The organism is Burkholderia sp. BCC1999 (assembly GCF_905339975.1).
GTDB lineage: Bacteria > Pseudomonadota > Gammaproteobacteria > Burkholderiales > Burkholderiaceae > Burkholderia.
Genome location: NZ_CAJPHP010000011.1, coordinates 56,454 through 113,261 on the forward strand (window position 1 = coordinate 56,454; position 56,808 = coordinate 113,261).

Annotated in this window: 48 protein-coding genes and 1 pseudogene (1 of these 49 cut by a window edge); 17 read left to right on the forward strand and 32 right to left on the reverse strand. The window is 68.0% G+C overall.

The window, feature by feature from the left end; translation table 11 throughout:
• Positions 1-67 precede the first annotated feature (67 nt).
• Entirely contained in the window at positions 68-625 is a 558-nt protein-coding gene (locus tag U5809_RS17545) for a carboxymuconolactone decarboxylase family protein (protein ID WP_322087466.1), read from the forward strand.
• Positions 626-673: 48 nt separating this feature from the next.
• The gene (locus tag U5809_RS17550) at positions 674-1,519 is read left to right on the forward strand and encodes a helix-turn-helix transcriptional regulator (RefSeq protein WP_322087467.1); all 846 of its coding nucleotides are present in this window, start codon (positions 674-676) and stop codon (positions 1,517-1,519) included.
• 30 nt (positions 1,520-1,549) lie between these two features.
• On the opposite strand, the gene U5809_RS17555 is transcribed toward U5809_RS17550, so the two are convergent.
• Positions 1,550-2,761, reverse strand: a complete 1,212-nt coding sequence (locus tag U5809_RS17555; protein WP_282507709.1) for an MFS transporter — start codon at positions 2,759-2,761, stop codon at positions 1,550-1,552.
• Between the two features lie 70 nt (positions 2,762-2,831).
• Here U5809_RS17555 and U5809_RS17560 point away from each other — a divergent pair, with 70 nt between their 5' ends.
• Positions 2,832-3,881, forward strand: a complete 1,050-nt coding sequence (locus U5809_RS17560) for an AraC family transcriptional regulator (protein WP_322087468.1) — start codon at positions 2,832-2,834, stop codon at positions 3,879-3,881.
• 21 nt (positions 3,882-3,902) lie between these two features.
• Here the strand turns inward: U5809_RS17560 and U5809_RS17565 are convergent, their stop codons facing one another.
• Positions 3,903-4,073, reverse strand: coding sequence for a hypothetical protein (locus U5809_RS17565; RefSeq protein ID WP_322087469.1), 171 nt, complete (start codon positions 4,071-4,073; stop codon positions 3,903-3,905).
• A gap of 69 nt (positions 4,074-4,142) precedes the next feature.
• A complete protein-coding gene (locus tag U5809_RS17570; RefSeq protein WP_322087626.1) occupies positions 4,143-6,029 on the reverse strand; it encodes a DUF3857 and transglutaminase domain-containing protein in 1,887 nt (628 codons plus the stop codon).
• A 252-nt stretch (positions 6,030-6,281) separates the two neighbouring features.
• Here U5809_RS17570 and U5809_RS17575 point away from each other — a divergent pair, with 252 nt between their 5' ends.
• Positions 6,282-6,440, forward strand: a complete 159-nt coding sequence (locus U5809_RS17575) for a hypothetical protein (RefSeq protein ID WP_322087470.1) — start codon at positions 6,282-6,284, stop codon at positions 6,438-6,440.
• Between the two features lie 68 nt (positions 6,441-6,508).
• On the opposite strand, the gene U5809_RS17580 is transcribed toward U5809_RS17575, so the two are convergent.
• A complete protein-coding gene (locus U5809_RS17580; RefSeq protein WP_322087471.1) occupies positions 6,509-8,479 on the reverse strand; it encodes an APC family permease in 1,971 nt (656 codons plus the stop codon).
• A gap of 466 nt (positions 8,480-8,945) precedes the next feature.
• Between U5809_RS17580 and U5809_RS17585 the strand changes: the two genes are divergently transcribed.
• The gene (locus tag U5809_RS17585) at positions 8,946-9,809 is read left to right on the forward strand and encodes a crotonase/enoyl-CoA hydratase family protein (RefSeq protein ID WP_322087472.1); all 864 of its coding nucleotides are present in this window, start codon (positions 8,946-8,948) and stop codon (positions 9,807-9,809) included.
• A gap of 48 nt (positions 9,810-9,857) precedes the next feature.
• Here the strand turns inward: U5809_RS17585 and pdeR are convergent, their stop codons facing one another.
• From pdeR to U5809_RS17605, 4 genes are all read right to left on the reverse strand, one after another.
• The gene (gene pdeR, locus U5809_RS17590) at positions 9,858-11,861 is read right to left on the reverse strand and encodes a cyclic di-GMP phosphodiesterase (RefSeq protein ID WP_282507713.1); all 2,004 of its coding nucleotides are present in this window, start codon (positions 11,859-11,861) and stop codon (positions 9,858-9,860) included.
• A gap of 603 nt (positions 11,862-12,464) precedes the next feature.
• Positions 12,465-16,109: a hydantoinase B/oxoprolinase family protein gene (locus tag U5809_RS17595; protein ID WP_322087473.1), complete on the reverse strand. Its 3,645-nt coding sequence runs from the start codon at positions 16,107-16,109 to the stop codon at positions 12,465-12,467.
• A 120-nt stretch (positions 16,110-16,229) separates the two neighbouring features.
• On the reverse strand, positions 16,230-17,528 hold the full coding sequence (locus tag U5809_RS17600) for an MFS transporter (protein ID WP_322087474.1): 1,299 nt from the start codon (positions 17,526-17,528) through the stop codon (positions 16,230-16,232).
• 82 nt (positions 17,529-17,610) lie between these two features.
• Positions 17,611-18,384, reverse strand: a complete 774-nt coding sequence (locus U5809_RS17605) for a putative hydro-lyase (RefSeq protein WP_282507715.1) — start codon at positions 18,382-18,384, stop codon at positions 17,611-17,613.
• A 206-nt stretch (positions 18,385-18,590) separates the two neighbouring features.
• On the opposite strand from U5809_RS17605, the gene U5809_RS17610 reads away from it, so the two are divergent.
• Positions 18,591-19,523, forward strand: coding sequence for a LysR family transcriptional regulator (locus U5809_RS17610; RefSeq protein WP_282507716.1), 933 nt, complete (start codon positions 18,591-18,593; stop codon positions 19,521-19,523).
• Positions 19,524-19,677: 154 nt separating this feature from the next.
• The gene (locus tag U5809_RS17615) at positions 19,678-20,544 is read left to right on the forward strand and encodes a hypothetical protein (protein ID WP_322087475.1); all 867 of its coding nucleotides are present in this window, start codon (positions 19,678-19,680) and stop codon (positions 20,542-20,544) included.
• An 88-nt stretch (positions 20,545-20,632) separates the two neighbouring features.
• Here the strand turns inward: U5809_RS17615 and U5809_RS17620 are convergent, their stop codons facing one another.
• The 11 genes and pseudogenes from U5809_RS17620 to U5809_RS17670 all read right to left on the reverse strand — a co-directional run bounded on the left by U5809_RS17620 (position 20,633) and on the right by U5809_RS17670 (position 31,463).
• Complete coding sequence (locus tag U5809_RS17620; protein WP_322087476.1) at positions 20,633-22,330, reverse strand: hypothetical protein; 1,698 nt, start codon at positions 22,328-22,330, stop codon at positions 20,633-20,635.
• A gap of 185 nt (positions 22,331-22,515) precedes the next feature.
• Positions 22,516-22,854, reverse strand: coding sequence for an antibiotic biosynthesis monooxygenase (locus U5809_RS17625; protein ID WP_322087477.1), 339 nt, complete (start codon positions 22,852-22,854; stop codon positions 22,516-22,518).
• Positions 22,855-22,919: 65 nt separating this feature from the next.
• Entirely contained in the window at positions 22,920-23,894 is a 975-nt protein-coding gene (locus U5809_RS17630; RefSeq protein WP_322087478.1) for a YkgJ family cysteine cluster protein, read from the reverse strand.
• The gene (locus U5809_RS17635; RefSeq protein ID WP_322087479.1) at positions 23,888-24,700 is read right to left on the reverse strand and encodes a MetQ/NlpA family lipoprotein; all 813 of its coding nucleotides are present in this window, start codon (positions 24,698-24,700) and stop codon (positions 23,888-23,890) included. Before U5809_RS17635 ends, U5809_RS17630 begins: the two co-directional genes overlap by 7 nt.
• Entirely contained in the window at positions 24,697-25,746 is a 1,050-nt protein-coding gene (locus tag U5809_RS17640) for a formylglycine-generating enzyme family protein (RefSeq protein ID WP_322087480.1), read from the reverse strand. The genes U5809_RS17635 and U5809_RS17640 overlap by 4 nt, the downstream gene beginning before the upstream one ends.
• A 16-nt stretch (positions 25,747-25,762) precedes the next feature.
• Positions 25,763-27,721, reverse strand: coding sequence for an arylsulfatase (locus U5809_RS17645; RefSeq protein WP_322087481.1), 1,959 nt, complete (start codon positions 27,719-27,721; stop codon positions 25,763-25,765).
• A 136-nt stretch (positions 27,722-27,857) separates the two neighbouring features.
• Positions 27,858-27,938, reverse strand: a pseudogene (locus tag U5809_RS17650) (short-chain dehydrogenase); the annotation flags it as partial.
• 20 nt (positions 27,939-27,958) lie between these two features.
• The gene (locus U5809_RS17655; protein ID WP_282507725.1) at positions 27,959-29,266 is read right to left on the reverse strand and encodes an MFS transporter; all 1,308 of its coding nucleotides are present in this window, start codon (positions 29,264-29,266) and stop codon (positions 27,959-27,961) included.
• Between the two features lie 127 nt (positions 29,267-29,393).
• Positions 29,394-30,287 carry a DMT family transporter gene (locus U5809_RS17660; protein ID WP_322087482.1) on the reverse strand — a complete coding sequence of 298 codons (894 nt, stop codon included), beginning with the start codon at positions 30,285-30,287 and terminating at the stop codon, positions 29,394-29,396.
• A gap of 70 nt (positions 30,288-30,357) precedes the next feature.
• Complete coding sequence (locus U5809_RS17665; protein ID WP_322087483.1) at positions 30,358-30,480, reverse strand: hypothetical protein; 123 nt, start codon at positions 30,478-30,480, stop codon at positions 30,358-30,360.
• 29 nt (positions 30,481-30,509) lie between these two features.
• Positions 30,510-31,463 (reverse strand): LysR substrate-binding domain-containing protein, encoded by a 954-nt coding sequence (locus U5809_RS17670; RefSeq protein ID WP_322087484.1) that lies wholly within the window; start codon positions 31,461-31,463, stop codon positions 30,510-30,512.
• A 126-nt stretch (positions 31,464-31,589) separates the two neighbouring features.
• Here U5809_RS17670 and U5809_RS17675 point away from each other — a divergent pair, with 126 nt between their 5' ends.
• A complete protein-coding gene (locus tag U5809_RS17675; RefSeq protein ID WP_322087485.1) occupies positions 31,590-32,609 on the forward strand; it encodes an NAD(P)-dependent alcohol dehydrogenase in 1,020 nt (339 codons plus the stop codon).
• A 48-nt stretch (positions 32,610-32,657) separates the two neighbouring features.
• Here U5809_RS17675 and U5809_RS17680 read toward each other — a convergent pair whose 3' ends face one another.
• The 3 genes from U5809_RS17680 to U5809_RS17690 all read right to left on the reverse strand — a co-directional run bounded on the left by U5809_RS17680 (position 32,658) and on the right by U5809_RS17690 (position 35,886).
• Complete coding sequence (locus U5809_RS17680) at positions 32,658-33,842, reverse strand: porin (RefSeq protein ID WP_322087486.1); 1,185 nt, start codon at positions 33,840-33,842, stop codon at positions 32,658-32,660.
• 53 nt (positions 33,843-33,895) lie between these two features.
• Positions 33,896-34,678, reverse strand: coding sequence for an ABC transporter substrate-binding protein (locus tag U5809_RS17685; RefSeq protein WP_322087487.1), 783 nt, complete (start codon positions 34,676-34,678; stop codon positions 33,896-33,898).
• 74 nt (positions 34,679-34,752) lie between these two features.
• Positions 34,753-35,886 (reverse strand): M20 aminoacylase family protein, encoded by a 1,134-nt coding sequence (locus U5809_RS17690; protein WP_322087627.1) that lies wholly within the window; start codon positions 35,884-35,886, stop codon positions 34,753-34,755.
• 184 nt (positions 35,887-36,070) lie between these two features.
• Here U5809_RS17690 and U5809_RS17695 point away from each other — a divergent pair, with 184 nt between their 5' ends.
• Entirely contained in the window at positions 36,071-37,030 is a 960-nt protein-coding gene (locus tag U5809_RS17695) for a LysR substrate-binding domain-containing protein (protein WP_322087488.1), read from the forward strand.
• A gap of 82 nt (positions 37,031-37,112) precedes the next feature.
• On the opposite strand, the gene U5809_RS17700 is transcribed toward U5809_RS17695, so the two are convergent.
• From U5809_RS17700 to U5809_RS17735, 8 genes are all read right to left on the reverse strand, one after another.
• Positions 37,113-39,428 (reverse strand): TonB-dependent receptor, encoded by a 2,316-nt coding sequence (locus tag U5809_RS17700; RefSeq protein WP_322087489.1) that lies wholly within the window; start codon positions 39,426-39,428, stop codon positions 37,113-37,115.
• Between the two features lie 192 nt (positions 39,429-39,620).
• On the reverse strand, positions 39,621-40,838 hold the full coding sequence (locus tag U5809_RS17705) for an MFS transporter (protein WP_322087490.1): 1,218 nt from the start codon (positions 40,836-40,838) through the stop codon (positions 39,621-39,623).
• A complete protein-coding gene (locus U5809_RS17710; protein ID WP_322087491.1) occupies positions 40,835-41,899 on the reverse strand; it encodes an ABC transporter substrate-binding protein in 1,065 nt (354 codons plus the stop codon). Before U5809_RS17710 ends, U5809_RS17705 begins: the two co-directional genes overlap by 4 nt.
• Before the next feature lie 34 nt (positions 41,900-41,933).
• Entirely contained in the window at positions 41,934-42,344 is a 411-nt protein-coding gene (locus U5809_RS17715; protein WP_322087492.1) for a biopolymer transporter ExbD, read from the reverse strand.
• Positions 42,344-43,060, reverse strand: a complete 717-nt coding sequence (locus U5809_RS17720) for a MotA/TolQ/ExbB proton channel family protein (protein ID WP_322087493.1) — start codon at positions 43,058-43,060, stop codon at positions 42,344-42,346. Before U5809_RS17720 ends, U5809_RS17715 begins: the two co-directional genes overlap by 1 nt.
• A 41-nt stretch (positions 43,061-43,101) precedes the next feature.
• A complete protein-coding gene (locus U5809_RS17725) occupies positions 43,102-43,905 on the reverse strand; it encodes an energy transducer TonB (RefSeq protein ID WP_322087494.1) in 804 nt (267 codons plus the stop codon).
• Between the two features lie 33 nt (positions 43,906-43,938).
• Positions 43,939-44,985 carry an ABC transporter substrate-binding protein gene (locus U5809_RS17730; RefSeq protein ID WP_322087495.1) on the reverse strand — a complete coding sequence of 349 codons (1,047 nt, stop codon included), beginning with the start codon at positions 44,983-44,985 and terminating at the stop codon, positions 43,939-43,941.
• Positions 44,986-45,035: 50 nt separating this feature from the next.
• Positions 45,036-46,208 carry an LLM class flavin-dependent oxidoreductase gene (locus tag U5809_RS17735; RefSeq protein WP_322087496.1) on the reverse strand — a complete coding sequence of 391 codons (1,173 nt, stop codon included), beginning with the start codon at positions 46,206-46,208 and terminating at the stop codon, positions 45,036-45,038.
• Between the two features lie 440 nt (positions 46,209-46,648).
• On the opposite strand from U5809_RS17735, the gene U5809_RS17740 reads away from it, so the two are divergent.
• From U5809_RS17740 to U5809_RS17755, 4 genes are read left to right on the forward strand one after another with little or no spacing between them, the layout of a single operon-like run.
• Entirely contained in the window at positions 46,649-47,725 is a 1,077-nt protein-coding gene (locus U5809_RS17740; protein WP_282507741.1) for an ABC transporter substrate-binding protein, read from the forward strand.
• 31 nt (positions 47,726-47,756) lie between these two features.
• Positions 47,757-48,863: a PhnD/SsuA/transferrin family substrate-binding protein gene (locus tag U5809_RS17745; RefSeq protein WP_322087497.1), complete on the forward strand. Its 1,107-nt coding sequence runs from the start codon at positions 47,757-47,759 to the stop codon at positions 48,861-48,863.
• The gene (locus U5809_RS17750; protein WP_322087498.1) at positions 48,863-49,678 is read left to right on the forward strand and encodes an ABC transporter permease; all 816 of its coding nucleotides are present in this window, start codon (positions 48,863-48,865) and stop codon (positions 49,676-49,678) included. Before U5809_RS17745 ends, U5809_RS17750 begins: the two co-directional genes overlap by 1 nt.
• A 22-nt stretch (positions 49,679-49,700) precedes the next feature.
• A complete protein-coding gene (locus U5809_RS17755; protein WP_322087499.1) occupies positions 49,701-50,489 on the forward strand; it encodes an ABC transporter permease in 789 nt (262 codons plus the stop codon).
• On the opposite strand, the gene U5809_RS17760 is transcribed toward U5809_RS17755, so the two are convergent.
• Entirely contained in the window at positions 50,480-51,598 is a 1,119-nt protein-coding gene (locus tag U5809_RS17760) for a sigma-54 interaction domain-containing protein (protein ID WP_322087500.1), read from the reverse strand. The genes U5809_RS17755 and U5809_RS17760 overlap by 10 nt on opposite strands.
• 120 nt (positions 51,599-51,718) lie before the next feature.
• The gene (locus U5809_RS17765) at positions 51,719-52,399 is read right to left on the reverse strand and encodes a class II aldolase/adducin family protein (RefSeq protein ID WP_322087501.1); all 681 of its coding nucleotides are present in this window, start codon (positions 52,397-52,399) and stop codon (positions 51,719-51,721) included.
• Between the two features lie 376 nt (positions 52,400-52,775).
• Between U5809_RS17765 and U5809_RS17770 the strand changes: the two genes are divergently transcribed.
• From U5809_RS17770 to U5809_RS17785, 4 genes are all read left to right on the forward strand, one after another.
• A complete protein-coding gene (locus U5809_RS17770) occupies positions 52,776-54,059 on the forward strand; it encodes an alpha/beta fold hydrolase (RefSeq protein ID WP_322087502.1) in 1,284 nt (427 codons plus the stop codon).
• 142 nt (positions 54,060-54,201) lie between these two features.
• Positions 54,202-54,492 carry a co-chaperone GroES gene (locus U5809_RS17775; RefSeq protein ID WP_011356207.1) on the forward strand — a complete coding sequence of 97 codons (291 nt, stop codon included), beginning with the start codon at positions 54,202-54,204 and terminating at the stop codon, positions 54,490-54,492.
• Between the two features lie 12 nt (positions 54,493-54,504).
• Positions 54,505-56,145, forward strand: coding sequence for a chaperonin GroEL (gene groL, locus U5809_RS17780; RefSeq protein ID WP_322087503.1), 1,641 nt, complete (start codon positions 54,505-54,507; stop codon positions 56,143-56,145).
• Positions 56,146-56,314: 169 nt separating this feature from the next.
• Positions 56,315-56,808, forward strand: partial view of a LysE family translocator gene (locus tag U5809_RS17785; protein ID WP_322087504.1) — the 5' portion only. 121 nt of this gene lie beyond the right edge of the window; only the first 494 of its 615 coding nucleotides appear in the window; it begins with the start codon at positions 56,315-56,317; its stop codon lies off the right edge, out of view.

The window sequence follows — 56,808 nt, forward strand, 5'->3', positions numbered from 1 at the left end:
CAGGCACGCTCCTACGCTTCGGGTGTCCCGCCGCCATTCCGGCGGCGCTCATCGCCCCGGAGACGTCATGTCCGCCTATCCGCTTCATACGATCGATTCCGCACCGGCCAAATCGAAGCCCGTCCTCCAGCAACTCCAGCAAACCTTCGGCGTCGTCCCGAACATCGCGGCGGCCATGGCCGCGTCGCCGGTGCTGATCAACGGCTTCATCGGCCTGTTCGAGCGCGTGCACGCCAGCAGCCTCACCGAGCCGCAGATCCAGACGCTGCTGCTCACCAACGCGGTCACGAACGCAAGCGAATGGCCGGTCGCGTTCCACACCGCGCTCGCGCTGAAACAGGGCGTGCTTCCCGGCGATGTCGATGCGATCCGGCACGGCAACCTGCCCGCCGACGCGAATCTGGCCGCGCTGTCGGCCATCGCGCGCAAGCTGATCGACACGCGAGGACGGATCGCCGACGCCGACCGGCAGGCGTTCCTCGACGCCGGATTCAGCGCCGAGCAGTTGCTGGAAGTGATCGCTGTCGTCGCCGCGTCGACGATCACGAACTACGTCGGCAGCGTCACACGGCCCGCGCTCGAAGCGCCGTTCAATGCATTCGCGTGGCATGCGCGTGCCGTGTGAGTCCGATATAGTCGTTCGCGTCGATCACGGAACGACCAGGGACATCCGATGAACGCCAGCCGCCGCGATCCGGACACGCCGCCGCACGAACTGGGCCAGTTGCTGCGCTACTGGCGCGACGTGCGCGGCGTGAGCCAGCTCGACCTGTCGCTCGACGCGGGGATCTCGCAACGCCAGATCAGCTTCATCGAAAGCGGGCGCAGCGTGCCGGGCCGCGACACGCTGCTGACGCTTGCGCAGACGCTGGACGTGCCGCTGCGCGAGCGCAACGCGCTGCTGCTCGCGGCCGGCTATGCGCCGGTGTATTCGGAAGCGCCGTGGGATGCGCAGGAGATGCACGGCGTGATCCGCGCGCTCGAACGTGTCGTGCGCCAGCACGAGCCGTTTCCGGCGATCGTGATGGACCGGCACTGGAACGTGTTGATGACCAACGATGCGGCGCCGCGCTTTTTTGGCTGCTTCATCGACATGGCTGCGCGCGAAGGCCCGCGCAACCTGCTGCGCCTGATGTTCGATCCGCTCGGCATGCAGCCGTTCGTCGCCGACTGGGACACCGTGTCGCGCAGCCTGCTGCAGCGCGTGCATCGCGAATCGGTCGGCCGCGTGATCGACGACGAAACCCGGCAGTTGCTCGACGACCTGCTCGCCGCCCCCGAGGCGCCGCGTGACTGGAAAACGCCACCGGCGCCGGCCGCGTCGCCGTCGCTGCCGGTCATTCCGATCGGCTTCATTCACGACGGCGTCGTGCTGCGCTACTTCTCGCTGGTCACGACGGTCGGCACGCCGCAAAGCGCGGCCGCGCAGGAACTGCGCATGGAGTGCATGTTTCCGGCGGACGACGCGACCGACGCGCGCCACCGGCAGTTGCTCGGCGCGCACGCGCCGGTGCGCTGAGCGGCGGGCCGCCCGGCCCGCCGGTACCGGTCATTCCGCGAGTGCGGACACCACGCCGACGCGCTTCGGCACGCCGGTCACGATCGTTGCAACGGCAACGGCCAGCACGACCGCCGCGCCGACGAACACGCCGGCCGCGCCGTTCGCGTCGAACACGACGCCGCCGGCCGCCGCACCCGTCGCGATCGCCAGCTGGATCGCCGCGACGATCAGCCCGCCCGCGCTCTCGGCCTCGTCGGGCACGGTACGCGTGACCCACGTCGACCACGCGACGGGCACGCCGCCGAACGCCATCCCCCACAACGCGACGAGCACCGCGTCGATCATCGGCGCGCGGCCGAGCACGACGAGCGCGATGCCGAGCACGACCATCAACGCGGGCATGCCGATCAGCATCGGCCGCAACCGGTGTTCGAGCACGCGGCCGGCCAGCGACGTGCCGACGAAGTTCGCGATGCCGTAGCCGAGCAGGATCGCCGACAGCCCGTTCACGCCGACCCCGGCCACCTGCTCGAGGAACGGCCGCAGATACGTGAAGAACGCGAAATGCCCGGTGAACACGAGGATCGTCGCGAACATCCCGAGACCGACGGTCGGCCGGCGCAGCACGTCGATCAGCGTGCGCAGCCGCGTCGTGCCGCTCGGCGGCATCGACGGCAGCGTGAGGATCTGCGACACGAACGAAAGCCCGCCGAGCGCGGCCGCGATCAGGAACACGTTGCGCCAGCCGATCAGGTGGCCGAAGTAACTGCCCATCGGCGCGGACGCGATCGTCGCGACCGCCACGCCACTGAAGATGATCGACAGCGCGCGCGGCACCATCGACGTCGGTACGAGCCGCATCGCGGTGGCCGTCGCCATCGTCCAGAAGCCGCCGAGCGCGATGCCAAGCACGACGCGGCCGATCAGCAGCGTCGTCAGGTTCGGCGCGAACGCGACCGCCAGATTCGACGCCACGAGCAGCACCGAGAACACGAGCAGCACGCGCCGCCGGTCGATCGTGCGCGTCAGCGCCGAGATCAGCAGGCTCGTGACCAGCGCGACCGTCGCGGTGGCCGTGACGGCCTGTCCGGCCACGCCTTCGGTCACGCCGAGGCTGTCGGCCATCGGCGTCAGCAGGCTCGCCGGCAGGAATTCGGCCGTAACGAGCGCGAACACGCCGAGCGTCATCGCGAATACCGCGCCCCAGGCCGGTTCGCGGGGGGCCGCCGTCGAGGCGGCCGAGGAGATTCCGGGATTCATGCGTGGTTCCGTGTCGGTTAGGGAAAATACTGATGAGGGCGTATCGTAAGGAACCACGTCAGGACGGTCTATGACATACAATCCGCACTTATTGATCGAACGTCCGAATCTCGATATGTCCGAACCGCTTCTGCCCCCGATTCCCGATGTGCACGACCTCGTCAGCGAGCTTCTGCTGGGGATGCGACTGAGCGGCGTGCAGTACCGCCGGATCCAGGTCGCGCGGCCGTTCGGGCTGAATTTCGGCCATGTGACGGGCCGCGCGCAGTTCCATTTCGTCGTGCGCGGGCCCGTGCTGCTGCGCGATGCGTCGGGCGACACGACGCGGCTCGAGGCCGGCGACGCGATCCTGCTGCCGCACGGCCGCGTGCACGCGCTGGTGTCCGACGCGGATGCGCCGTGCCGCGAGCTGAACGGCTTCGAGGTCGCGAAGATCTGCGATACGGTCGCGTCGGTGGCGTCGGCCGGCGCATCGCCGGCCGGTTGCGCGACGACCGAACCGGGCGCAGGCGATGCGCTGATCTTCAGCGCGTGCATGGAGCTCGATCTCGGCGGCATGCAGCCGCTGGTCGGCACGATGCCCGAGTTCATGCACGTCGGCACCCTGCTCGCGCGCTACCCGGAAATCCGCCCGATGCTCGACGCGATGGAACGCGAAGCGTGCACGGCGCGCGCGGGCTTCGCGGGCATCCTCGCGCGGCTCGCGGATGTGGTCGCTGCGTTCATCGTGCGCGGCTGGGTCGAGTGCGGATGCGGTGACGCGACGGGCTGGGTGCAGGCGCTGCGCGAGCCGAAGCTCGGCCGCGCGATCGTCGCGCTGCATCGCGACCCGGGGCGCAACTGGAGCGTCGCGGAACTCGCAACCGAAGCGGGCGTGTCGCGCTCGGTGTTCGCCGAACGGTTTCTCGCGGCCACCGGGATGACGCCCGTGCGCTACCTGACCGATCTGCGGATGCGGCTCGCCGCGCAGTGGATCGCACGCGATCACGAGACGATCGAAGCCGTCGCGTACCGGCTCGGCTACGGTTCGCTGGCCGCGTTCAGCCGTGCGTTCAAAAGGGTGGTCGGCAAGCCGCCGGGCGCGGTGCGCGCGGATGGCGAGGTGCGTGTCGAAGCGTAGCGGCCGGCGTCACGTCGGCGCTCAACCGCCGCCCCTCGCTTCGAGCTTGTCGATCAGCGCCGTCGCGCACTGCACGGCAAGCGCCGCACACTGCTGCGCATCCACGGCTGCGCCGTTCGCGACGACGCCCTGCACGATCCTGCCCAGCAAGTCTTTCGAGAGATCGGCGATCTCGTGATCCCGTTCCGTCATGATGTCCTCCTGCACGTCGGCCGGCTCCGGCCATTCGCCCGTGCGTAGCGAACGTCGTGCCCACGCCGCTCAACGCTGCTTCGCCCGCACGACGATCTGTGCCTGCGTATCGCGCTCGATGCGCTCGAGCGACGCACGCAGCGCGGTAAATTCGTCGGGCGTACACACCTGGCGGCCGAAATCCGCCTTCATCCGCCGCGTGACCTGCACGACGCGCGCGGCTGCATCGAACACGTAATGCGACGTGAAGTCGACGAAGCCGTCGTGCACGGCTGCGTCCGGCGGCAGGTCGGTCACGACGACACCGGCCGGCAAGGCAATCTGGCCCGTCTCGTCGAACGTGCCGCCCAGGCAGCCCCAAGGCTGCGTGCGCACGGGCTCGGCCAGCCAGCTCTCGACCTGCGTCGCGATACCGCCCGTGAGGCTCGACAGCGCGGGCAAGGCGGTCGTGCCATCGGGCCATACGAAATGATCGAGCGTGCCCGCGACGGTCACGTCGAACGGCCCGTCGGTCACGCGCCGGTCGCTGGTCGACAATTGCGCGCGGCCGCGCAGGCCGCTTTGCCGCAGACGTTCGGTCGCGAGCTGATCGATGCGGTCGTGCGGCGCGCGACGAAAGAGGTTACGTTCGAGTTCCGCCGTCCAGCCGCTGTCCTCGACGTACGCATGAAAACGCGTGGCGCCGGGCTGCGCGGCGTCGATCTCGACACTCGCCACGCGGCCACGCGGCTGCGTAGCCGGCGTGCGCGACAGCACGCCCGTGTCGACCAGCAGCGCCGGGCGATCCATCACGATCGGCGGCAGGTAGCCGAACGCGATGCCGGCCGTCGTCGTATCCGCGTAAAGCGCGAGATCGGGCAGCCACGTGATCGCGTGATTGATCGCTCCGCCGCCGTAACCGGGCACCGACGGCAGCGTGTACACCGAACCGAGATTGATCAGCACCGGCTCGCTGCGAATGCCGATCGCCGCGAGCAGCGCACCGAACAGCGCGACATGATCCTTGCAATCGCCATAGCGGTTGCGCAGGATGTCCGTCGCGCGATGCGGGGCGGCGGCCGTTTCGCCGAGGAACAGCCCGACGTAGCGCACGTTCGCCTGCACCCAGTCGTACAGGATGCGCGCCTTGTCGCGCGGATCGGCGGCATCGGCGGTGAGCGCACGCGCCAGCTGCACGACGGCCGGATCGCCCGCGCTCGGGTCGACAGCCGCGTTGCGGTAGCGTGCGGCGAATGCCGCGTAGTCGGGCAGCGTCGAGACGACGAGGCGGTCGCCGTAGGTCGGGTAGCCGACCGCGCCGCTCTCGATGCGGTCGTACGGGCCGTGCCGGTAATCGAATTCGTAGCGCGTGCGGCCGTTCGCCGTGACCGGCGGCAGCGCGACGTAGCCGCGCGCATCCGCGTACAACGGCATGTCGGCCGGCACGTCGAAGATCAGCCGCTGGCTGTCGACGGGCTCGCGCGACGGCTCGACGTAGTAGCCGAAGTAGCCGCGATTGACGGGCTTCGTGCGCGTCTTGCGGAACGCCACGCGCGTGCTGGACCCGGCTTCGACGCCGGGAAACACGACGGTGCGCAACAGCCCGTCCTGAAACGTCGGCGCGCCGGCCGAGCGCGGCTCCTGCACGTCGCGAATGCCGTCCGCGCCGACCGGATGCGCGACGCCTTCGCGGTCGATCGTCTCGGCCGCGAGCAGGTCGACCTGCTCGAGATTCTTGTCGAACCATACGTAGCGCTGCGCGACCGCGTCGATACCGTTCGCGTTGTTCGCGCGCAGGATCGAATCGTCGTGCTCGTCGAGCGAGCCGTCGTGCTGGATCACGAATTCGTGGACGTCGCTGACGAGCGTGACGGGGGCTTCGTCGGCAACATCGCTTGCGCCGTCCGCCGCCGGGCCCGCGCCCGTCGTCGCATCGACGGCGTTCGACGCACCGAACGCAGCAGCGCATGCCAGCATCCAGCCGGCCAGACCGACAGAAAAGCGCACCACATCGCACCTCGTCGCGGTTCACGGAAAGCGCGGTTGCGCAGCGATCAGGGGCAACCGCGCGACACTCGTGCGGCCAGTGTGGGCGACGCATACGCACGCGTCAAGCCGGTGCCCGCCGGCCTAGAATGAGACATGAAAGCGTCGTCGCGTGCAGCCACCGGCATACGCCCGATCGCCGAACGCTGACGAAGGATCGCACGCCTGCGACCGGGAGGCATCATGGAAAACGGGATCGTGGAAGTCGTCGTACTGCTGGCGTTTGTCGCGCTCGCCGTGCTGTTCTTCGTCAAGCGTCCGGAGCGCGACCGGCTGCGGGCCAAATTCCGTCATCCACCGCTACGGCGGCCTCACCGCCCGCATCGGCATCATCAGCCCTGACGGCTGCAACCGGCAGTCGCCCACGCGCTTGCCGCACCACGTCAAGCGAGCGTGTGCGTGCCGCGATGCTAGCCGACATTCATCGGCAGCAACACCATCTGCTTGCCCTCGACATGCAGCCGCGCCTGCAATTCGACCGGCGTCTGATTGTGCAGCCACGCGGTCAGGAAATTCACGCGCCGGAAGATCAGCTTGCTCGCGAAGCACACCGCGTTCGGATAGTCGTCGAGCGTCGACGACGCGAGGTTCATGAATTCGACGACGGGGTTCGTGCCGAATGCGATCCTGTAGTCGGCCGCGATGCCGTTGCGGCGGCAGTGCGCGACATAGTAGTCGAGCGATTCGGTGATCGCGTGGCGCAGCCGTTCGAGATGTTCGTGCCCGTCGTACGCCTTCGCATCGACTTCGCCGACCGCGAGGAAGATCACATTGCGGAAGTGGCCGGGAAACAGCCGGTTGACCCACAGCAGCGCGTGCATGCTCGCGCCGCGATGCTTGCCGACCAGCAGCACGGCGGTCGGCTGCGACGGGTCGGGCTTGCCCGGCGCGGTGGCCTCGTCCACTTCGGGCGGCTTGCCGGAGAACAGCGCGTCCTCCTTCGCGAGCTGCGTGCGCGTATCCGCATAGTGGCGGTTGATCATGAAGCACAGCGCGATCACCGCACTCGTCACGAGCACCGTGAGCCAGCCGCCCGCCGTGAACTTCTCGATCAGCGTGATGACGAGCACCGTCGCCGTCACGCTCAACCCGAGCGCGGAAAGCAGGAAATGCTTGAGCCAGCCGCGCTCGCTGCGGTGTCGCCACCAGTACGTGCACAGCCCGAGCAGCGACATGCTGAACGTGAGGAACACGTTGATGCTGTACAGCACGACGAGCACGTCGACGTTGCCGTGCGTCCACAGCAGGATCAGCAGGCTCGACAGGCCGACGACGATGATGCCGTTCTGCCGCACGAGGCGTGTCGACAGGTCGCGGAAATGGCGCGGCACCCACGAATCGGACGCCATGTTCGACAGCACGGCGGGGCCGTCGAGGAAGCCCGTCTGCGCGCCGACCAGCAGCAGCCCGGCTTCGAACGCGAGCACGGCCGCGAGCAGCGCATGGCGCGCGAACGCCGAGCCGAGCCCGAGATGATCGATCACGCTGCCGAACACGACCGCGTTGAGCGTCTCGCCTTCGACGGGCCGCGCGTGCCACAGCATGTACAGCAGGATGATGCCGCCGGCCGTGAACGCGAGAGACGTCGACATGTACCACATCGTCACCTTGCCGTTCGGCACGCGCGGATCGGCGAGCATGTTCACGTTGTTCGATACGGCCTCGAGGCCGGTATAGGTGCCGCCGCCCAGCGAGAACGCGCGCATCAGCAACGCGAGCATGACGAACACGCCGACCGACTGCGACATGCCGTGCGCCTCGCGCACGGCGTCGGGCACGATCATCGCGAGGTTGCTGCCGTGCACGGCGACGCCATACACGATCAGCCCGAAATGCAGCACGACGAAGCCGATGAAGATCGGCAGCATCACCATGATCGATTCGCGCATCCCGCGGAAGTTGAGCCCGGTCATCAGCAGGATCAGCACGATCTCGGTCGTGAGCTTGAACGCCTGCGCACTGGCCGGCAGCAGGCTGAAGAACGCGTCGACGCCGCTCGCGAGCGACGTCGCGACGGTCAGCACGTAGTCGACCAGCAGCGCGGCGCCCGATACCAGCCCCGGCTTCGACCCGAGCAGCGACGTCGCGACGCGATAGCCGCCGCCGCCCGTCGGGAACAGCTCGATCACCTGGTTGTAGCCGAGCGCGATGATGAAGACGGTCGCCGCGGTTGCAAGCGCGAGGAACAGCGCGAGCGGCGTGTGGTGCGCGAGCGCGAGGAACGCCTCTTCCGGGCCGTAGCACGACGACGACAGCCCGTCGGCGCCGAGCCCGACCCAGGCCAGGAGCGGCGTCACGGCGATCGCATGCCGCGTGCGCGGATCGAGCGGGTCCAGCGGTTTTCCGACCAGCAGCTGCCACACCTTCTGGAATGCGGTCATGGTCCCCTCCCGGAACGCCGGGTGCCACGCGCGGCGTGATCCTTTAAAGCTAATCGACGCACGCGCGCGGCGCCAGTCCGCACATTCCATAGGCCCCGACTGCCGGCCTGACGCCGCTTTCAGCGTGTAAGCGCACGGCGCCGGCGGTCGTGCACTGGAACGGCCGTTTGAACACGTGTGCGCGAGCCGGCGAACCCGCCGCCGGCCGCGCTTCCCGCCCGTACCAGCCGCGTTGGGCCCGCCGGCCGCGGCCTCCCGATCCCGGTCCGTCCGCCCGCCGCCTCCCGTCCCACTCGCCTGAACGCAATCGCTGCCCGCGTCCCGGTCGTGCGTTGTTCCCCGCAGTTCGTCTTTTGTGCGCGCGCAACAATGGCGATGCCTCGCGCCCGGCCCCTGCGGGCAACCCATTTCCCGCATGGCGCCGGGCGCGGCGGTCTTCAAAAACCACATCTCACGAGGACATACCATGCAACTCCAATCCCATCCGGCGTGCCGCCCGTTTTACGAAGCCGGCGAACTGTCGCAACTGACTGCCTTTTACGAAGAGGGCCGTAATGTCATGTGGATGATGCTGCGATCGGAGCCGCGGCCGTGCTTTAACCAACAACTCGTTACCGACATCATCCATCTCGCGCGCGTCGCTCGCGACTCGGGCCTCAGGTTCGACTTCTGGGTGACGGGCTCGCTCGTCCCCGAGCTGTTCAACGTCGGCGGCGACCTGAGCTTCTTCGTCGACGCGATCCGCAGCGGCCGGCGCGACCAGCTGATGGCCTACGCGCGCTCGTGCATCGACGGCGTGTACGAGATCTACACGGGCTTCGGCACCGGGGCGATCTCGATCGCGATGGTCGAGGGCAGCGCGCTCGGCGGCGGCTTCGAGGCCGCGCTCGCGCACCACTACGTGCTTGCGCAGAAGGGCGTGAAGCTCGGGTTTCCGGAGATCGCGTTCAACCTGTTCCCGGGCATGGGCGGCTATTCGCTCGTCGCGCGCAAGGCCGATCGGAGCCTCGCGGAGCAACTGATCGCGACCGGTGAAGCGCATGCATCCGAGTGGTACGAGGATCGCGGCCTGATCGACCAGACGTTCGATGCGGGCGACGCGTATCTCGCGACGCGCACCTTCATCGACGTGACGAAGCCGAAGCTGAACGGCGTGCGCGCGATGCTGCGCGCCCGCGAGCGGGTGTTCCAGCTATCGCGCTCCGAGCTGATGGACATCACCGAAGCATGGGTGCATGCGGCGTTCACGATCGAGCCGAAGGACCTCGCGTACATGGAACGCCTGGTGATGCTGCAGAACCGGCGCGTGTCGAAGCTGCGCACGGTGTAATGCGACGGGCGCCGCCGCTTGCGGGCGGCGCCTTTTCATGAACGAGGCTCAGGCGATCAGCCTGAGCTTCCTCGTCTCCGCGAGCCACGCCTCGAACGCCTGCGCCGGCATCGGCCGCGCGTAGTAGTAGCCCTGCGCGTGATCGACGTCGAGCTGCTTGAGGAAATCGGCTTCCGCATGCGTTTCGACGCCTTCGGCGACCACCGCGAAATTCAGCGCCTTCGCAAGCGACACGACCGAGCGCACCAGCGCCTGCGAGCGCGGGTTGCGGTCGATGCCCGTGATGAAGGTGCGGTCGAGCTTGATCGCGTCGAGCGGCAGGCGCGACAACTGCGACAGCGATGAATAGCCGGTGCCGAAATCGTCGAGATGGATCTCCGCGCCGAGCTGGCGGAACTGCCGCATCAGCCCGATCGCCGCCTCCTCGTCCTCGATGAAGCAGCTCTCGGTCAGCTCGATGTCGAGCAGGCCGGGCTTCAGCCCCGCGCCGTCGAGAATCGAAGCGAACTGGTGCACGATGTTCATGTCCTGCAACTGCCGCGCGGACAGGTTCACCGCGATCCGGATGCCTAGCCCCTTCGCCTTCCACGCGGCGGCCTGCGCGGCCGCGGTGCGCATCACCCAGCGCCCGAGCGGTGCGATCAGCCCCGATTCCTCCGCGAAGCGGATGAACTCGACCGGCGCGACGAGCCCGCGATCGGGCGACTGCCAGCGGATCAGCGCCTCGACGCCGTTCACGTCGCCCGTCGCGATATCGACGACCGGCTGGTAGTGCAGCACGAACTGCTCTTCCTCGAGCGCCTTGCGCAGGTTCGTGTCGAGCCACATGTACTTCGCGACCTTCTGGTTCATCTCCAGCGAGAACACGCGGTACGTATGCTTGCCTTCTTCCTTCGCGACGTACATCGCGGTGTCGGCGCTGCGGATCAGCGTCTCGAGCGAATCGCCGTGCTGCGGATGCATCGCGATGCCGATCGAGCAGCTCGTATAGACCTCCATCAGCCCGAGATGGATCGGCGTGCGCAGCCGCTCGAGGATGATCTGCGCGGTCGCTTCGAGCAGCGGCCGCGTGCCGTGCTCGAACAGCACGAGGAACTCGTCGCCGCCGAGCCGCGCGAGCGTCGCGCCGGACGGCAGACAGCCGCTGATGATCGACGATACGTCCTGCAGCAGGCGGTCGCCGGTAATGTGCCCGTAGTGATCGTTGACGCGCTTGAAGTTGTCGAGGTCGAGGAACAGGATGCCGACCTGGCCGCGCGTGTCGGGGCTCTCCGCGTCGATCGCCGCGCGGATCCGCTCGCTGATCGCATGGCGGTTCGGCAGCCCGGTGAGCACGTCGGTGTTCGCGAGTTCGGTGAGCCGATGCTGCGCGTTGCGCTCCTCGGTGATGTCGATGCCCGAGCAGATCAGGAACTGCTCTTCGATGCCGCTGCCGCTCTGCACGAACTTGTTGCGGAACTGGAACAGGCGCGGCCCGTTGACCGTGTTGATGTAGCGCTCGACCGCGTACGACTGGTTGCTCGCGAAAAAGCCCGTGATGTTGGTGCGCGACTGCGCGCCCTGCTCGGGGCTCATGAACAGCTCGAACGCGCTGCGGCCGATCACGTCGACCTCGCGCTTGCCCGTCACTTCCTCGCACAGGCGGTTGAAGCGCTGCACCATCCCGTTGCGGTCGAGGATCACGACGAGCGAATTCACTTCGGACACGACCTGCTCGGCAAACGCGAGCCCGTGCGCGAGATCGCCCGCGACGGACACCGTATCGGAATAGGCCGAGGCCGTGCCGGCCCAGTCGGTCGTGTTGAGCTTCTTGCCGACGAGATGGAGGCTGATCGGATTACCGAACAGCGCGATGTCGAGCACGAGGTGCGACGTGACGCCCGTCAGCGCCCGGATGCGCGCGGCCTGCTCGCCCGTCAATGCAACGGCGACGTTGGTCAGGCCGCGCACGGCGGCCAGTTCGAGCGCGTTGCTGTCGCTGCCGAGACGCCAGCAGGGGCTGCGCGTACCGACATGCGCCTCGAGCACCGCGCTATCGTTTTCGTCATCCATGGAGCGCCCCGATCCAGAAAAAACGCACAGTGTAGACGGAGGCGAGTGGGCCGACCGCCTTCCCGGGACGCGCAGTGCGCGTGCCCGGCAAGCCAGCCGTGATTGCGGTAACAGCAGTCCTCGTCCCGTACTTGTTTCCAGCTAATGCGACCCGGCGTTCGCGCGTGAATGCGCGCAGGTTCTGCCTAACGAATGATGATAGCCATCTTATCAAATGACGATGAGTATTGGCACTCACATTTAGAGCAGAGTGTCAAGGAATCGGGACTCGATTGGCAAGCCGGATTTTTCATGATTGGCGGCATCCAAAAGACCGGATGCGGCACTGCGGGACGAATCGGGTTGAATCGGCTGAATGCCTTTCCAGTCATGGGTTTGTGGGCGGCTCCACCAAATCGGGATACTGCGGCGGAGACGCCGTTCGGACAGGGTCGGATCGCGTCCAGGCGATCCGGTTTTCCGTCATTTTTGATTCCGTTTGTGCGTGAATTCGTTGTTTTATTCCACAGTCCGTTGCAATGTTTTTCGGGCGACCGGCGTGGGCGACCGGCTCGGGCGACCGGCGTGGGCGACCGGCGCGGGCATCCGCGCCGGTTGCACCGGTCAGCCCGCCGCGCCGTAGCCGCCGCCGCCCGGCGTTTCGACGACGAACACATCGCCCGGCGCCATCTGCGCACGGCCGATGTGGTCGAGCGCCTCGACCGTGCCGTCCGCCCGCTCGATCGTGTTGCGGCCGAGCGCGCCGGCTTCGCCGCCCGCCGCGCCGAACGGCGCGTGGATCCGGTTGTTCGACAGGATCGACGCGGTCATCGGCTCCAGGAAGCGGATCCGCCGCACCGCGCCGTCGCCGCCGCGCCAGTGCCCGCCACCGCCCGAACCGGCGCGGATCCGGTGCGAGTCGAGCCGCACCGGGTAGCGCCATTCGAGCACCTCCGGATCGGTCAGCCGCGAGTTCGTCATGTGCGTCTGCACCGCGCCGACGCCCGCGAAGCCGTCGCCGGCACCGCTGCCGCCCGCGATCGTCTCGTAATACTGGTATTGAGCGTTGCCGAACGTGAAGTTATTCATCGTTCCCTGGCTCGACGCGACGCAGCCGAGCGCGCCGTACAGCGCGTTGGTGATGGCCGACGACGTTTCGACGTTGCCCGACACGACGGCCGCCGGATACTCGGGGTTCAGCATCGAGCGGGCCGGCACGATCACCGTCAGCGGCTTCAGGCAGCCGGCGTTCAGCGGGATATCGTCGCCGACCAGCGTGCGGAACACGTACAGCACGGCGGCCATGCAGACGGCCTTCGGCGCATTGAAGTTGTTGTCGAGCTGCGCGGACGTGCCGGTGAAGTCGATTTCGGCACACCGCGCCGCGCGGTCGACGCGGATCGCGACGCGAATCTGGGCGCCGTTGTCGAGCGGATACCGATACGCGCCGTCCTGCAGCGCGCCAATCACGCGCCGCACGGCCTCTTCCGCGTTGTCCTGCACGTGCCCCATGAACGCGAGCACGACGTCGCGGCCGAACAGTGCAACCATCCGGCGCAGTTCGTCTACGCCCTTCTGGTTCGCGGCGACCTGCGCGCGCAGGTCGGCCATGTTCTGCTCGACGTTGCGCGCCGGGTAGCGGCCCGATGCGAGCAGCGCGCGGGTTTCGGCATCGCGCAGCACGCCGGCCGACACGAGCTGCCAGTTGTCGATCAGCACGCCTTCTTCGTCGATATGCGTCGAATCGGGCGGCATCGAGCCGGGCGTCGTGCCGCCGATGTCCGCGTGGTGGCCGCGCGAGCCGACGTAGAACAGCGGCGTATCCGAGCCGTCGGCAAAGACCGGCGTGATGACCGTCACGTCCGGCAGGTGCGTGCCGCCGTGATACGGGTCGTTCAGCATGAAGACGTCGCCGTCGCGCATCCGGCCGCGGTTGCGCTCGATCACCGTGCGGATGCTCTCGCCCATCGAGCCGAGGTGCACGGGCATGTGCGGCGCATTCGCGATCAGGTTGCCGTCGCCGTCGAAGATCGCGCACGAGAAGTCGAGCCGCTCCTTGATGTTCACCGAGTACGCGGTGTTCTGCAGCCGCAGCCCCATCTGCTCGGCGATCGACATGAACAGGTTGTTGAAGATCTCGAGCCGCACCGGGTCGGCGTCGGTGCCGAGCGAGCGGCGCGTCGGCAGCGGCGTCGTGCGCGTCAGCACGAGGTTGCCCTGCGCGGTCATCTCCGCCCGCCAGCCGGGCTCGACGACGGTCGTGCCGTTCTTCTCCGCGACGATCGCCGGGCCGTCGATCACGTCGCCGGCCAGCAGCGTGTCGCGCACGTACAGCGCCGCGTCGTGCCACCGGCCGCCAGAATGGAAGCGCACCGCGGAATCGGCGCGGGGTGTCGCGCCATCGCCCGCCCCGCGCGGCGCCAGCGACGCGATGTCGACCGGCGCGTCCGAACGGCCGATCGCCTCGACCGACGCAAGCTCGGCGACGAGCGGCGTGCCGGGCATCAGGAACGCGTAGCGCTGCCGGTACGCGGCCTCGAACGCCTGCTGCATCGCGTCGACACTGCCGGCCGGCACGTCGAGCGCCGAATCGGTGCCCTGATAACGCAGGTGCACGCGCCGCTCGGTCGCGATCCGCTCCGGCGGCACCCCTTGTTCGAGCAGCGCGCCGACGGCCTCGTCGGCCAGCCGGTCGAGCGCCGCGTTCAGCGCCGGCAACGATGCGTCGGACAGCACGGCCTCGACCGCGCGCTCGCGCATCGCCGTCTGGTCGGCAAGACCCATCCCGTAGGCGGACAGCACGCCCGCGAGCGGATGCGCGAACACCTGCGTCATCCCGAGCGCGTCGGCCACACCGCATGCGTGCTGGCCGCCCGCGCCGCCGAACGTCGTCAGCACGTAACGCGACACGTCGTGGCCGCGCTGCACGGAAATCTTCTTGATCGCGTTCGCCATGCTGCCGATCGCGATCTCCAGGAAGCCTTCGGCCAGCGCCTCGGGCGTCTCGCGCCGCCCCGTCGCCGCGTGGATCTCGTCGGCGAGCGCCGCGAACTTCGCGACCACGCCGTCGCGGTCGAGCGGTTCGTCCGCATGCGGGCCGAACACGCGCGGAAAATAATCGGGCTGGATCTTGCCGAGCATCACGTTGCAGTCGGTGACCGTCAGCGGGCCGCCGCGCCGGTATGCGGCCGGCCCCGGGTTCGCGCCGGCCGATTCGGGCCCGACGCGCAGCCGCGCGCCGTCGAAGCCCAGCACCGAGCCGCCGCCGGCCGCGACCGTGTGGATGCTCATCATCGGCGCGCGCATCCGCACGCCGGCCACCTGCGTCTCGAACTCGCGCTCGAACTCGCCGTTGTAGTGCGACACGTCGGTCGACGTACCGCCCATGTCGAAGCCGATCACCTGGCCGAAGCCGGCCGCGCGCGCCGCACGCACCATCCCGACGATGCCGCCGGCCGGACCCGACAGGATCGCGTCCTTGCCCTGGAACGCATCGGCACGCGTCAGCCCGCCGCTGCTCTGCATGAACTGCAGGTTCACGCCCGGCATCTCGTGCGCGACCTGCTCGACGTAGCGGCGCAGGATCGGCGACAGGTACGCATCGACGACGGTCGTGTCGCCCCGCGACACCATCTTCATCAGCGGCGACACCTCGTGCGACACCGACACCTGCGTGAAGCCGATGCGGCGCGCGAGTTCCGCCAGCGCGCGTTCGTGCGCGGTGTAACGGTAGCCGTGGATCAGCACGATCGCGAGCGCACGCACGCCGCTGTCGAACACGCCGCGCAGCGACGCTTCGGCACCCTGAACATCGAGCGGCACGACGACGTCGCCATGCGCGCCGACGCGCTCGTCGATCTCGACGACGGTTTCGTACAGCGCATCGGGCAGCACGATGTCGAGGTCGAACAGGCGCGGCCGGTTCTGGTAAGCGATGCGCAGCACGTCGCGAAAGCCGCGCGTCGTCGCGAGCGCGGTGCGTTCGCCCTTGCGTTCGAGCAACGCGTTGGTCGCGACCGTCGTGCCCATCTTCACCATGTCGACGTGCGCGGGCGTGATCGGCTCGCCTGCCGCGAGGCCGAGCAGGTGGCGGATGCCGGCCACGGCCGCGTCGCGATACTGCTCGGGGTTCTCCGACAGCAGCTTGTGCGTGACGAGCGTGCCGTCGGGCCGGCGCGCGACGATGTCGGTGAAGGTGCCGCCGCGGTCGATCCAGAATTGCCAGCGTGCGGCGTCGGAGGGAACGGTGGAAAGGTGTCGGTCAGTCATGATGTCGGGTCGATGCGTCGTGGAATCGAGGGACGAGCGCCGCCGCACGGCGCGCGTCGCGCGCCGTGTCACGGTCTCGATGAAAGGGGAAGAAAAACGAAGGGCCGGCCGCCCTGCCGCTTACGCGGCGTCGAGTTCGCGGCCGCGGGTCTCGGGCAGCGTCAGCGCGGCGACGATCACCACGCCGTATGCGGCGACCGCGAAGATGCCGATGCTCGTGCCGAGCCCGTACTGCTTCGACAGCGCGCCGATCAGGAACGGGAACAGCGCACCGATCGCGCGGCCCACGTTGTAGCAGAAGCCCTGGCCGGAACCGCGCACGCGGGTCGGGAACAGTTCGGTGAGGAACGCGCCCATCCCCGAGAAGATGCCCGAAGCGAAGAAGCCGAGCGGGAAGCCGAGCCACAGCATCGACGCGTTGGTCAGGTTCAGCGACGTGTACGCGAACGCGATCACCATCGAGCCGACCGCGAACAGGATGAAGTTCGGCTTGCGGCCGAGGCGATCGGTCAGGTACGCACTCGTCAGGTAGCCGACCCACGAACCGAAGATGATCATCGCGAGATAGCCGCCGGTGCCCATCACCGTGAGGTGACGCTCGGTCTTCAGGAAGGTCGGCAGCCACGTCGTGATCGCGTAGTAGCCGCCCTGCGCGCCGGTGGTCAGCAGCGCAGCGCGCAGCGTCGTCGTGATCAGCTTCGGCGCGAAGATCTCGGTCAGGCGCGGCGCATCGGCCACTTTTGCCTGCGCGGCCTTCTCCTTCTCGTAGACGTCCGGCTCCTTCACGTAGCGGCGGATCGCGACGACCAGCAGCGCGGGCGCGAGCCCGACCAGGAACAGCGCGCGCCAGGCCTGCTCGGCCGGCAGCACCGAGAACAGCAGCGCATACAGCAATGCGCACAGCCCCCAGCCGATCGCCCAGCCCGACTGCACGAGGCCGACCGCCTTGCCGCGATCGCGGGCGCGGATCACTTCACCGATCAGCACCGCGCCGGCCGTCCATTCGCCGCCGAAGCCGAAGCCCATCAGCGCACGGGCCGCGAGCAGCTGGTGGTAGCTCTGCGCGAGCCCGCACAACGCGGTGAACACGGCGAACCACAGCACCGTGAGCTGCAGCGTGCGCACGCGGCCGATCCGGTCGGACAGGATGCCGGCGATCCAGCCGCCGAGCGCCGACGCGAGCAGCGTGATCGTGCCGATGAAGCCGGCGTCCGCGAGCGAGATGCCCCACGTCGCGACGAGCGTCGGGATCACGAACGACAGCATCTGCGTGTCCATCCCGTCGAGCATGTAGCCGACCTTGCAGCTCCAGAACGCGCGGCGCTCGCGCGGCTGCGCATCGGCGTACCACGAGAACAGGCCGCTGCGCTCGGGGCTCGCGGGCTCCACGGCGGGTGCCGCGAGGGTCTTGCTTTCCATGGTGGTGCTCCTGTCGTTATGCGCGTTCGAATGGCGATCGTGCGTGCGGTATGTCGTGCGTGGCCGTCTGCCGGCCCGGAATTCAGAATACGGCGAGCGACGCGTTCGTGATGTCGGTCATCAGCATGTGGCCGGGCGTATGCGCGATCGCGATCGGCAGCTTCGCCTCCATCAGCGCGGTTTGCGGCGTCACGCCGCACGCCCAGAACACCGGCAGCTCGCCGTCGCGGATCGTGACTGCATCGCCGAACTCGGGTGCGTTCAGATCGGCAATGCCGAGTTCCCCCGGATGGCCGATATGGATCGGCGCGCCGTGCACGCCCGGGAACCGGCTCGTGATCTGCACCGCGCGGATCGCGTCGGCGCCGCGCATCGGCCGCATCGACACGACCAGCTGGCCGCCGAAGATGCCCGCGCGGCGGTTCGGAATCGACGTGCGGTACATCGGCACGTTGCGCCCCTCTTCGACGTGGCGCAGCCCGATCCCCTCGCGGGCGAGCATGTCCTCGAACGAGAACGAGCAGCCGATCGCAAACACGACGAAATCGTCGCGCCACAGCGCTTCCAGCGACTCGACGCGCTCGGTCAGGCGGCCGTCGCGGTACACGTTGTAGCTCGGCACGTCGGTGCGGATGTCGAGATCCTCGCCGAGCGCGTCGATCCGGAACGCACCCGGTTCGCCGACGCCCAGCAGCGGGCAGGCTTTCGGGTTCGCCTGGCAGAAGCGCAGGAAATCATGCGCATACGCGTCGGGCAGGATCGCGAGGTTCGCTTGCGCAAACGGGCCGCAATGGCCGGCGGTCGGGCCGCGGAACGCGCCGTGGCGCACGGACTGGCGGAATTCGGAAGGCGTCATGGTGTCGGGTCGCTAATCGGGATGGCGTCGGGATGACCGTGGCGTGTCATCGGATACGGCGAAGAATAGAAAAGAAAAAATTTTGTCGCCAACGAGTTTTTTTGCGTCTCTTGTATAGAATTTCTTAACACACCTCGGGGTTTTCCCCTGCTCCGTTCACTTTTCCTCACCGGCAAGCTGCGCCTTCATCGTCCTCCCGATCCGCCATGAACACGCGTTTTCTCGAAACCTTCGTCACGCTCGCGAAGCTGCGCAACTTCCGCACGACGGCCGCGGCGCTGCACGCGACGCCGGCCGCGATCTCGCAGCGCCTGAAGGCGCTGGAGGACGAATTGCAGACAGTACTCGTCGATCGCGACAGTCGTGAATTCCGGCTCACGCCGAACGGCGAGTACCTGCTCGGCTATGCAAAGGCCGTGGTCGAGGCCACGCAGGAACTGCAGGCCGCCGCGTCCGGAGAAAGCGCGCTGCGCGGCAAGCTGCGGCTCGGCGTGATCGAGACCGTCGTGCACAGCTGGCTGCCGCACTATATGCGGCGGCTGGCGGCCGACTATCCGCAGCTGGAAATCGACCTGACCGTCGACGTGAGCGTCGTGTTGCAGCGCCGGCTGATGGCCGGCGAGCTCGACCTGATCATCCGCGTCGAGGGCAGCGACGAGGCGTCGGTCGTGTGCGACGCGCTCGCGAACTACCCGGTGCGCTGGATCGCGCGCGCGGGGCTGCTGCCGAACACGCGCACGGGCCTCGCGCGGCAGGTGCTGCGCCAGCCGATCCTGACCTACGGACGCGGCACCGCGCCCCATCGCGCGCTGGAAGACATCGTCCGCGCGCTCGCGCACGCGCATGGCGTGCCGCTGTCGGAGACGCGCATCACCGGGTCGCCGTCGATCTCGGTGATCGTGCAGTTGGTGCGCGACGGTTTCGGCGTCGCCGCGATTCCGGTGCTGTTCGTCGATGCGCTGATCGAAAGCGGCGAGGTTGTCGAGCTGCCGCTGCAGCCGTCGCCACCGTCGATCGTCGTGTCGATGTCGCGGCGGGCGGATGCGCCGAGGTTCGTGCACGGTGCGTCGATTGCCGCACGGGCGGCGTGTCATGAGTATTGCGAGAAGAGTACGCGGCGGTTGGTTGAAGCGCTTTGACTTTGCAGCGGTGGATGACCTGCTTTCGACATCGCGGCGGGAATCGCCCACAATCGCCTTCGGCGCGTTTGCACTTCGCGCTACGCATCGTGAATGACGGCACGGCCGTCCGGCATTCACCGCTTCGCATGCCCCCGCACGACAAGAAGGCACCATGCCGATCCGCTCCGCTTCCCCCCGCCTGAACCTCGCGCGCGCCATGATCGTCGCGCTGTATGTCGCGTCGCTGCTGCTGCCCGTCGCGGCCGAACCGCCGAATGCGGCCGGCGTGGTGAGCTGGTGGCACGGGTACACGGTGCTCGCGCTCGGCGGCCTCGCGATCCTCGACCTGCAGTTCGCGTGGCTCGGCAACCCGCTGCTCGTCGTCGCACTGATCAGGCCGAACCGTACCGTGTCCGCGCTGCTCGCCGTGGTCGTGGTGTTCGCGATCGGCTGGCACACGATCCCGACTGACGCGAACTACGAAAAGATCAGCACGTTCGGCGCCGGGTACTACCTGTGGATTGCTGCGATGATTGGCGCCGCCGTGTTGCCGTGGATCGATGGTCTCGGAGGGAACGACAGCGTTGCGGCCGAAGCGGTTGCCGCTACCGCACCGGCAAGCACCAGCCGCCCGGCGCAACCGCATGCCGCACCGTTATCGGCCCGACCGCCGGGCCGGCAAAGCGGCTGGACCGTGACTGCAACCGACACGCGCATCGAGTCGACCGACCCGACCGGCGCAACACGCGGGATCGCGCTGTCCGACCTCGGCGCGGTCCTGATCGAAACCAACGACCAGGGGCCGTTCGTGTCGGATGTCTGGTGGATCCTGTTCAACGCGAACAAGCAGTTCGCGTGCGGGTTCCCGCAGGACGCCGAAGGCGCGAAAGCAGCCGTCGACCGGCTGCTCGACCTGCCCGGCATCGATCATCGCAAGGTCATCGACGCGCAGACGTCGATCCAGAACGCGACGTTCCCGATCTGGGAGCGTGCGGTTCAAGCGGAGCCGAAGGACGACGAGACGCAACGCACCGGCTGAAAGCGCGCGTCGATCATTGCTGATGGCACGGCCGCCGCAACGCGTGGCCGTGCCTGCCGAGCCCGGCTTCAGCCGGGCATCGCCCCCATCAGTGCGACCGGCCCGTTTCCGTACCCGGCGCGAACGAGATGCCGCGCAGCACTTCCGCAAACTTCGCCGTACGCAGCACCGCGAACCGCTCGGTGGCGGCCGTCGTCGCGCTCGTGTTGCGCAGCACGTCGCGCACCGCGACGAGCCGGTTCGGATCGGCGCCGACGTCGCCGTTGCCGCTGACCGTCGACGTGACCGCCCAGATCGTCACCGTGCCGTCGCGTTCGACGCGGCCCGTCAGGTTGCGCAGGCCAGCCGTCGCCGGCGCCCACGGCAACCCCGTCGCCGCATTGTTGCCGAGCGGATAACCCGCCACCGAATACGGCTTGCCGAGGTCCAGCCCGTTCTGCAGCGTGTACGCGAGCTTCCACTGCTTCGTGCCCGCGTCGTACACCCACTTCTGCAGGCCGGCGCCCGTCTGCGCGGCTGCATGCGTGTACAGGTCCGCGCCACCCGTGTAGCCGTCGCCTTCATCCGCGACGTACAGCGTGTTCGCGTCGGCGAACCACATCCCGAACGGGTAGGAGAGCGTCGTCGCGGTCTTGTTCGGCGTGGTCGGGAAGCCCGCCAGCACGCACATGTTATTCGGCAAACCCGTTGTCTGCAGCGTCGCCGCGTTGTACGCGAGCGGCGCCGTCGGCAGCACGGCCTTCGGCGACGGCACGCCGACGCCCGACGGGCACGCGTTGCCGGTCGTATCGACGAAGTACACGGTGTTCACGCCGTTGCCGCCGCTACCCTTCGAGTAGTACACGACGTTGTCGTGCACCGCGATGCCGCGGAAGTTGTCGTCCTTGCCGATCTTGTCGGCCTTCGCGCCGAGTTCCGTGACCGAAAAGCTCGCGAGGGGCGTCGGCACGCCCGGATCCTGCTGCGCTTCGTGGTGCTTCGCGCCGTCGATCAGCTGCGCGCCCGCGCCGAGGATCACGTTGTCCGGTTGCGGATTCGAACCGTTGCCGGCATTGCCCGACGTGTAGTAGATCTCGCGGCCGTCGCGGTTGTTCAGGATCGCCGCGCGGCCGTTGTTGCCGCTGTACGCGTTCGTCTCGGTGAAGTGGAAATGGCCGTGACGATCGACGCGCGCGATCGCGCGATAGAAGTTCTGCCCGTCCGGGTTCGTCGTATCGACCGCGAGCGGCGTGTTCGAGTTCGACACGTCGATCGTGTTGACCGGTGCGACGTAACCCATGAACGTCAGGTAGTTGCCGTCGGCCGACAGGTGCAGGCCGAGTTCCGACTTCGAGCTGAAGCTCGTCACCATCTGGTCGTGCGCGAAGCCTTTCTGCAGGCTGTTCGGCACTTCGAGGGTGCTGACGGTGCCGCCCGCCGGCGTGATCTGGTCGAGGAAGATGCGCGACGTGATGCCGAAACTGCCGTCGTAGCGGTCGTTGTTCCACACGTACGGATAGGTGCCGTCGTTCGGCGCGCCGGAAGCCGCGCCGCAACCGCCGGTAGTCTTCGCGCAGTTCGGCGGCAGGATCGCGCCGGGTTGCACGTTGCCGGACACGTTGTCGTACACGCTGCGGCTGAGCACCAGGAAGCCCGGCACGAAACCCGGTGCAAAGCGGCTTTCGCCGCCGTCATTCGGGGCGGCCTGCGCGCCGATGCTCGCTGCGATCAGCGTGAGTGCGACAACGGGAACGGTTCGATCGCGCAGCGCGCGGCGGCGCATCGCGGACAACGCGAAATTCGGCATGGACAAGGCTCCGTACGACATCGGGTGGGGATGTTGTTGTGGACAGACTGACGACGTGAAGCCACGCCACCTTAGCCATGCTTGATGAAGAATTGATTGCACGCGATGTCGCCGGAACCCGCAGACGAATACGGGTGTGACTTGCACCTCTTTTTGTTATTTATCCGTAATTCGAAAGAAATGAATCAGACAGCCGGCGACGCGGATTGCCCCGCATGCGGTTGCGCCAGCTTGCCGTCGCCGTACTCACGGAGCACCTTCGAGATCACGACGCGATAGCCGTCGAGCCAGCGCGCCTGCTTCGCCTTCGCTTCGAGATGCGCCGGATGCTGCATCAACTGCTGCAGCGCCACTTCCGATTCCCAGTAATAGACGTTCTGGATCAGCCCCGCTTCGGCGTTCTCCCACGTTTCCTCGCCCAGATAGCCGGGCGTCGCACGCGCCATGTCGGCGATCTGCCGGTCGAGCCGGTGGAATTCGTCGTCATATTGCCCGGCACGGAAAATGAAGGTCGACGCGTACATGCACGCTCCATCGAAGACGGTTGAAAGAGCGCCAAGTGTAAGGCACACACGGCGCGCCACGATCGCTACGCGGTGGGCGGATCAGTGTCGAGCCATGCGTCGATGTATGACGCGTCTTCACGCGCCCCGGCCGCAGGCGCCGGCGCCGCCGCAAGCGCATGCCGCGCACGTTCGAGCGCTTGCGCGAATCCGCGCAACTCGTGCGTCGCAGGCCGATCGTCGGCGCGTCGGCGTGCGAGCGCCGCTTCGATGTTTGCACCGATCAATGCACGCTGCGCGTCGATGAAGTCGATGCACAGCGCGCGGCAACGTGCGGAAGCCGATGCGACGGCCAGCAGCACGGGCACGATCGACACGGTCAGGTAGCCGCCCGGTGCGAGCCGCGACAGCGCATGACGCACGTCCTGCCCGCCATCGGTCAACGAGGCGAACACGGCATCGCGCCACACCGCACGCTCGGACACGAGCGCGTCGCGATGCGCGTCGAGCGCCGCGCGATCCGCGACCTGCCCGGCCGTTACCAGCGGAATCGGAAAGGAAGATTCGATGGAAGGCTGCGCGGCTCCCGCCTCGACGATGCAGTTCGCGCCCAGCCATGCCGTTTCGTCGCGCCGTGCGGCAAGCACGCGCGACTGCAACCGGTCAGGCAACATCGGATCGAGCGGCACCGCGCCGCAGATCGACGGTTTCTCCGCGTGCACACTGCAGCGGCCGTCGTCGGCGAGCGCCGCACAACGGCCGAGCGACGGATAGTCGTAGCCCTGCAGCGTCAACGCGATCCATTCGCCATTCGCGCCGCCGATGCGATGGAACAGCCGATCTGCCAGCGCTTCGGATGCCGCAACATCGTCTGCGTCGAGCGCATGCTCGCGCCCGCCGGCACGCCAGCGTTCGCCGATCCGCCGCTTCGGCACGCGACGGATCGTCAGCGCGCCGACGAAGCGATGCCGATGCCGGAACAGTTCGCGCAACGACAGCGTCGGCGCGCTGTTGCAGCAGCGTCCGCATGCATTGCACGCAAGCCCATAAGTCTCTACCACGGCCGCCGCACCGAATCCTGGTAGCGCGTAAGGATGAAGCGCGCGACGTCGTCCGAGTGATACGCGGCGACGAGCTGCGCGACCCACGGTTTCGCGCGATCGGCGTCGCGCACCGTCAGCACGTTCGCATACGGCGAGCGGGCATCCTCGAGGCTGATGCTGTCGCGCGCGGGTTGCAGCCCGGCACGGGCGGCATCGTCGCTGTCGATCGCGACGAACGCGGCCGTATCGAGCGCCGCGTAAAGCCGGTCACGGCGCAGTGCGACGAGTTTCAGTCCAAGCCGGTTTCCGGTCACGTCGCGCAGCGTCGCGTGCAGGCCGGCCTTCTCGCGCAGCGTCACCAGCGTGTCGTTCTGCAGCAGCACGAGCGCGCGTGCCATTCCGCGCGGATCGGCGGGAAGCGCGACCGTCGCGCCCGGTTGCAATGCGTTCAGGCTTTTCAGCTTGCGCGAATAAAACGCCATCGGCAGCGTGACGGTCGGCGCGACGTCGGTCAGTGCATAGCGCTTCTGCGTGCGCGTCGCGGCAAGCTGCTGCGCATCCTCGAAGCTGGCCGCGTCGATCCGGCCGTCGGCAAGCGCCGTGTCGATACGTGACGCATCGTCGAATTCGACGACGTCGATCCCCAACCCTCGCGTGGCGGCAACCCGCCTCACTTCGTCCAGGATCTGCGCATGCACGCCGCGCGTGACGCCGACGCGCACCGCCGGTGCAACGCTGTCGGCCGCCACCGCCGATCCCTGCTGCACGACGCCGCATGCGGCCAGCAACCACACCGAAACGAATCGCACGAAGCCCTTCGTCATGACGCATCCCTCAGAATCGTGCGAAAGCCGATGTGCGACGCACCGAGATCGGCTTCCTGCTGTTCGCGCGACGACGCGCGATAGCGTACGCAGTAATCGCGCGAGCACAGGAACGAGCCGCCCTTGATGACCATCGGCGTATCGTGCCGGCGTGTCGGCGGTGCGACGGCCGCCGTGTCGCCGTTCGTGTGCGACTGATGCGGGCCCGTGTACGCGTCCTTCGTCCATTCCCATGCGTTGCCGATCATGTCGTAGAGCCGGAAGCCGTTCGCCGCGTAGCAGCCGACGGGCGCGAGCCCCGCATGACCGTCCTCGGCCGTGTCGAGCACCGGGAACGCGCCCTGCCAGTAGTTCGCCGCCGGCTTGCCCTGCGCATCGCGCGGCGCCGCATCGAGCGACGCATCGTCGCGGCCGGCCTTGCCCGCGTATTCCCATTCGGCTTCGGTCGGCAGATCGCGGCCAAGCCAGTGCGCATACGCGAACGCGTCGCGCTGCGTGACGAGCGTGACGGGCAGGTTGCCGAGCCCTTCGACGTCACTGCCCGGCCCGCGCGGATGACGCCACGACGCACCCTTCACCCACGACCACCACGCGAGGTCGCGCGCATTCATCTCGTCGCGCGTCGGCACGTGGAACACCGCCGCGCCGCCCTGCTGCTCGGCCTCGGTCACGTAGCCGGTCGCCTGCACGAACGCGGCGAACTGCGCGATCGTCACGTCGGTCTGGTCGATCCAGAAGCCGCCGACGCGCGTGCGGCCGTCGCCGACCGGACGCTCGTCCGCATAGCCGCGCGTGCTGCCGAACACGAACGCACCGCCGCGCAGGTGCACCATCCCGGCCTGCGGGTCGTCGCGCCACTTCGCCGGCAGCCCCGAGTAGCGTTCGCACTGGCGTTCCGAACCGAGCGGCGCAAGCGCGCGGCCGCGATTCAGGTCGTCGAATGCACCGCCCGCCGGCGCCGCCGAATTCGCATAGCCCACCGCGAACGCGGCAGCGAACAGCGTGACGGCGAGCGCCGCGCCGGTCGTCCAGAAGCGGAACCGCATCGTGTCGTCCCCGCTATCAGTAGTAACCGCGCGGACGCAGCGGCTCGACACCGCCGACGTTGCTCATGTAGGTCTTCCACTGGTCGACGAGCGTGCCGATCACCGACGGGTTTTGCGCCGACACGTCGGTCGTCTCGCCGCGATCCGACGCGAGGTCGTACAGTTGCCAGTGACCGTCGAGCGGCCCGAGCGGCGGCTCGGTCCACAACGCCTTCCAGCGGCCGTCGGCGCTGCGCAGGTAGGCGCGGCCGTACGCTTCGTCGCCGAATGGCGTCGTGTGCACTTCGCCCGTCGCCGAGCCCGTGAGCACCGGCAGCAGCGACTGGCCCGTGACCGGATACACGTAGCGGTTGTTGTAGATCACCTTGCCCTTGTTCTGGTCGACGCCCGTCAGCGTGTTGACGAGCGGCGGCGCGGGCTGCGACGGCGGCGTGACGCCCGCGACCGCGAGGAACGTCGCCGTGTTGTCGGTCACGTGCGTGAATGCGCGCAGCGTCGGCAACTGCTGCGACTGGCCAGGCAGCCGCACGATCGTCGGCGTCGACACGCCGCCCTCGGCCGAATAGCCCTTCGTGAGCCGGAACGGCGACGCGCTCACTTCGGCCCAGCGCAGCCCGTACTGCAGGCGCTGCGCGTTCTGCTTGCCGTTGTCGGTGCCGAGCGTCGAATAGATCGGATCCTGCCCGTTCGCGGTGTCGGTTGCCGTCGGGTCCGCGCCGCCGTCGATCGGCCAGCCTTCCGCGCCGTTGTCCGACTGGAACATGATGAACGTGTTGTCGTATTCGCCGATGTCCTTCAGGTGCTGGATCAGCAGGCCGATGTTGTAGTCGAGGTTTTCGACCATCCCCGCGTAGATCTCCATGTAGCGCGCCTGGGCCTTTCGCTCGGCCGGCGACAGGCTCGACCACAGCTTGTCGACCTTGCCCGCACCGTAATCGCTGTAGCCGTCCGCGGCCGAATGCACGGCGCTGATGTATTTCGCGTTCGCGGCACCGTTGTTCGCGGTCGCGGGCGACGCGGCCGTCGTTTCGGGCAGGCCGTCGAACGGCTTGAAGTCGGCGGGAATCAGGCCGAGCGCCTTCTGCCGCGCGATCCGCGCGTTGCGGATCGCGTCGTAACCGGCGTCGTATACGCCCGCGTACTTGTGCAGCCAGGGGTCGGGCACCTGCAGCGGCCAGTGCGGCGACGTGTAGGCCGCGTAGGCGAAGAACGGCTTGCCGTCGCGCTGGTTCGAATCGATGTAGGAGATCAGCTTCTGCGTATAGAAGTCGGTCGAATAGAACACGGCCGGGCTGCCGCCCGTACCGCCCGGCTGCCCGGGCTGGCCAGGCTGCACGTAGCGGCCGTCTTCCGTGTAGTTCGACGAGCCGGCCGGCTCGTGCGCGAAGTGATTCGTCGCCGCGCCGCCGAGCAGCACGTAGCTGCGCTCGAAGCCCCACTGGTCAGGCGTCTGCCCGCTGCCCGTCGCACTGCCGACGATCCCCGAGCCGATGTGCCACTTGCCCGCGATATACGTGTGGTAGCCGGCGTCCTTCAGCAGTTGCGCGAACGACAGCGCGCGATCGTTCAGGTAGCCCTCGTAGCCGGGCAGCCCGCGCCGCTCGTCGGTCGGCACGCCCATCGTGCCTTCGCCGACGAGATGGTGATCGGTGCCGGACACCAGCATCGCGCGCGTGATCGCGCAGACGGTGCCCGTGTGGTGGTTCGACAGGATGCGGCCCGATGCGACGAGCGCGTCGAGGTTCGGCGTGTTGATCTCGCCGCCGAACGCATGGATGTCGGAATAGCCGAGGTCGTCGGCCATGATGTACAGGATGTTCGGGCGTTTCGCGGCTTGCGGCGGCGTGGTATTGGCCTGCGGAGGCGGCGAATCGCTGTCGACGCCGCCGCACGAGGCGAGCGACACCGCGCCGGCAATCGCGGCGCAGACGATACGGAAACGGAAAGCATGCAACGGCGAAGCGGACTTTTTCATTATTGTTGACGCTCGATCTACGGGATCGGCGATCTTAGCGTCGCCCGCGCGGCGCCCAAAGTCGGATTCGTCACATGCTAACGGGGTGTGGGAATATGCGATGCGCACCGCCCGGCACGCGTCGCGCCGCGGTACGTCAGCCGCGCCCGCCGAGGCTGACGCCGCCGTCCACCGACAGCACCTGCCCCGTGACGAAGCCCGCTTCGTCGGACAGGAACTCACGCACGCGGAAGTCGATCAGCCCGCCCGCCCCGCCGCCACCGGCATCGCACGCCGCGATGCGATCCGCCATGCAAGCACACCGCCTGCCAGCAATGCGACCGCGACGAGCAGCAGCGCGAGATCGTACGAATGCGTGACGTCCTTGATCCGACCCATCACCGGCGGCAGCGCGAGCCCCGCGATGTTCGCGACCGCGTTGATCAGCGCGATCGATGCGGCGGCGGTGAGGCCCGACACGTATTCGGTCGTGACGGCCCAGAACACCGGTGTCGCGGCCCAGTTGAAACCGACTGCGAGCACGAGCAGCGCATACGCGACCGGCAGCACCGGCGTATAGATCGCCGCGACCAGCAGCGCGCCGGCCAGCAGCATCGGCACACAGAGATGCAGCGCGCGTTCGCCGCCGAGATCCGAATGACGGCCGTTCAGATACATCGCGACGCACGCGAACAGGAACGGCAGCGCGGACAGGCTGCCGACCGCGAAGCTCGACTGTCCCGACAAGCTCTTCACGAGCAGCGGCAGGAACAGCGTGAGGCCGATCGTGCCGAATGCCTGCAGCAGCCAGAACGCGGCGAGCGCCCACACCTTCCCGTCGCCGAACGCACGCCGCAGTGCGACGCCATGCGACAGGTGCTCGCGCGGTGCACTGTCGCGCAGCGTCGCTTCGAGCCACGCGCGCTCGTCGGCCGGCAGCCAGCGCGCATGCGCGGGCGTGTCCGGCAGGCGGCGCAGCACGACGAACCCGAGCAGCAGCGCGGGCACGCCTTCGAGCAGGAACAGCCAGCGCCAGCCTTCGATGCCGAGCACGCCGTTCAGGTTCAGCAGCGCGCCGGACAGCGGCAGCCCGATCACCGATGCGAGCGTCGCGCCGATATAGAAGAACGACATCGCGCGCGCCCGATCGCTCTGCGGGTACCACGCGGACAGGTAGTAGATGATGCCCGGCGTGAAACCCGCTTCGGCCGCACCGAGCAGCAGGCGCATCGCATAGAGCTGCCCCGGCGTATGAACGGCGCTCATCGCTGCCGCGACGATGCCCCACGTGATCATGATCCGCGCGATCCAGCGGCGCGCGCCGACGCGCGCGAGGAACAGGTTGCTCGGCACCTCGAAGAGGATGTAGGTCACGTAGAACAGCCCCGCGCCGAGCCCGTACATTTCGGCGCTGAGGCCGAGGTCGGCGTTCATCTGCAGCGCCGCGACCGAGATGTTCGAGCGGTCGATGTACGCGACGAGGTACAACAGCATCAGGAACGGGATCAGGCGCAGGTTCAGGCGTCGCATCGTCGCGGCGTGCAACTGCGGGTTGGCGGCATTCATCGGCATGTCTCCTGGATCGTCTCGCGTGGGGCGCGGCGTCATGCAAGCGAGTCTAGGAGGCCCATGAAATTCGCGTCAATTACCGGGACGCCTTCTCGATATGTGAGACGCCGCCGGGCACGTGCGTTCAGTAACGCATCACGAGAAACAGCCCGGCCGCCGCAAGCGCCATGCCCGGCCACGCGAGCGCGCCGATCGTCTCGCCGAGCGCCACCAGCGCGATCAGCGCGGTCGCGGGCGGAATCAGGAAGAACAGCGCCGACACGCGCGACGCCTCGCCATAGCGCACCATCGCAAGCAGCAGCGAAATCGCGATCAGCGAGTTGCAGACGACGAGGTACGCCAGCGACCCGGCGAGGTCGGCCGTCCATTCGACGTGCATCGGTTCGAGCGCAAACGCGAGCGGCGCGGTGACGGCCAGGCCGACCGAATACTGCACGAGGTTCGCGGTGACCGGGTGAACGTCGGTGCCGAAACGCTTTTCCCACAGCGTGCCGCCGGTGATGCACGCGAGTGCAAGCAGTGCAAAGGCCAGCGCCCACGGCGAAGCCACCGCGACCGACGAGCGCGCGAGGATCACGAGCACCGCGCCCGCGGCGCCGAGCGCGAGCCCGAGCCAGCGCAGCGCGCCGACGCGTTCGCCCGCGATCATCGGCGCGAGCAGCCCGACGAGGATCGGCTGCTGCGACGTGACGAGCGCGACCGCGCCGGCCGACATGCCGAGCTTCAGGCTCAGGTACGTGAATGCGAAATAGCCGGCCTGCAGCAGCAGCCCGACGACGACGAGATCGCGCCATGCGCGCCGCGTGCGCGGCAACGGCGGGCGCAACCACAGGAACGGACCGGCGAGCAACGCCACGACGCATGCATAGCGCAGCGCAAGGAACGTGAGCGGATCGGCATAACGCAGGCCGAGCTTCAGGAACACGAAGCCGCTGGCCCACAGCAGCAGGAACAGCGCGGGCGCGAAGCGCAGCCAGCCGGGTTGTCGCGCGGCCACCGGGGGATCGATCGCTGTCATGCGCGTGCGCCTTGCGGTGCCTGGCGAGCGTCTGCCCCGTTCGCGCCGGGGTCGCGCGCGGGTCGGCGCATCATCGACGGATCAGGTGATACACGACGTTCAGCACGGTCACGACGATGCCGATGACGATCGACACCTGCAGCTTCCTGTTCATGACAGCGTGCCCCCACCCGTTCGTTGTACGGGTGATCATACGCCGCGCCAACCGAGCGTGCCGTCTCGCTACGAAGCGTGAGCGCTGCGCTGCGGTATGCGCTCGCCATCGGCGTCGTCGGACGCCAGCATGGACGGAATCTCGTCGACCAGCGTGTCGATGACGACGCGCACCTTCGACGGCACATGGCGCGATGCCGGCCGCACCGCGTAGACCTCGGCACCCGACACGCTGTCGCTATCCATCACGAGCGCGAGACGGCCGTCGCGCACGTAAGGCGCCATCAGCCAGCACGGCAGCCACGCGAGGCCCGCGCCGGCGGCAGCCGCATCGGCGATCGCCTGCAGGTCGTCGAACCGCAGCCGGCCGGCCGTGCGATGGTCGTGCACGGCGCCGTCCGAACCGATGATCCGCCACGGCGTCGGCTGCCCGCCGCGCGAATACGCAATGCCGACGTGCGACGCGAGTTCATCGAGCCCCGACGGCCGCCCGTGGCGGTCCAGATACGCGGGCGACGCGCCAATGCCCATGCGCTGCACGCCCAGCTTCCGGCCGACGAGCGCGCTCGTATCGGCCAGCGCGCCGATGCGTACTGCAATGTCGAAGCCGTCGTTCACGAGGTCGGCCACGCGGTCGCTGAACGACATGTCGATTTCGAGCCGTGGAAACCGCTCGACGAGGCGCCGCACGACGGGCGCCACGCATTGCCGGCCGAACAGCACCGGCACGCTGATCCGCACGCGCCCGGCCGGCTCGCGGCGGCCCGCGTCGAGCGCGGCCTCCGTCTCGCCGAGTTCGGCCAGCAGCCGCCGGCATTGCTCGTAATAGACGAGCCCTTCGTCGGTCAGCCCGAGCTGGCGCGTCGTGCGCTGCAGGAGGCGCACGCCGAGACGGTGTTCGAGCCGCGCGACGATCTTCGCGACGGCCGAACGCGTCATGCCGAAGCGCAGCGCCGCCGCCGCGAAGCTGCCCAACTCCACGACGTCGACGAATTCGGCAACGCCTCTCAACCGCTCGTCCATGCAATTCCGCTCCGGTGGGATGACTGGCTTGTGTCCGTACTGGCGACAATCGTTGGCCGAATTCTCGCCAATGCATCCTCGTACGCAACACTATGATAGTCCGGACTATCTCGAAAAGGAGTGGACATGCACGCATGGCAAGTGAAACCGGGCGACGGCATCGCCGGGCTTCGGCGCATCGACGCGACACCGCGCGCGCTCGGGCCGACCGACGTCGTCGTGAAGATCCACTCGGCCGCGCTGAACTATCGCGACCTGATGTTCGCGCGCGGCGACTATCTCGGCATCGGCACGGAAGCGCTGATCCCTGTCGCCGACGGCGCCGGCGAAGTCGTCGAAATCGGCCGCGACGTCACGCGATTCAAGCCGGGCGATCGCGTGATCAACACATATTTCCCGCACTGGATCGACGGGCCGGCCACACCGCGGAAAGTCTCGGGGTCGGCCGGCTCGCATTTCGATGGCGTACTCGCCGAACGCTTCGTGTCCGACGAAGCCGCGCTGGTCGCGATTCCCGCGCATCTCGATTACGACGAAGCAGCGACGCTGTCATGCGCGGGCATCACCGCCTGGAACGCGCTGTTCGTCGACGGCGGATTGGGGCCGGGCGCGACCGTCGTGCTGCTCGGCACGGGCGGCGTGTCGATCATCGCGTTGCAGCTCGCGCATGCGGCCGGGCTGCGCACGATCGTGACCTCGTCGAACGACGCGAAGCTCGAACGCGCCCGCACGCTCGGTGCGGACGCAACGATCAACTATCTCGCCACGCCCGAATGGCAGCATGAGGTGCTGCGGCTCACCGGTGGCGTCGGCGCGGATCTGGTCGTCGAAGTCGGTGGCCGCGATACGCTGCCGCGCTCGGTCGCCGCGACGAAGATGGGCGGCATCGTGTCGGTGATCGGCGGCCTCAGCAGCTTCGGCGGGCCGGAACTCGGGCTGCTGTCGCTGATCGGCGGCGTCCGGCAACTGCACGGATTCATGGTCGGCAGCCGCGCGATGCTCGACGACGTCGTGCGGCTCGTCGATGCGAAGCGGATCAAGCCGGTGGTCGATCGCGTGTTCGGCTTCGACGAAGCGCCGCAGGCGTATGCGCACCTGCAGTCCGGCCAGCATTTCGGGAAGGTCGTGATTCGCGTCGCGCAGTGATCGAAAAAGGTGGCGGGCTGCCGTCCGCCGCCTTCCGGCCCGGGTTCGTCAGAACTTGTGCCGGATCCCCGCATGGACCATCAACTGCTTCCCGTTCGATGACAAGTCGGCCGCGCCGGGGACGTACGCCTGATCAAGCGACGAACCGGTTGCATCGCCGGCGATCCGCTGGTACGCGCCCATCAGGTAGACGTCCGTGCGCTTCGACAGGTTGTAGTCGGCCATCAGGCCAATCGAATGGATCTTCGGCTTCGCCGCGCCCGTCGTCGCGTCGTAGCGCACCGTCGTGTACACGTACTGCGCGCCGACGAACAGGGCCGGCGTGAACTGGTACTTCCCGTTCACTTCGAAGTTCTGGTACTTGATCGACGTCACCGTGCCGCCGGCGAGCGGCCCGGTCGACGGTTCGATCGTCTCGTCGCCGAACAGGTATCCGACGTTCGCCGTGGGCCGCGTGACGTTGCTGTTCGTGTACGCGAATCCGACCGTCGCGGGCCCGGCCGTGTAGTTGACGCCCGCACCGAAGATCCGCAGCCGCGCCGACACGAAGTTCGCATCGGCGCCGACCGATCCGGAACCCGCGATCCCGCCGCCCGATGTCGCGCCCGGATTGTCCGCGTTCAGGAAGGCCGCACCGACGAGCAAGCCGCCCTGCTCGTACTGCGCGCCGACGCTCCACTGGCGATTGTTCGCGAAGCCCGTGTCATTGCTGAAGCTGTACGTGCCGCCGAACGAGAAGCCGGAGAAATCCGGGCTCGCGTACTTGACCGTATTGTTGACACGAAACGTGTTGCCCGTGTTGTCGTTGTCGAGCGGGTGCGAGAACGGATAGACGCCCCAGCTGCCGTTGGCGGTCGTCGGTGCGAGATAGTCGACCACCGAATCGTATTGCCGACCGAGCGTCAGCGTGCCGTAGCGCGTACTGCCCAGCCCCACGTACGCTTGCCGCCCGAACATGCGTCCGCCCTGTGCGAGCGTGCCGTTGTTCACGTTGAAGCCGTTTTCGATCTGGAACACGGCGTTGTATCCGCCGCCCAGATCTTCGGTACCCTTCAGCCCCCAGCGGCTTCCTTGCGCGAAGCCGCTCGCCATCTGCCACGCGGCATGGCCGCCGACGTTGTTCGTATAGTCGATGCCCGCATCGACGAGGCCGTAAAGCGTGACACTACCCTGCGCGAACGCGGGTGCTGCGCACAGCGCCGGAATCGCGACGAAAAACGTTCTCCAGTTCATTTGGTATCCTTATTTATATTCTCATTCCTTCGCACACACCTGGTTCGATACGGTTACTTCGTGCCGTAGATGTCGAAGTCGAAGTACTTCTGGTTGATCTTCCGGTACGTGCCGTTCGCGAGGATCGTCGCCAGCGCGTGGTTGAACGCGTCGCGCAGGTCGTTATCCTGCTTGCGCAGGCCGAGCCCGTCGCCCTGTCCGAAATACTTCACGTCGCCGATCGGTGCGCCGACGAACATGTAGTCCTTGCCCTGCGGCTTCTTCAGAAAGCCGTCACTGGCTGCGATCGACGCCTGAAACGCCGCGTCGAGTCGCCCCGACACGAGATCGGCATAGACCTGATCCTGATTCTGGTAAGACACGACCTGTACGCCAGCCGGCTGCCAGTTCGCGATTGCGTAATCGGCCTGCGCGGAACCCTGCTCGACGCCCACGCGCTTGCCTTTCAGCGCATCGGCCGTCGGCAGCAGCGGCGAGCCCTTGTGCGCGATCAGCCGCGCAGGCGCATTCGAGATGCGGTTCGTGAAGGCGATCTGCTGCATCCGCTTCGGCGTGATCGTCATCGACGACGCAATCACGTCGAACTTGCGCGCGAGCAGGCCGGGAATCATCCCGTCGAAGCTCGACTCGACCCACACGCAATGTGCATGCAGTTCCGCGCACATGGCATTCGTGATGTCGATCCCGAAGCCCGTCAACGTGCCGTCGGGCAGCTTGTATTCGAGCGGCGGATAGGTCGGATCGACCCCGAGCCGAATCTCCTTGCCGGTCCAGTCGCCGGCGTGCGCCGTCCCTGCCGCCAGCGCCACCGCGAGTACCGCCATCCACTGTTTCATTGCCTGTCTCCTTGTGTGAAGCATGAATCGAAATCGTCCGGCGCGTCAGGCGCCGGTTCATCGTGTATGCGGCATCACGCGAGATACCGCTCCGCCAGCGCGATCCAGTAGCTCGCGCCCGTCGCGAGGCACGCGTCGTTGAAGTCGTAGCCTGAATGGTGCAGCCCGCAACCGGTCGCACCGTCGCCGTTGCCAACGCCATTGCCGATCGACAGGTAGCTGCCGGGGCAGACGTCGAGCATGAACGCGAAATCCTCGCTCGCCGCGATCGGCCGCATGTGCGGAATCAGCGCCGCGTCGCCGCCCCATTCGCGGGCCACGTCGCGCGCAAATGCCGTTTCCGCCGCATGGTTGACGAGCACCGGATAGCCGTACCGATAGTCGATTTCGACCGTGGCGCCGTAGCTCGCGGCCTGCCCGTGCACGATCGCGCGAATGCATCGTTCGAGCAGTGCACGCACGTCCGGGGACAGCGCACGCACGCTGAGTGCCAGTTCCGCGTACGACGGGATCACGTTCGACGCGGTGCCCGCATGAATCGAGCCGGCCGACACGATCGCGAGATCCTGCGGATTCACGTTGCGCGACACGACCGTCTGCAACGCCATCACGATCGACGCGCACACGACCACCGGATCGACCGCCGTGTGCGGCGCGGCACCATGCCCGCCGCGCCCGATCACGCGCACGTGCACCTCGTCGGCCGATGCCATCGCCGGGCCGTCGCAGAAGCCGAGAACGCCGGCCGGCAGGCCCGGCACGTTGTGCATCGCGAATACCGCATCGCACGGAAACCGTACGAACAATCCGTCGTCGATCATCCGCTTCGCGCCGCCGAGCCCTTCTTCGGCCGGCTGGAAAATCAGGTTCAACGTACCGGTGAAGCGCGCACGCCCGGCAAGACAGCGGGCCGCCGCGAGCAGCATTGCCGTATGACCGTCGTGTCCGCATGCGTGCATCACGCCATCGTGTCGGCTGGCATGCGGCAGCGCGGTCGTCTCCTGGATCGGCAGCGCATCCATATCCGCGCGCAACCCGAGCCGTTTCCCGACGCCGCGCGTCAACGTGCCGACCACGCCCGTGCCGCCGATTCCTCGTGTGACCTGATAACCCCATGTTGTCAGCAAACCAGCGACGAGATCGCTCGTCACATGCTCTTCGAAGCCGAGTTCCGGATGCGCATGAAGCCGGTGACGCAGCGCGATCATCTCCGTTTCGATGGCGGCCATTTCCGGCTGGATAGGATTTTGTTCCAACCCTGATTCTCCTTTGCACGTTCCGGTTGCCGATTGCTCCGATGACCAATCGTGGCCGAATCGTATGCAGCGGAAATCCCGTCGAACAGCCGCGCTTTCGTTATGATGACAACCTTTCGTTGTCGGGTATCACGCCATGAGCAGCATGAAACTGCATCAGTTGCAGGCCCTCGTCGCGAGCGCGGAGGCCGGCAGCATTCGCGGCGCGGCGCGTGCGCTCGGGCTGTCGCAGGCAGCCGTCACGCGCGCGCTGCGCGAACTGGAAGCGAGCGAGCGCCTGCCGCTGCTCGTGCGCGCGCCGGAAGGCATCGGCTTCACCGACTACGGAAAAACGCTGCTCACGCATGCGAAGCTCGTGCTGAAGCAGCTGGAACTCGCGCAGAGCGATCTCGAACGGATGCGCGGTCGCGTCGAAGGCCGGCTGAGCATCGGCATCACGCCGTGGCTCGCGACGACGTTTCTTGCGGAGACGGTTCTGCTGTTCCGCAAGCGGATGCCCGACGTGCGCCTCGAACTCCACGAAGCGCTGATGGCCGTCGCGCAGCCGCTGCTGCGCGACGGCAGCATGGACTTCGCGCTCGGGCATGTACCGCCGGCCGGCACGCAGGAATTTGCCTGCGAACCGATGCTGCGCTACGAGACGTCGGTCATGGTGCGTGCCGGCCATCCGCTCGAACGCGCGCGGTCGATCCACGACCTGCTCGACAACGACTGGGTGCTGAATTTCGCGGCCGACGGGCAGGCCGCACTCGTCGACTATCTGTTCACGCGCCATGGTGCACGGATCGACGAACGGCGCATCGTTCGTGCACAGTCGGTCGTCATGTTGCAGACGATGCTCGAACAGGCCGACATGTGCACGTGGTGCCCGACGATTCTCGCGGCCGTGCCGCCGTTCGGCGAACGGATGCGGCCCTTGCCGCTGAAGGAGACGTTCGAGCCGCGCGACCTCGGGATCGTCACGCGCCGCAGCAGCACGCTGAGCGACGCGGCGCGCTGCTTCATCGAGTGCCTGCTGCAGGTGATCCGCCGGCATGCAAGATCCGCACGCAAGGAAGATCTCGCACTGTTCAGGACGGTGTCGCTGCTGATCTGACGGCTTGCGCCGTCACGGCCCAAATCGCGACCTGCCGCGGCACCGGCTCACCACGCACCGGTGCCGCGGCAAGCGTCACGCCTCAGATCTTCGCGGTCAGCGTGATCCCGACCGTGCGCGGATCGCCGTACAGCACCGGATACGCGCCATATGACGGCAGCAGCTCGAGTTTCTTGTAGACCTTGTTCGTCAGGTTCGTCACGTAGCCCGTCACGATGTACTTCTGGTTCGGCGTCGTGTACGACACATGCGCGTTCAGCACCGTATAGCCGCCTTGCCACAACTGCGGCATCGTCTGCCGCGTCGCGCTGAAGTACTCGCGGCTGCGGTAGTTCACGTCGCCGCCGGCCGTCAGCGTGCCGAACGACACCGGCACGCGATAGTCGAAGCCCGCGTTCAGCGTCGTGTGCGGCGAACGCGCGAACGAGTTCCCGACGGCCGTCGGCACGTAGCGGAACTCCGTGTAGCGCGTGTTCAGCATCCCGAGGTTCGCGAACAGGTACAGGCTGTTGACCGGCTGTGCCTTCAGCTCCAGCTCGAAACCGTCCGCGCGCCCCTGCCCCGCATTCGACAGCGTCGACACCGGCGGCCCGCCGAACGGGTTCGGCGCGAGCGCGAACACCTGGATGTCACGATAGTCGTAGTGGAACACGCTGGCGTTGACGATCAGGCGCTTGTCGAACCACTCGCTCTTGATGCCGACCTCGTAGTCGGTCAGGTACTCCGGCGACACGGTCGACACCGTGCTCTGCGTATAGGCGTTGCCGTTGTAGCCACCCGAACGGAAACCGCGCGCATAGCGGAAGTACGCGCGTACGTTGTTGCTGAGCGCATATTCGGGCGTGAGATCCCAGGTCGGCGCGCGCCACGTGTTCGTCTGGTTCTGCCGCGCGCTGACCGCGAGCGGCGACGACACCGACGATGGCGACCACCAGCTGTTCGGATCGCTGAACGTCACGTTGCCCGTATCCTGCAGCCCGGTCAGGTTGATGGTCTTGCGCTCGATCGTGTAGCGCAGCCCGCCCGTCACGTTGAAGCGGTCGGTGAACCGGTACTTCACGCTGCCGAAGATCGCCGCGCTCTGCGTGTGCTGCGTGAGGTCGGTCAGGTGATAGTACGCGGGCGACGGCGAACCCGGCAGTCCACCGCCGGCGCCCTGCTCGGCCAGTTGCTCCGTAAACAGGTGCGTGCCGACAAGCCAGCTCAGCCGGTCGCTCTGCGGCGATTCGAGCCGGAATTCCTGCGAGAACTGGCGGCTCGACAGGCGGTCGTGCGAACGCGCCGCGTCGAACGGCGAGTAGTCCTCGTCGTCCTGATACCAGCGGTGCAGCCCTTCGAACGCGGTGATCGACGTCAGCGACACCGCCGGGTTGATGCGCCAGTGCGCGGTCAGCGACGTGCCCCACGACGAGATGTGATCGCTCGACGGCGCATTGAGCGACACCGTGTACGGATCGCTCGACCCGACGAAACCGAACTGGTTCGCACCGCCGCGGCCCGCGCCTTCCGCGTGCCACGCGTTGCCGCCGCCCGTGTAGTTGCGGCCGTGGATATTGAACAGGAAGTCGGTGTCCGACGTCGGCACAGCCAGCACCTGGAAGCGCACCGCGTTGTCGTGGAAGCCGCCGAAGCGCCCCTGCTGCACGGTGTTCGTGTAGAAGCTGTCAGCATTCTCGTGATACACCGACACGCGTGCGGCCAGCACGTCGTTCTTGCCGATCGGCCCGCCGATCGCGGCTTCCGCGAGCCGGCTGTTGTACTGGCCGAGCCCGAGCTTGCCGTAGCCGCTCACGTCGAAGGTCGGCTTCTGCGACGTGATGCTGAGCGCGCCGCCCACGGTATTCTTGCCCCACAGCGTGCCCTGTGGCCCGCGCAGCACTTCGATGCGATCGAGGTCGAACAGCGGAAAGCCCTGCCCGAACACACTGTTGATGTACACGTCGTCGAAGTACACGCCGATCGGGCTCAGCGACAGGTCCGACGGATCGTTGCTGCCGACCCCGCGCAGGAACCAGCGCGGCCGTTCGCGGCCCTCGGTCGACTGCCCGGTGAAGTTCGGCACGTACTTCGTCACGTCGTTGATCACGCGCAGTTCGTTGTTCTTGATCGCATCGCCGCTCAGCGCGCTCACCGCGACCGGCACGTCCTGGATGCTCTCCTTGCGCCGGCGCGCCGTCACGGTCACCGTGCCGAGGTTCGTTTCGCGTGCGGCCGTCGCGCGGTTCGCGCGCGCCGGCTTCGGCGCGGCCACGACCGCGTCGTCCTGTGCCTGTTTGGCCGGCTTCGCGTCCGGCGAGCCCGCCGTCGACGCGCCGTCCTCTGCCCACGCCGGCAACGATACGGCGCCGCCCGTCAGCAGTCCCCCCAGCGCGGTGACGATTAGTTTTTTCCTGAACATCGATGAGTCATCCTGTTTGATCGGTTGAACGCACGTGCGAGCTACGCACGGGTTCTCTCTTGCAATTCGGATGCCAGCATCGACAAGCCCGTCGCACCGGGCTTCCGGCGCGCATGCGGTCCCGGTGTTGCTGCATGCGCATCTGTGGAAGGATGCAAACTGCTTGCCACGCAACACCGGCGTCGACAATCGTCAGGACAGCTTCGCAGGCAGCGTCTGCGCCGCACCGCGACGGCCTTGCGCAAACCGCAGCGCGAACGCAACCAGCACGACGACGGGCAGCCAGCACAGAAAGACTGCCGGCAACCCGACGATCGGCACGAGCGCACTGCCGGCCAGCGGGCCGCAGAACGCGCCGGTCATCGACGCGAGGTTGTAGAGGCTCGACACCTGGCTCTTGTCGGCCGGGTGACGACCGAGATGCTGCATGTTGACGAGATGCAGCAGCGACGACCCGGCGCACAGCGCGGCGAGCCCCGCGCCGACGATCCACGCGTCGTGCGCGAGGCCGAGCGCGAGCAGCCCGGCGACGACGCCCGCGAGGCTGAGGCCATGGCAGCGGCGCTCCGTCATCCGCTGCGCGGCGTGCCCGAGCCCGAACAGCGCGATCACCGCGACGACGCCCTGCAGGGTCAGCAGCGCGACGGCGCCCGACTGCGACAACCCGAGATACTGAATGGCGAGCACGACCGTAAAAGTGCCGGCGAGCGAGCGCGTCGCGCTGTTCACGGCCTCGATCACAAGCTGCTCGCGCACGTCGCGGCTCCAGGCGAGCGCGAGCAACGCACGCAGGCCGCCGGTTGCGGGTTGCGCGCCGCGTGGCGGCTGCTCCGCATCGCCGAGCAGCATCCGGCTGAACAACGCCATGCCTGCGAAGCTCGCCGACACCGCGCAGAACGTCGCGACCGCGCCATGCGCGCCGATCAGCCAGCTCGCGAGCCACGGCCCGGCCATGCCCGTTCCGATCGACATGGCCGCGCGATACCAGCCTGCGCGCGCGAGGCCGATCTGCGCGAGACGCGCGAGGAACACGCCGTTGATCGACACGATCCGGAACGGGATGCACAACCCGATCAGCGCCTGCATGAGCGCGATCAGCGGCCATGCGCCGGTGAACGGCATGACGAGATTGAGCAGCATCGGCCCCATGCTCGCGGCGAAGTACACGCGCCGCGCGCCATAGCGCGCAACCAGCAGCCCGGCCGGCAACGTCATCAGCGCGATGCCGAGCGGCTCCATCGCGGCGATGATGCCAAGCCGCGCGCTGTCGACGCCGAGCGCGAGCGCATACAGCGTCGTCGCGAGCTGCGCCATGCTGATCGTCGTGCCGCTGGCGAGCGCCATCAGCATGAAGCCACCGCTGAAGCGCTCGCGCCGCCATGCGTCGGTAATGCGCGCCGGCGTACTCACCGCGACAGCGTCGCGATGCCGTCGAGCGCGCGCCGGTCGATCCACGCTCGCACATCGAAGTCGGCGGGCAGGAACCGCCAGTCGACCAGGAAGCGCTTGAAATCGTCGAGCGCGGCGATCGACGCTTCGTCGAGATCCGTGCGCAGCCGCCGGTGCACGTCGGCGCCGTATGCAAGCCGCAGCCAGTCATGGCCCGAGCCCGTCTCGCGGCCGAGATAGCCGAGCACTTCCTGCTCGTGCTCGCGCGCCCAGCCTTCGACATCGGTCACGCGTGCGAGGAAGCGGCTGACGATGCCGGGATGACGCTCGAGCGTCGACGCATTGACGGTCAGCGGCCGCGGCGAACCGTTGTTGATGCGGATCTGCGGATCGGGATGAAACCCGATGTCGACGACCGGCTGCGCGCCGATCAGGTGCGCGGTTTCCAGCCCGAGCGAGCCCTTCACGTAGATCGCGTCGACGTCGCCACGCACGAGCGCGGCCGCCTCGGCCGCATAGAGCCGCCGGCTCGACAGGCTCGCGGGATGGCTGAACGCCGCGTCGCGAGTGACCGGCGTCGACGTCGGGGCGCGCAGGTTCGACGCCGGGACGTCGATCCATTCGACATCGTCGGGGCCGAGCCCGTCGAGCGACAGCGCGCTGACGAAGCCGCGCAACGCGGCCGCGCGGAAGATGTCGATGCGCTCGCCGTCGCGGCGCGGCAGGCCGATGCGGCGCCCGCGCAGGTCCTTCGGGCGCGTCAGGCCGGCTTCCGGCAGCGCGACGATCGCCTGTGCCTCGTCGACCCAGGTCAGCGCGACCACACGCGTGTCGGCGCCCGCCGCGCGCGCCCACAGCGCGGGAATGCTGCCGCCCTGCCGGAACGCGTTGTCGAGCGAATGATCGACGTGCGCGTGATGCAGCGCCACGTGCTGGCTTTCCTGCAGCGCGCGCACGGTGATGCCGTCGCCGGCGAATTCGCTGTCGAGCCAGCCGAGATGCGCGGCGATGCCGAGCGGCGTCGGCACCGGACAGCGCGTGTACCAGATCGACTGAACGTTGTGTGAAGCCGTGGTGCTCATGGATGCGTTCGCAAATGAAGTCGTGAAAGGCGCGTCAGGCACGCGGCGCGGTCAGCACCGAAAGTCGCGTGATGCCGGCGTGCTCGATTGCGGCCATCAACTTCGCGACGGTGCCGTACGGCACATGCTCGTCGGCCTGCAGATCCAGCGCGACGTCGGGCCGGCCCGCTTTCAGCGCGGCCAGCTCGGCCGGCACCGCGGCGAGCGCGACCGCGCGCTTGTCGAGATACACGACACCCTTCGCGTCGACGCTCACGGTGACGTTCGGCTTGCGGTCGGCGGGCGCGGTGGCGACGGTGTTCGGGAGCGTCACGTGTACCGCGTTGTTGAGCAGCGGCGCGGTGACGATGAAGGCGACGAGCAGCACGAGCATCACGTCGACGAGCGGCGTGATGTTGATTTCGCTGAGCACGTCGTCGTTGTCGGAAGAGGACGAGAAAGCCATTATGCGAACGCCTCCTGACGGGTGTCGCCGGCACGGCGTGCCGGTGCCGCAGCGGGCACGGCGGCCGGCACGCGGAAGCCGGCCTTCTGCGCGAGCGTGACGAAGTCGGTCGCGAACGCGTCGAGGTCGGCCGATGCGGCCTTCACGCGGCGTACGAAGAAGTTGTACGCGAGCACGGCCGGCACCGCGACCGCGATGCCGATCCCGGTCGCGACGAGCGCCTCGCCGATCGGCCCCGCGACGACGTCGATGCTCGCCGACGCGCTGTGCGTGATCGCGGTCAGCGCATGGATGATGCCGAACACGGTGCCGAACAGGCCGACGAACGGCGCGGTGCTGCCGATCGACGCGAGCACGGCAAGCCCCGCTTCCTCGCGCCGGCGCGCATTGTGGATCTGCTGCCGCAGGTGACGTTCGAGCAGGTCGTGGCGGCTCCAGCTGTGTTCGAGATCGTGCGCGCTGCTTTCGTCGGCGCGCAGGAGCGCGTCGAAGCCCGTCGCGGCGAGTTCGCCCACCGGGCTGTTCGCGCCGTCGAGTGCGGCCGCATCGTGGAAGCTGTTTGCGGCCCAGAACGCGCTGACGTAACGCCGGTTGCGGGCGCTCGACCGCAGGCTCTGGATCGCCTTCACGACGATCAGCGTCCACGTGACGACGGAGAAGACGACGAGCAGCCAGAGCGCGCCCTGGACGATGAAGGTGGTCGGAATACCGTTCATGATGTGAGTTCCTTGAAAAATGTGGCGGGCTGCCCGACGGGTCAGCCCAGCTTGAAATCGATCGGCACGTTGACCCAGCCGTCGACGGCTTCGTCACCGCGCTTCGCGGGTACGAACGTCCAGCGCTTCACGGCAGCCACCGCCGCGTTGTCGAGCAGGCGGCGGCCGCTGCTCGTGCGAACGTCGACGGAATCGGGCGTGCCGTTCGCGAGCACGTGCACGCGCAGCACGACGTGCCCTTCCCAGCCCTGGTCCTGCGCGAATGCCGGATAGTCGGGCGCCGGGTTGCGCAAGTACGCCGCGTCGCCGATCGGTGCGGTTTCACGCACGGGTGCGGGCGGCGCAGGCGCCGCGGCGGCCGGGGCTGCGATGGCTGGCGCCGTCGGCGCGGGCGCGGCTTCGCGCGACGCCTGCGGCACGGCGGCCGGTGCGGGCGCCGGATGTGGAACGGCCGTGCGCGGCGTCTGAGCCTTCGGCGGGGTCGGCGCCTGCTTCAGCGGCTTCGGCGGCACGACCGGCGGCGGCGGATGCGCGGCCTGCGGCAGCGGCTCGGGCGGCCGTGTCAGTTCCACCGTCATCGGCAGTGGCCGTGGCGGCTGCACGGGCGGTGCGGCGGGCGCACGCGCAGCCAGTAGCGCGACACCCACATGGAGCACCGCGACGACCAGCGCAATCGCGCCCACGCCGCGCCATCCGTTCGCAGGTACCGGCCGTGCGTCAGCCTGCGCGGACGGCGCCACCGAAGGCGGCCGCGCAACCGCTGCAACCGCCGCCGCGCGCGGCGCAGCACGCGCCGCATGCCGGCGCGCCGGCGGCGCGCCGTATTCCATCGTCAGCCCTGTCATGTTCGACTCCTTGCAATGACGCGCCGCGGCGCGCTACGCGACCCACGCATGGCGGTGCCGGTCGATCTGCGTGAACGGCGCCGGATCGACCCAGGCGCGCGCATCGAAATCGCGTTCGAGAAAGCCCCACTCGACGAGGAAATCCTTGAACGCGACCAGACCGTCGATCGACGTCGGCGCGAGCCCCGTCTCCAGATGGCGGTGCACATCCGCGCCGTACGCGTAGCGCACCCACTCGTCGGACGCGCGCGTTTCGCGGCCGATATAGGCGACCGTCTCCGCCGGGTGGCGCGCGGCCCAGTCGCCCGCACCGACCACGACCGACAGGAAGCGGCTCACGAGATCGGGGCGCGCATCGATCAGCGCGCGGTCGACGGTCAGCGTGCGCGGCGTGCCGTTGCCGATCCGCACCAGCGGATCGGGATGCGCGCCGAGATCGATGACGACCTGCGCGTCGATCAGGTGCACGGTTTCCAGCCCTGCCACGCCCTTCACGAACACGGCGTCGACGTCGCCGCGCACGAGCGCCGCGATCTCGATTCCGTACTCGTGCGGGCCGCGCGTGAACGAAGCAGGCCCGGTGTGGCGCTCGCGCGTGTCGGGCAGGTCGACCCATTCGGCGTCGCCGTGGCCGAGCCCTTCCAGCTCGAGCGCGCTCAGGAAACCCTTGAGCGCGGCGGCCCGCCAGAAGTCGATGCTGATCGGATGACGCGGCAACCCGAGCCGCCGGCCGCGCAGATCGCGCGCGGTGCGGATGCCGCGCTCGGGCAGCGTGACGATCGCCTGGAATTCGTTGGTCCACGACAGGCCGATCACGCGCGTATCGGCGCCGCGTGCCCGCGCCCACAGCGCGGGAATGTTGCCGCCCTGCCGGAACGAGTGCGGCAGGCTGTGATCGAAGTGGGATTCGCGCTTGTCGGCATCGGCCGTCTCCTGCAGCGAATTCAGCACGATGCCTTCCGGCCCGAACTCTTCGTCGAACCAGCCGCGATGCACGGCAATGCCGAGCGCGGTCGGCACCGGGCAGCGCGTGTACCAGAGTGCGTCGCAGGCGGTGGCCTGCGCAGCGAGTGTCGTCATGGTGAGTGTCCTTGTCGATGTCGTTGTGATGCGCGGAGAAACAGCCGCGCTCAGGCGCCGGCCACGCGCAGCGCTGCCTGCGTGCCGCGTGCGTTCAGCGCGCCTTCGACGAGCGGCAGCACTTCCTCGCCCACGCGGTACGCCTCTTCGAGATGCGGGTTGCTCGCGAGGATGAAGGTCGACACGCCGATGTCGACGTATTCCGCGAGCCGCTCGGCCACCTGCTCGTGGCTGCCGACGATCACGCAGCCGGGGCCGCCGCGGATCTGCGACATCCCGGCCCACAGGTTCGGGCCGACGATCAAGTCGTCGAAGTGCTGCGTGTTGCCCTGATGCAGCGCGAACTGGCGTTTCGCGCCGACCGATTCCGACGATTCGCCGCGCCCGCCGAAACCGCTGCGCGTCGTGTCGCCCACCGTCGCGAACATCTGCCGCAATTCGGCCCAAGCCTGCTCCTCGGTCTCGCGCGCCAGGATGTCGATGCGCATGCCGAAGCGCAGGTCGCGCTCGGCGTTCTGCCGGTCGAGCGCGCGGCGCGCCGCATCGATCACTTCCTTCTGCTTCGCCAGCGGCTCCCCCCAGCTCAGGTGCACATCGCCGTGTTTCGCGGCGACCGCGAGCGCGGCGTCGCTGGCGCCGGCCAGGTAAAGCCGCGGCGGTTTCTGCCCGCTCAGTGGCGGCAGCAGGCCGCCGGCTTCGACGCGATAGAAGCGCCCATCGAACGTGAACGGCTCGCCAGCCGCGACACCCTTCACGACGTCGAGGAATTCGTCGGTGCGCGCATAGCGGCTGTCGTGATCGATGAAATCGCCATACGCGCGCTGGTCGGGGCCGCCACCGCCCGTGACGACGTTCCACTCGACGCGGCCGCGGCTGATCCGCTGCAGGCTCGCGGCCATCTGGGCCGCATAGACGGGATGCACGAAATGCGGCTGCAGCGCGATCAGCAGCCGCAGCCGGCGCGTCTCGCGCGCCAGCGCGGCCGCGACGACCCACGGCTCCTCGGTGAAGCGGAAGATCGGAATCAGCGCGCCATGGAAGCCGGCGATGTCGGCCGCGCGGGCGACCTGCGACAGATAGTCGATGTAGCCGAAATCGTCGTCGTCGACTTTCGGCGCGACGCGCGATGCGCGCTGGCGGTTCCATTCGCCGCGCGTATGCAGATCGTGCGCGCGCCTGCCGTCGCCGTGCATCGGCAGGCGCCACAGAAATTCAACAGCCATCGGGGTTCTCCTTGTCGGCCCGTTCGGATTGCGTGCGGCACCGGCGTGCCGCGCGTATGCAGCGCTGTAAAGCACGCGGTGTGCCAACGCGCTCGCCGCCCCGCATGCGCGGCCGCCGGCCAGCACGCGCGACGCCTTGCGGGCCGGGCGTCGACGGCACTCGATGGACACCCGCCGCACGTTGCCGACATCACGCAAACGAACCGTCGTCGTGCTGCTGCACCGGCCGCACCGGTGCTGCACGCGCAACAGCACCCGACGCGACTGTTGCTCACGCAACAGGCGATGCACCGGCCGGCGCGCCATGCATCGCGCGCGATGCCCGCGCCGCGTGCCGCACGGCCGTCTCCGCTCACTGGCCCGGAACTTGCAACGTGGTACGGCCCGCGCGTGCGACACCGCGCATCGACCACGCTTACCCAGACAGGGGAATCTCACACATGACAGACAGGCCCGATTCGTCATCGGACAAGCAGCAGACGTTCTGGTACGCCCGATCGCCCGTGCCGACGCCGCTCGGCATTGCCGTGCACCTCGGCTGGCTCAATGGCGAGACGTCGGCCGACGGCGTCGCGATCCGCTCGCCGCGCGGCGCCACGCGGCACGATGTGTCGTCGATCAGCGATCACACGCTCGCGCAGTCGTTCCGCCAGGGTGGCAGCATCCCCGCGATGTGGGCACGCTCGAACGACGCAAACACGCGCGTGATCGGACTGTCGTGGGTCGACGAATCGCAATTGATCCTCACGCGGCCCGAGTCGGGCATCCGCTCGGTGAAAGCCTTGCGCGGGCGCCGGATCGCGATCCCGAGCCGCCCCGACGACCGCATCGACATCTTTCGCGCGTCGGCGCTGCGCGGCTTCGTCAACGCGCTGAGCCTCGACGGACTGACCACGCGCGACGTCGAGCTCGTCGACGTGCGAGCCCGCACGCTACAGGCCGTCGGGCCCGCGCGCGCGGCAGACCTGTTCGCGTCGCCCCATGGCTTTTCGAGCCGCGCGCTGTACGCGGCCGAAGCCGGCGCGCTGCTGCGCGGCGAAGTCGACGCGATCTACGTCAAGGGCTCGACCGGCCTCGAGATCGCGCAGCTGATCGGCGCGCACGTCGTGATCGACATCGGCTTCCATCCGGAGCGCTCGATCCGCAACAACAACGGCACGCCGCGCCCGCTGACGGTCAACGCGGACGTGCTCGCGAACCATCCGGACATCGTTGCCGGCTTCCTGAAGCTCGTGGTCGCTGCCGGTGAATGGGCGAGCACGCATCCCGACGAAACCGCCCACTACGTCGCCGGCGAAACCGCGTCGTCGATCGACTGGGTGCGCGCCGCATACGGCAATCAGCTGCACCGCCATCTCGGCGTCAATCTCGACGACGAATCGATCGCCGCGCTCGACGAATTCAAGACGTTCCTGCACATCCACGGCTTTCTGGAGGCCGACTTCGACGTCTCCGACTGGATCGACCCGCGCCCGCTCGCCGACGTGCTGAGGCCGTCGCTGCAGAAGCGCGCGTGAGCCCCTTTACCGTTCACTGTTCGGGACCATCATGAAACACACGCTTTCCCTCGCCTTTTTGCACCGCCGTCTCCGCACACTGCTCGCCGCGCTGCCGCTGGCCGCCGCATCGCTCGCGGCACCGGCCGCGCATGCGCAAGACGCCCCCAAGGTCGTGCGCATCGCCGTCGTCGCGTATTCGAGCGGCGGCAAGACGCAATATGCTGGCGCCTCCGCATTGATCGACGCCGACAAGTCGCTCGAGAAAGCGCTCGCCGCCAGGCATGTGAAGCTGCAATGGGTGCCCGTGTCGACCGCAGCGGTCGGCACGCTCGTCAACGAGGCATTCACGAACGGCAGCATCGATTTCGCGGGATACGGCGACCTGCCGTCGGTCGTCGTCAACGCATCGGGCACGCACACGCGCCTGATCGTGCCGGGCGGCGTCGGCAGCAACACGTATCTCGTCGTGCCGGCCGGCTCGGCCGCGAAATCGATCGTCGACCTGAAGGGCAAGCGCATCGCGCTCAATCGCGGCCGGCCGTGGGAAGTCACGTTCAGCAAGCTGCTCGCCGAGAACGGGCTGAAGCTGTCCGACTTCAAGATCTACAACCTCGATCCGCAGGCCGGCGCGGCGGCCGTCGCGGCCGGCCGCGTCGACGGCTTCTTCACGCTGTCCGACGCGTATTCGCTCGTCGACAAAAATGTCGGCAAGATCATCTGGTCGACCAAGACCGCGCCCGACGACTGGAAGATGCGCGCGGAACTGTGGGCGTCCGACGATTTCGTGCGACGCTACCCGGACATCACGCAGCTCGTCGCGACGGCCTACGTGCGCGCCGCGCACTGGATCTCGCAGCCGCAGAACCGCGACGCCTACGTGAAGATCCTGAGCGCATCGGGCCAGCCCGAAAGCGTGGTGCGCCGCGAATACGCGGACGAATCGACGCCGTGGAAAGAGCAATGGACGCCGCTCTTCACGCCGGCGCTGACCGGCCACTACCGCGACGTCGTCGCGTACAGCCGCCAGGCCGGCCTGACGTCCGCGCCGGTCGACGTGAACGCGTTGCTCGCGCCGACCTTCGTCGCGACCGCGCTCAAGCAGCTCGGCCTCGACGGCTACTGGCGCGCCGACGCCACGCGCGTCGCGAACCGCTGATGCCGGCGCGCGCCCTCTCGCGGAACGGCTTGCGCGCGGTCCGCCTGCCCGGCATCGCACGGCTCGGTGAGCACGCGCTGTGGTGGGTCACGCCCGTCGCGTTCGCCGCGCTGTGGTGGCTCGCGAGCGCGCAGCGCTGGTTCCCGCCGCAGCTCGTCGTGCCGCCCGAGCGCCTCGCGGCGACGCTGCGCGCCCTGCTCGACACCGGCGAGCTACGCGACAACCTGCTGATCACGCTGCATCGCCTCGCGCTCGGTTTCTCGATCGGCGCAACCGGCGGCGCCGCGTTCGGCATCCTGCTCGCACGCAGCCGCCTGTTCTCCGACTATCTTCGGCCGACGTTCGACCTGCTGCGACAAGTGCCGACGCTCACGCTGATCCCGCTGCTGATCCTGCTGATCGGCGTCGACGAACCGCTGAAGCTCGTCGTCGTCGGCAAGGCCGTGTTCTTCCCGGTCGCGCTGGCCGCGTACACGGGCGTGCACGACGCGCCGCGCGATCTCGTCGAGATGGCGCGCCACTACGGGCTCGGCCGCTTCGCGTTGCTGCGCGACGTGCTGCTGCCGGCCGCGTTGCCGCCGCTGCTGACGGGCGTGCGGATCGCGCTCGCGCGCGCGTGGCTCGCGCTCGTCGCGGTCGAGCTGCTCAGTGCCGATAGCGGAATCGGCCAGATGATGGAACTCGCGCGGCAGATGCTGCGGCTCGACGTGGTGCTCGTCGACGTCGCGGTGATCGGCTTGATCGGCTTCGCGCTCGACCGATCGATCGCGCTCGTGCAGCGCTACGCATTGCGCTGGCAGACACCCGCGCGCTGACTTTGACTGGAACCGCTTCGGCATGACCTTCGCTACCCGCGCTTTCTCGTTCGCCCCGCTGCGCCGCCGCGCGCGCGGCCTCGTCGTACCGGCCTTGCTGGTTGCCGCATGGCAAGTCGCATCGTCCGGCGACGCGGCCCATCAATATGCATTCGTGCCGCTGCAGCAGGTCGCTGCAGCGTTCGTCGAACTCGTCCGCAGCGGCGAGCTCGCGACCGATCTCGGCGCGAGCCTGCGCCGCACGACGCTCGGGCTGGCGTCCGGCGTCGCGGTCGGGCTGCTGTTCGGCGCGGCGATGGCGCGTTCGACGCTCGCACGCAAGCTCGCCGAACCGGCGTTCCAGGCGCTGCGCTACGTGCCGCTGCTCGGGCTGATCCCGCTGCTGAGCCTGTGGGTCGGTACCGGCGAGTTCGCGAAGGTGTTCATCATCGCGCTCGCCGCGTTCTACCCGATGACTACCGCCAGCTTCGACGGTCTGCGCCGCGTCGATCCGCGCTATGTCGAGCTCGCGCAGTCGTATCGGCTGACGCGTATCGGCCTGTGGCGCGACGTGCTGATTCCGGGTGCGTTGCCCGACCTGCTCTCGGGCGTCCTGCAGGCCGTGCCGTTCGCGTGGATCACCGCGACCAGCAGCGAACTGCTGTTCAACACGGGAGCCGGGGTCGGCAGCCTGATGCAGAACGCGCAGGCCGGCGCACGCGCAGACGTGCTGCTCGTGTGCGTACTGGGTGTGACGATGCTGGCCGTCGGGATGAGCTCGTTATGCGAGCGGATCGCGCAGCGCGCGCTGCGCTGGCGCGATCACGCCTGACGACGCAGCCGCGCGTCGGCGTCGCTCGCGTCGCGCGGTTTCAGGATGCCGAGCTGCGCGAGCCGTGCGCGCACGATGTTGCGCGACTGGTCGAGCAGGCGTGACATGCGCAGCTGGTTGTGCTCGCTGTAGTCGAACACGCTGCGGTAGACGGTGTCCTCGATATGCTGCCACAGCGCCGGCGTGCCGAGATCCAGCAGCTCGATCACCGCATGACGCAGCGCATCGGTCGCTTCGGCCACGTCGCGCGCACGGCGCGGAGGCGCCGCCGCCGCGCCCGGCGCATCGGTCGTGTCGGGCGCAAGCGACAGCGCCGAGAACTGCAGGTCGCCGACGTCGATCGCCCCGCCCGCGCAGATCAGCATCGCGTGGTGGATCACGTTTTCCAGTTCGCGGATATTGCCGGGCCACGCGTGCGCGTGCAGCCGCGCGCGCGCGGCGTCGGTCAGCGTCGGCGCGGTCACGCGCAGCCGCTTCGCATAGGTGTCGATGAAGTGCTCGATCAGCGGTGCGATGTCGCCCGGCCGCTCGCGCAGCGGCAGCAGGCTCAGTTTCACGACGTTGAGCCGGTAGTACAGATCCTCGCGGAAATTGCCCGCGCGCACCGCGGCTTCGAGATTCACGTTGGTCGCCGCGACGAGCCGCACGTCGATCTTCACGGTCTTGCGCGAGCCGACCGGCGTCACCTCGCGCTCCTGCAGCACGCGCAGCAGCTTGACCTGCGCGGACAGCGGCAGGTCGCCCACTTCATCGAGAAACAGCGTGCCGCGATTCGCGGATTCGAACCAGCCAGGCTGGCTGTTGATCGCACCGGTGAACGCGCCGCGCTCGTGGCCGAACAGCTCGCTTTCGATCAGCGTCTCCGAAAACGCGCCGCAGTTGACCGCGACGAACGGACCGTCATGGCGCTCGCTCAGCGAATGCACGAGGCGCGCGATCAGCTCCTTGCCGGTGCCGCTTTCGCCGGTGACGAGCACCGTCGCATCGCTCGGCGCGACGAGCTGGATGCGTTCGAGCAGCACCCGCGATTTGGGATCGTCGAACGTCAGTGCCTTCGCGCGGATCGTGATCGCGTGCGAAGTCGGGTCCGGCAAGCTGAAAATGGCCATGGCACGACCGGCGTGTTGAACGGGGAAGGTTCGACGATAGCAAGACGCGCGCCGGCCACGAACCAATTCATCGAGCTATCGGTATGACGGCGGCCGGATTGCGCCGGCCGCCGCACGGCGTCATGCAAGGCCGGTCATCTTCCATTGCTGTTCGAGCGCGCCCGGCCCGAAGTCGAGCGAGCCGCCGAGCGGTTCCGCAAGTGCCTGGAAATACGCCGCTTCCTCGAGAATCAGGATGTACTTCGACACGTCGATGATCGACTTGCCCCAGAACGTCGCCCCGCCGTTCGCCTCGATGATCGCCGGCACCTCGGGATCGCGCCGGATCGTGTCGACGATGAAGCGCGGCTCGCCGGGACGGCGATCGACATACACCGGAATCTCGCGGGCGCGCGTGTAGCGCGCGGCCGGCGCATAGCGGATCGGCAGCGGACGATGCGCGCTCGCCCATGCACCGAGGTACGGGCCGTGTACGTGAATCACGACGTCGACCTCTGGTGCCTCGCGGAACACGCCCGCGTAGCGCGGGCCGTTGCCGCCCGCGCGCGCGTCGCCGTGCAGTACGTCGCCGTCGAGCGTCACGACGACGGGCTGGATTTCCTGCGACGCAGCCCACGGGCTCGGCGCCGACAGCGCGACGACGAGTTCCGTGCCCGGCACGCGCTGAAACGCCTGGAACGTGTTGGTCGCGGACAGCGTGCGGGTTTCCTTCAGCACGCGCGCGGCCTGCGTGAATTCGCGCGTGGCGCGTTCGACGAATGCCACGAGTTCGCCGCTGTCGATGGCTTGGGTGACGGACATGATGACGGTTTCCTTGATCGGGTGGACGGAAGCGCTTGCATCGCAACACCGCGACGCACGGCCACCCGATCAGCAGCAATCGTGCCAGCCGAGCATTACGCACGGCGCAGGCCGGCTGGCGCGGCACGGGCGCGCGATGCGTGACTCGCGCGGTGCCGACTCTGCATATGCGTCTGTTGCGGGAGCAACAACGCGCCGACCGCGATTGCTGCACGACGCGCAGCCGATACGCGTGCGCGATCCGTGCGGTGCGGATCGATTGCCCGTCACATCGCGCGCGGCGTGCGCAACGCGCCCGCTGGTTCAAAACTTGCGTCGTGGTCGACCCGCACCTGCCTTGCACGGCGCATCCGATCTTATCGACCTTCATCCGACCATGACGCTTCTTCCCCTGCGCGGCCTCGCCGCACGCACGCTACTCGTCTCGGCAATCGCCGCTTCCACCGTCATTTCGCACGCGGCTTCACCCGGCCGCGTTCCCGCACCCGATCCGTTGCAGGGCGACGGCCGCGTGTCCGCGTTCTACACGTGGGACCACGACATTCCAGCCACGCCCGGCGTGCTGCTGCGCTCCGAACCGCTGCCCACGACGCTCGGGCTCGCGAGCGCCGGGCAGCAACTGCGCATTCTGTATGCCTCGACCGACGGTGTCGGCGGCCACACGCCGATCGCCGTGTCGGGCGCGCTGTTCGTGCCACGCGGCCAGCCGCCGGCGGGCGGCTGGCCGATCGTCGCATGGGCGCACGGCACGTTCGGGATGGCCGACATCTGTGCGCCCTCCTGGTTCGGCCGTTCGTATCGCGACGTGCGCTACCTGAACGCATGGCTTCAGCAAGGATTCGCGGTGGTCGCGACCGATTACCAGGGTCTCGGCACGCCCGGCCCGAATCCGCAGCTCAACAATCGTTCGAACAGCTACACGCTGCTCGACAGCGTACGCGCGGTGCTCGGCGGCGTGCCGGGCCTCGCGAACGAAGTCGTGCTCGTCGGCCAGTCGCAAGGCGGCTCGGCCGTGTTCGCGGCGGCCGGCTACGCACCCGCCTATGCGCCCGAACTCACGATCCGCGCGACCGTCGCGACCGGGACGATCTACAACGCGTCACGCGCCACGCTCGCTTCGCTGCCGAAGTTCGAGACGGCCTACCGGCGCGATGCCGAGCGCGTCGATCCGACACTCGCGTACCAGTTCTACTCGGTGCTGTCCGCGCAGCAGATCGACCCTTCGTTGCGCGCCGACGAAGTGCTGACCGACCGCGCGCTGCCGATCCTCGAACAGGCGCGCATCAGTTGCCTCGCGTCGCTCGAAGACGACGCGGCGCTCGCACACCTCACGCATGCGAATACCGTGAAGCCGGGCGGTGACGCGAGGCTGCAGGCGTGGTGGGACGACTACCTGAAATACCCGACGCTGAAGATCGCCACGCCCGTCTTCATCGGCGCGGGCGCCGACGACGGGCTGGCGCCGCTCGAACTCGCGCTCGCGAAGGATGCGTGCGCGGCCGGCACGACCGTCGAGGCGCACCTGTATGCGGGCCGCGAGCACAACGGTACCGTGAACGCGTCGCTGGCCGATTCGATTCCGTTCGTGAAGCGCGTGCTGGCCGGCGAGACGATTCGCCCGGTCTGCTCGCCGGTCGCGCAGCAGGCCGTGTCGCAATAGCCGGCTTCCTGCGCTTTGCACGACGGCGCGAATGCTTGTGCAAATCCGTTATTGGATCGCGCCGCCGCGCATTTTTATACTCGTCAGCACTCTCTGTTAAAGAGTGCCAGCCAATCCGGACAGAACAGCACAGGACGAAAAAATGAGCCTACGCCCCTTGCACGACCGCGTGATCGTGAAGCGACTCGACCAGGAAACCACCACCGCGTCGGGCATCGTGATCCCCGACAGCGCCGCCGAAAAGCCCGACCAGGGTGAAGTGATCGCCGTCGGCCCCGGCCGCAAGGATGCGGACGGCCAGCGCATCGTGCCCGACCTGCAGGTCGGCGAGCGCGTGCTGTTCGGCAAATACGCGGGCCAGGCCGTCAAAGTGGACGGCAACGAGTTTCTCGTGCTGCGCGAGGAAGACATCGTCGCGGTCGTCAATCAATAACGGAGCGCAATCATGGCAGCCAAGGAAATCATTTTCAGTGACATCGCACGCTCGAAGCTGACCGAAGGCGTGAACATTCTCGCGAACGCGGTAAAGGTCACGCTCGGGCCGAAGGGCCGCAACGTCGTGCTCGAACGCAGCTTCGGCGCGCCCGTCGTCACGAAGGACGGCGTGTCGGTCGCGAAGGAAATCGAACTCGCGGACAAGCTGCAGAACATCGGCGCGCAGCTCGTGAAGGAAGTCGCGTCGCGCACCAGCGACGCTGCCGGCGACGGCACGACGACGGCCACCGTGCTCGCGCAGGCGATCGTTCGCGAAGGCCAGAAATACGTGGCGGCCGGGCTCAACCCGCTCGACCTGAAGCGCGGCATCGACAAGGCCGTCGCAGCGGCCGTCGAGGAGCTGAAGAAGATCAGCAAGCCGACCACCACGAGCAAGGAGATCGCGCAAGTCGCGACGATCTCCGCGAACGGCGAGGAATCGATTGGCCAGCGCATCGCCGAAGCGATCGACCGCGTCGGCAAGGAAGGCGTGATCACCGTCGAAGACGGCAAGTCGCTCGCCGACGAGCTCGACGTCGTCGAAGGGCTGCAGTTCGATCGCGGCTACCTGTCGCCGTACTTCATCAACAATCCGGAGAAGCAGGTCGCCGAAATCGAAAGTCCGTACATCCTGCTGCACGACAAGAAGATCTCGAACATCCGCGACCTGCTGCCGGTGCTCGAACAGGTCGCGAAGTCGGGCCGCCCGCTGCTGATCATCGCGGAAGACGTCGAAGGCGAAGCGCTCGCGACGCTCGTCGTGAACAACATCCGCGGGATCCTGAAGACGGTCGCGGTCAAGGCGCCGGGCTTCGGTGATCGCCGCAAGGCGCTGCTCGAGGACATCGCGATCCTCACCGGCGGGCAGGTGATCGCCGAGGAAACCGGCCTGACGCTCGAAAAGGCGACGCTCGCCGAGCTTGGCCAGGCGAAGCGCATCGAAGTCGGCAAGGAAAATACGACCGTGATCGACGGTGCGGGCGATGCGAAGAACATCGAAGCGCGCGTGAAGCAGATCCGCGTGCAGATCGACGAAGCGACGTCGGATTACGATCGCGAGAAGCTGCAGGAACGTGTCGCGAAGCTCGCGGGCGGCGTCGCGGTGATCAAGGTCGGCGGCGCGACCGAAATCGAAGTGAAGGAGAAGAAGGACCGCGTCGACGACGCGCTGCACGCGACGCGCGCGGCCGTCGAGGAAGGCATCGTGCCGGGCGGCGGCGTCGCGCTGATCCGCGTGCGGCAGGCGATCCGCGAGCTGAAAGGCGTGAACGCCGACCAGGATGCCGGCATCAAGATCGTGCTGCGTGCGCTCGAGGAACCGCTGCGCCAGATCGTCACGAATGCCGGCGAGGAAGCGAGCGTCGTCGTCGCGAAGGTCGCGGAAGGCGCTGGCAACTTCGGCTACAACGCGCAGACGGGCGAGTACGGCGATCTCGTCGAATCGGGCGTGCTCGATCCGACCAAGGTCACGCGCACGGCGCTGCAGAACGCGGCGTCGGTGGCCGGGCTGCTGCTGACGACCGATGCGACCGTGTTCGAAGCGCCGAAGGATGCAGCGCCGGTCGCGGGCCCGGGCGGCCAGGGTGCGGGCGGGCCGGGGTTCGATTTCTGATGATGGACGGTGCGCGCTGGTTCGCCGGCGTGCGTGCGGTCTTGCCGGAACATGAAACGCGTGGCGACGGAAGTCGTCACGCGTTTTTCTTTGGAATCGGCCGTATGCGTGGCCGTTACCGCGCTCGGGTAAGATGAAAGCCCGTCCCCCCCGCGCCGCCGCTCACGCCATGTCGACCACCATCAACACCTTGCTGCCGCTCGCCGGCGTCCTGCTGCTGAGCGTCGCCAGCCCCGGCCCGAACTTCGTGATCGTCACGTCGACCGCCGTCGTGTCGCGCCGCGCGGGCGTGATGACGGCGCTCGGCCTCGCCGCCGCGTCCGGCACCTGGGCCGCGATCGCGATTGCCGGGCTGAGCCTGCTCGTGACCCACGTCGCGTGGGTCCACACCGCGCTACGGCTCGCGGGCGCCACGTACCTGATCTGGCTCGGCATGAAAATGATCGTGACGGCGCGCAAGCCGCTGCCCGTTTCCGCGCCGGCTGCTGCGTCCGACTGGAACGCAGCCAAAAAGGGCTACGTCGTCAGCATGACCAACCCGAAATCCGTCGCGTTCTACGGCAGTATCTTCGCGCTGATGGTGCCGGCCCATGCACCCGCGTGGCTCGATCTCGCCGTCGTCGCGCTGTCGGTCGCGATCTCCGCCGCGTGGTATTGCGCGAT

What these genes read in the sequence shown, in the direction of transcription:
- U5809_RS17545 (WP_322087466.1), top strand. Translation starts at nt 68, where the DNA reads ATGTCCGCCTATCCGCTTCATACGATCGATTCCGCACCGGCCAAATCG.
- U5809_RS17550 (WP_322087467.1), top strand. Translation starts at nt 674, where the DNA reads ATGAACGCCAGCCGCCGCGATCCGGACACGCCGCCGCACGAACTGGGC.
- U5809_RS17555 (WP_282507709.1), bottom strand. Translation starts at nt 2,761, where the DNA reads ATGAATCCCGGAATCTCCTCGGCCGCCTCGACGGCGGCCCCCCGCGAA.
- U5809_RS17560 (WP_322087468.1), top strand. Translation starts at nt 2,832, where the DNA reads ATGACATACAATCCGCACTTATTGATCGAACGTCCGAATCTCGATATG.
- U5809_RS17565 (WP_322087469.1), bottom strand. Translation starts at nt 4,073, where the DNA reads ATGACGGAACGGGATCACGAGATCGCCGATCTCTCGAAAGACTTGCTG.
- U5809_RS17570 (WP_322087626.1), bottom strand. Translation starts at nt 6,029, where the DNA reads ATGCTGGCATGCGCTGCTGCGTTCGGTGCGTCGAACGCCGTCGATGCG.
- U5809_RS17575 (WP_322087470.1), top strand. Translation starts at nt 6,282, where the DNA reads ATGGAAAACGGGATCGTGGAAGTCGTCGTACTGCTGGCGTTTGTCGCG.
- U5809_RS17580 (WP_322087471.1), bottom strand. Translation starts at nt 8,479, where the DNA reads ATGACCGCATTCCAGAAGGTGTGGCAGCTGCTGGTCGGAAAACCGCTG.
- U5809_RS17585 (WP_322087472.1), top strand. Translation starts at nt 8,946, where the DNA reads ATGCAACTCCAATCCCATCCGGCGTGCCGCCCGTTTTACGAAGCCGGC.
- pdeR (WP_282507713.1), bottom strand. Translation starts at nt 11,861, where the DNA reads ATGGATGACGAAAACGATAGCGCGGTGCTCGAGGCGCATGTCGGTACG.
- U5809_RS17595 (WP_322087473.1), bottom strand. Translation starts at nt 16,109, where the DNA reads ATGACTGACCGACACCTTTCCACCGTTCCCTCCGACGCCGCACGCTGG.
- U5809_RS17600 (WP_322087474.1), bottom strand. Translation starts at nt 17,528, where the DNA reads ATGGAAAGCAAGACCCTCGCGGCACCCGCCGTGGAGCCCGCGAGCCCC.
- U5809_RS17605 (WP_282507715.1), bottom strand. Translation starts at nt 18,384, where the DNA reads ATGACGCCTTCCGAATTCCGCCAGTCCGTGCGCCACGGCGCGTTCCGC.
- U5809_RS17610 (WP_282507716.1), top strand. Translation starts at nt 18,591, where the DNA reads ATGAACACGCGTTTTCTCGAAACCTTCGTCACGCTCGCGAAGCTGCGC.
- U5809_RS17615 (WP_322087475.1), top strand. Translation starts at nt 19,678, where the DNA reads ATGCCGATCCGCTCCGCTTCCCCCCGCCTGAACCTCGCGCGCGCCATG.
- U5809_RS17620 (WP_322087476.1), bottom strand. Translation starts at nt 22,330, where the DNA reads ATGCCGAATTTCGCGTTGTCCGCGATGCGCCGCCGCGCGCTGCGCGAT.
- U5809_RS17625 (WP_322087477.1), bottom strand. Translation starts at nt 22,854, where the DNA reads ATGTACGCGTCGACCTTCATTTTCCGTGCCGGGCAATATGACGACGAA.
- U5809_RS17635 (WP_322087479.1), bottom strand. Translation starts at nt 24,700, where the DNA reads ATGACGAAGGGCTTCGTGCGATTCGTTTCGGTGTGGTTGCTGGCCGCA.
- U5809_RS17640 (WP_322087480.1), bottom strand. Translation starts at nt 25,746, where the DNA reads ATGCGGTTCCGCTTCTGGACGACCGGCGCGGCGCTCGCCGTCACGCTG.
- U5809_RS17645 (WP_322087481.1), bottom strand. Translation starts at nt 27,721, where the DNA reads ATGAAAAAGTCCGCTTCGCCGTTGCATGCTTTCCGTTTCCGTATCGTC.
- U5809_RS17655 (WP_282507725.1), bottom strand. Translation starts at nt 29,266, where the DNA reads ATGAATGCCGCCAACCCGCAGTTGCACGCCGCGACGATGCGACGCCTG.
- U5809_RS17660 (WP_322087482.1), bottom strand. Translation starts at nt 30,287, where the DNA reads ATGACAGCGATCGATCCCCCGGTGGCCGCGCGACAACCCGGCTGGCTG.
- U5809_RS17665 (WP_322087483.1), bottom strand. Translation starts at nt 30,480, where the DNA reads ATGATCACCCGTACAACGAACGGGTGGGGGCACGCTGTCATGAACAGG.
- U5809_RS17670 (WP_322087484.1), bottom strand. Translation starts at nt 31,463, where the DNA reads ATGGACGAGCGGTTGAGAGGCGTTGCCGAATTCGTCGACGTCGTGGAG.
- U5809_RS17675 (WP_322087485.1), top strand. Translation starts at nt 31,590, where the DNA reads ATGCACGCATGGCAAGTGAAACCGGGCGACGGCATCGCCGGGCTTCGG.
- U5809_RS17680 (WP_322087486.1), bottom strand. Translation starts at nt 33,842, where the DNA reads ATGAACTGGAGAACGTTTTTCGTCGCGATTCCGGCGCTGTGCGCAGCA.
- U5809_RS17685 (WP_322087487.1), bottom strand. Translation starts at nt 34,678, where the DNA reads ATGAAACAGTGGATGGCGGTACTCGCGGTGGCGCTGGCGGCAGGGACG.
- U5809_RS17690 (WP_322087627.1), bottom strand. Translation starts at nt 35,886, where the DNA reads ATGATCGCGCTGCGTCACCGGCTTCATGCGCATCCGGAACTCGGCTTC.
- U5809_RS17695 (WP_322087488.1), top strand. Translation starts at nt 36,071, where the DNA reads ATGAGCAGCATGAAACTGCATCAGTTGCAGGCCCTCGTCGCGAGCGCG.
- U5809_RS17700 (WP_322087489.1), bottom strand. Translation starts at nt 39,428, where the DNA reads ATGTTCAGGAAAAAACTAATCGTCACCGCGCTGGGGGGACTGCTGACG.
- U5809_RS17710 (WP_322087491.1), bottom strand. Translation starts at nt 41,899, where the DNA reads ATGAGCACCACGGCTTCACACAACGTTCAGTCGATCTGGTACACGCGC.
- U5809_RS17715 (WP_322087492.1), bottom strand. Translation starts at nt 42,344, where the DNA reads ATGGCTTTCTCGTCCTCTTCCGACAACGACGACGTGCTCAGCGAAATC.
- U5809_RS17720 (WP_322087493.1), bottom strand. Translation starts at nt 43,060, where the DNA reads ATGAACGGTATTCCGACCACCTTCATCGTCCAGGGCGCGCTCTGGCTG.
- U5809_RS17725 (WP_322087494.1), bottom strand. Translation starts at nt 43,905, where the DNA reads ATGACAGGGCTGACGATGGAATACGGCGCGCCGCCGGCGCGCCGGCAT.
- U5809_RS17730 (WP_322087495.1), bottom strand. Translation starts at nt 44,985, where the DNA reads ATGACGACACTCGCTGCGCAGGCCACCGCCTGCGACGCACTCTGGTAC.
- U5809_RS17735 (WP_322087496.1), bottom strand. Translation starts at nt 46,208, where the DNA reads ATGGCTGTTGAATTTCTGTGGCGCCTGCCGATGCACGGCGACGGCAGG.
- U5809_RS17740 (WP_282507741.1), top strand. Translation starts at nt 46,649, where the DNA reads ATGACAGACAGGCCCGATTCGTCATCGGACAAGCAGCAGACGTTCTGG.
- U5809_RS17745 (WP_322087497.1), top strand. Translation starts at nt 47,757, where the DNA reads ATGAAACACACGCTTTCCCTCGCCTTTTTGCACCGCCGTCTCCGCACA.
- U5809_RS17750 (WP_322087498.1), top strand. Translation starts at nt 48,863, where the DNA reads ATGCCGGCGCGCGCCCTCTCGCGGAACGGCTTGCGCGCGGTCCGCCTG.
- U5809_RS17755 (WP_322087499.1), top strand. Translation starts at nt 49,701, where the DNA reads ATGACCTTCGCTACCCGCGCTTTCTCGTTCGCCCCGCTGCGCCGCCGC.
- U5809_RS17760 (WP_322087500.1), bottom strand. Translation starts at nt 51,598, where the DNA reads ATGGCCATTTTCAGCTTGCCGGACCCGACTTCGCACGCGATCACGATC.
- U5809_RS17765 (WP_322087501.1), bottom strand. Translation starts at nt 52,399, where the DNA reads ATGTCCGTCACCCAAGCCATCGACAGCGGCGAACTCGTGGCATTCGTC.
- U5809_RS17770 (WP_322087502.1), top strand. Translation starts at nt 52,776, where the DNA reads ATGACGCTTCTTCCCCTGCGCGGCCTCGCCGCACGCACGCTACTCGTC.
- U5809_RS17775 (WP_011356207.1), top strand. Translation starts at nt 54,202, where the DNA reads ATGAGCCTACGCCCCTTGCACGACCGCGTGATCGTGAAGCGACTCGAC.
- groL (WP_322087503.1), top strand. Translation starts at nt 54,505, where the DNA reads ATGGCAGCCAAGGAAATCATTTTCAGTGACATCGCACGCTCGAAGCTG.